This is a genomic window from Brachyspira pilosicoli P43/6/78 (assembly GCF_000325665.1).
Lineage (GTDB): Bacteria > Spirochaetota > Brachyspiria > Brachyspirales > Brachyspiraceae > Brachyspira > Brachyspira pilosicoli.
In genome coordinates this window covers 980,416-1,038,086 of the sequence record NC_019908.1, presented here as the reverse complement: position 1 = coordinate 1,038,086, position 57,671 = coordinate 980,416, and the positions used below count along the sequence as shown (strand labels likewise).

At 28.6% G+C, this 57,671-nt stretch carries 54 protein-coding genes, 1 tRNA gene, 2 pseudogenes and 1 riboswitch (2 of these 58 only partly in view); of the genes and pseudogenes, 38 read left to right on the top strand and 19 right to left on the bottom strand.

The window, feature by feature from the left end:
- Together gyrB and BPP43_RS04630 are read right to left on the bottom strand one after the other, a co-directional pair.
- Positions 1 to 788: the 5' end (the start) of a DNA topoisomerase (ATP-hydrolyzing) subunit B gene (gene gyrB, locus BPP43_RS04635; RefSeq protein ID WP_013244958.1), read on the bottom strand. It extends 1,126 nt beyond the left edge of the window; only the first 788 of its 1,914 coding nucleotides appear in the window; it begins with the start codon at positions 786 to 788; its stop codon lies beyond the left edge, outside the window.
- A 109-nt stretch (positions 789 to 897) separates the two neighbouring features.
- Positions 898 to 1,941 (bottom strand): alcohol dehydrogenase, encoded by a 1,044-nt coding sequence (locus BPP43_RS04630; RefSeq protein ID WP_015274315.1) that lies wholly within the window; start codon positions 1,939 to 1,941, stop codon positions 898 to 900.
- A 638-nt stretch (positions 1,942 to 2,579) separates the two neighbouring features.
- Here BPP43_RS04630 and uvrC point away from each other — a divergent pair.
- Positions 2,580 to 4,412, top strand: a complete 1,833-nt coding sequence (gene uvrC, locus BPP43_RS04625) for an excinuclease ABC subunit UvrC (protein ID WP_013244960.1) — start codon at positions 2,580 to 2,582, stop codon at positions 4,410 to 4,412.
- 89 nt (positions 4,413 to 4,501) lie between these two features.
- Here the strand turns inward: uvrC and saoL are convergent, their stop codons facing one another.
- The 9 genes from saoL to saoT are packed head-to-tail and all read right to left on the bottom strand — an operon-like array spanning position 4,502 to position 10,592.
- Positions 4,502 to 5,122 carry a MerB-like organometallic lyase SaoL gene (gene saoL / locus BPP43_RS04620; RefSeq protein WP_238476750.1) on the bottom strand — a complete coding sequence of 207 codons (621 nt, stop codon included), beginning with the start codon at positions 5,120 to 5,122 and terminating at the stop codon, positions 4,502 to 4,504.
- 31 nt (positions 5,123 to 5,153) lie between these two features.
- Positions 5,154 to 5,363 carry a hypothetical protein gene (locus tag BPP43_RS12075; RefSeq protein WP_252832411.1) on the bottom strand — a complete coding sequence of 70 codons (210 nt, stop codon included), beginning with the start codon at positions 5,361 to 5,363 and terminating at the stop codon, positions 5,154 to 5,156.
- Between the two features lie 22 nt (positions 5,364 to 5,385).
- Complete coding sequence (locus BPP43_RS04615) at positions 5,386 to 5,937, bottom strand: ABC transporter ATP-binding protein (protein WP_252832410.1); 552 nt, start codon at positions 5,935 to 5,937, stop codon at positions 5,386 to 5,388.
- Complete coding sequence (saoP, locus tag BPP43_RS04610; protein ID WP_014932782.1) at positions 5,924 to 6,751, bottom strand: ABC transporter permease subunit SaoP; 828 nt, start codon at positions 6,749 to 6,751, stop codon at positions 5,924 to 5,926. Before saoP ends, BPP43_RS04615 begins: the two co-directional genes overlap by 14 nt.
- Positions 6,703 to 7,530: an ABC transporter substrate-binding (seleno)protein SaoB gene (gene saoB, locus BPP43_RS04605; protein WP_015274313.1), complete on the bottom strand. Its 828-nt coding sequence runs from the start codon at positions 7,528 to 7,530 to the stop codon at positions 6,703 to 6,705. The genes saoP and saoB overlap by 49 nt, the downstream gene beginning before the upstream one ends.
- Before the next feature lie 22 nt (positions 7,531 to 7,552).
- Positions 7,553 to 8,725: an ABC transporter substrate-binding subunit SaoX gene (gene saoX / locus BPP43_RS04600; protein WP_015274312.1), complete on the bottom strand. Its 1,173-nt coding sequence runs from the start codon at positions 8,723 to 8,725 to the stop codon at positions 7,553 to 7,555.
- Positions 8,726 to 8,755: 30 nt separating this feature from the next.
- The gene (gene saoC, locus BPP43_RS04595; protein WP_013244967.1) at positions 8,756 to 9,211 is read right to left on the bottom strand and encodes a Cys-Cys-COOH (seleno)protein SaoC; all 456 of its coding nucleotides are present in this window, start codon (positions 9,209 to 9,211) and stop codon (positions 8,756 to 8,758) included.
- Positions 9,205 to 10,311 (bottom strand): efflux transporter SaoE, encoded by a 1,107-nt coding sequence (gene saoE, locus BPP43_RS04590; protein WP_015274311.1) that lies wholly within the window; start codon positions 10,309 to 10,311, stop codon positions 9,205 to 9,207. The genes saoC and saoE overlap by 7 nt, the downstream gene beginning before the upstream one ends.
- 17 nt (positions 10,312 to 10,328) lie before the next feature.
- Complete coding sequence (saoT, locus tag BPP43_RS04585) at positions 10,329 to 10,592, bottom strand: thioredoxin-like (seleno)protein SaoT (protein ID WP_014932786.1); 264 nt, start codon at positions 10,590 to 10,592, stop codon at positions 10,329 to 10,331.
- Between the two features lie 352 nt (positions 10,593 to 10,944).
- Between saoT and BPP43_RS12070 the strand changes: the two genes are divergently transcribed.
- The 3 genes from BPP43_RS12070 to BPP43_RS04575 all read left to right on the top strand — a co-directional run bounded on the left by BPP43_RS12070 (position 10,945) and on the right by BPP43_RS04575 (position 14,031).
- Positions 10,945 to 11,574 (top strand): glycosyltransferase family protein, encoded by a 630-nt coding sequence (locus BPP43_RS12070; protein ID WP_252832409.1) that lies wholly within the window; start codon positions 10,945 to 10,947, stop codon positions 11,572 to 11,574.
- Positions 11,552 to 12,067 (top strand): glycosyltransferase, encoded by a 516-nt coding sequence (locus tag BPP43_RS12065; protein ID WP_252832408.1) that lies wholly within the window; start codon positions 11,552 to 11,554, stop codon positions 12,065 to 12,067. The genes BPP43_RS12070 and BPP43_RS12065 overlap by 23 nt, the downstream gene beginning before the upstream one ends.
- 92 nt (positions 12,068 to 12,159) lie before the next feature.
- Positions 12,160 to 14,031, top strand: a complete 1,872-nt coding sequence (locus BPP43_RS04575) for an AMP-dependent synthetase/ligase (protein WP_015274310.1) — start codon at positions 12,160 to 12,162, stop codon at positions 14,029 to 14,031.
- Between the two features lie 55 nt (positions 14,032 to 14,086).
- Here the strand turns inward: BPP43_RS04575 and rpoD are convergent.
- Positions 14,087 to 15,849, bottom strand: a pseudogene (rpoD, locus tag BPP43_RS11470) (RNA polymerase sigma factor RpoD).
- Entirely contained in the window at positions 15,839 to 17,653 is a 1,815-nt protein-coding gene (dnaG, locus tag BPP43_RS04560; protein WP_015274309.1) for a DNA primase, read from the bottom strand. The pseudogene rpoD and the gene dnaG overlap by 11 nt, the downstream one beginning before the upstream one ends.
- A gap of 367 nt (positions 17,654 to 18,020) precedes the next feature.
- Between dnaG and BPP43_RS04555 the strand changes: the two genes are divergently transcribed.
- The 11 genes from BPP43_RS04555 to BPP43_RS04510 all read left to right on the top strand — a co-directional run bounded on the left by BPP43_RS04555 (position 18,021) and on the right by BPP43_RS04510 (position 29,024).
- The gene (locus tag BPP43_RS04555; protein WP_252832406.1) at positions 18,021 to 19,061 is read left to right on the top strand and encodes an MBOAT family O-acyltransferase; all 1,041 of its coding nucleotides are present in this window, start codon (positions 18,021 to 18,023) and stop codon (positions 19,059 to 19,061) included.
- Between the two features lie 40 nt (positions 19,062 to 19,101).
- Complete coding sequence (locus BPP43_RS12055) at positions 19,102 to 19,380, top strand: hypothetical protein (RefSeq protein WP_252832405.1); 279 nt, start codon at positions 19,102 to 19,104, stop codon at positions 19,378 to 19,380.
- Between the two features lie 11 nt (positions 19,381 to 19,391).
- A complete protein-coding gene (locus BPP43_RS04550; protein ID WP_015274308.1) occupies positions 19,392 to 20,147 on the top strand; it encodes a class I SAM-dependent methyltransferase in 756 nt (251 codons plus the stop codon).
- A gap of 68 nt (positions 20,148 to 20,215) precedes the next feature.
- A complete protein-coding gene (locus tag BPP43_RS04545; RefSeq protein WP_015274307.1) occupies positions 20,216 to 21,646 on the top strand; it encodes an SGNH/GDSL hydrolase family protein in 1,431 nt (476 codons plus the stop codon).
- Between the two features lie 107 nt (positions 21,647 to 21,753).
- Entirely contained in the window at positions 21,754 to 22,785 is a 1,032-nt protein-coding gene (locus tag BPP43_RS04540) for a leucine-rich repeat domain-containing protein (RefSeq protein ID WP_015274306.1), read from the top strand.
- 30 nt (positions 22,786 to 22,815) lie between these two features.
- On the top strand, positions 22,816 to 23,697 hold the full coding sequence (locus BPP43_RS04535) for a leucine-rich repeat domain-containing protein (protein WP_015274305.1): 882 nt from the start codon (positions 22,816 to 22,818) through the stop codon (positions 23,695 to 23,697).
- A gap of 18 nt (positions 23,698 to 23,715) precedes the next feature.
- Positions 23,716 to 24,687 carry a leucine-rich repeat domain-containing protein gene (locus BPP43_RS04530; RefSeq protein ID WP_015274304.1) on the top strand — a complete coding sequence of 324 codons (972 nt, stop codon included), beginning with the start codon at positions 23,716 to 23,718 and terminating at the stop codon, positions 24,685 to 24,687.
- 18 nt (positions 24,688 to 24,705) lie between these two features.
- Positions 24,706 to 25,668, top strand: a complete 963-nt coding sequence (locus BPP43_RS04525) for a leucine-rich repeat domain-containing protein (protein ID WP_015274303.1) — start codon at positions 24,706 to 24,708, stop codon at positions 25,666 to 25,668.
- 15 nt (positions 25,669 to 25,683) lie between these two features.
- Positions 25,684 to 26,625: a leucine-rich repeat domain-containing protein gene (locus BPP43_RS04520; protein ID WP_015274302.1), complete on the top strand. Its 942-nt coding sequence runs from the start codon at positions 25,684 to 25,686 to the stop codon at positions 26,623 to 26,625.
- Between the two features lie 83 nt (positions 26,626 to 26,708).
- Positions 26,709 to 27,443 carry a lysophospholipid acyltransferase family protein gene (locus BPP43_RS04515; protein ID WP_013244982.1) on the top strand — a complete coding sequence of 245 codons (735 nt, stop codon included), beginning with the start codon at positions 26,709 to 26,711 and terminating at the stop codon, positions 27,441 to 27,443.
- 102 nt (positions 27,444 to 27,545) lie between these two features.
- A complete protein-coding gene (locus tag BPP43_RS04510) occupies positions 27,546 to 29,024 on the top strand; it encodes a hypothetical protein (RefSeq protein WP_015274301.1) in 1,479 nt (492 codons plus the stop codon).
- A 128-nt stretch (positions 29,025 to 29,152) separates the two neighbouring features.
- On the opposite strand, the gene BPP43_RS04505 is transcribed toward BPP43_RS04510, so the two are convergent.
- Positions 29,153 to 29,743 carry a GDSL-type esterase/lipase family protein gene (locus BPP43_RS04505; RefSeq protein WP_015274300.1) on the bottom strand — a complete coding sequence of 197 codons (591 nt, stop codon included), beginning with the start codon at positions 29,741 to 29,743 and terminating at the stop codon, positions 29,153 to 29,155.
- Positions 29,744 to 29,882: 139 nt separating this feature from the next.
- Here BPP43_RS04505 and BPP43_RS04500 point away from each other — a divergent pair, with 139 nt between their 5' ends.
- Positions 29,883 to 31,214 carry an MATE family efflux transporter gene (locus BPP43_RS04500; protein ID WP_015274299.1) on the top strand — a complete coding sequence of 444 codons (1,332 nt, stop codon included), beginning with the start codon at positions 29,883 to 29,885 and terminating at the stop codon, positions 31,212 to 31,214.
- A 3-nt stretch (positions 31,215 to 31,217) separates the two neighbouring features.
- Here the strand turns inward: BPP43_RS04500 and uvrB are convergent, their stop codons facing one another.
- Positions 31,218 to 33,257 carry an excinuclease ABC subunit UvrB gene (uvrB, locus tag BPP43_RS04495; RefSeq protein ID WP_013244987.1) on the bottom strand — a complete coding sequence of 680 codons (2,040 nt, stop codon included), beginning with the start codon at positions 33,255 to 33,257 and terminating at the stop codon, positions 31,218 to 31,220.
- 473 nt (positions 33,258 to 33,730) lie between these two features.
- Between uvrB and rsmH the strand changes: the two genes are divergently transcribed.
- The 20 genes and pseudogenes from rsmH (at position 33,731) to BPP43_RS04400 (ending at position 50,688) form a co-directional block, all read left to right on the top strand.
- Positions 33,731 to 34,624 carry a 16S rRNA (cytosine(1402)-N(4))-methyltransferase RsmH gene (rsmH, locus tag BPP43_RS04490; RefSeq protein ID WP_015274297.1) on the top strand — a complete coding sequence of 298 codons (894 nt, stop codon included), beginning with the start codon at positions 33,731 to 33,733 and terminating at the stop codon, positions 34,622 to 34,624.
- A 30-nt stretch (positions 34,625 to 34,654) separates the two neighbouring features.
- Positions 34,655 to 34,972, top strand: a complete 318-nt coding sequence (locus tag BPP43_RS04485) for a hypothetical protein (RefSeq protein WP_041752814.1) — start codon at positions 34,655 to 34,657, stop codon at positions 34,970 to 34,972.
- Positions 34,973 to 35,037: 65 nt separating this feature from the next.
- Positions 35,038 to 35,187, top strand: a complete 150-nt coding sequence (locus tag BPP43_RS12050; protein ID WP_015274295.1) for a UDP-N-acetylmuramyl-tripeptide synthetase — start codon at positions 35,038 to 35,040, stop codon at positions 35,185 to 35,187.
- A 161-nt stretch (positions 35,188 to 35,348) separates the two neighbouring features.
- Positions 35,349 to 35,816: a Mur ligase family protein gene (locus BPP43_RS12045; RefSeq protein WP_252832404.1), complete on the top strand. Its 468-nt coding sequence runs from the start codon at positions 35,349 to 35,351 to the stop codon at positions 35,814 to 35,816.
- Positions 35,782 to 36,561 (top strand): Mur ligase family protein, encoded by a 780-nt coding sequence (locus tag BPP43_RS12040; protein WP_252832403.1) that lies wholly within the window; start codon positions 35,782 to 35,784, stop codon positions 36,559 to 36,561. Before BPP43_RS12045 ends, BPP43_RS12040 begins: the two co-directional genes overlap by 35 nt.
- Positions 36,562 to 36,669: 108 nt before the next feature.
- Positions 36,670 to 37,167 (top strand): thiol peroxidase, encoded by a 498-nt coding sequence (gene tpx / locus BPP43_RS04475; protein ID WP_013244991.1) that lies wholly within the window; start codon positions 36,670 to 36,672, stop codon positions 37,165 to 37,167.
- A 75-nt stretch (positions 37,168 to 37,242) separates the two neighbouring features.
- Positions 37,243 to 37,725 (top strand): glutathione peroxidase, encoded by a 483-nt coding sequence (locus BPP43_RS04465; RefSeq protein ID WP_081445697.1) that lies wholly within the window; start codon positions 37,243 to 37,245, stop codon positions 37,723 to 37,725.
- 278 nt (positions 37,726 to 38,003) lie between these two features.
- The gene (locus BPP43_RS04460) at positions 38,004 to 39,107 is read left to right on the top strand and encodes a hypothetical protein (protein ID WP_015274294.1); all 1,104 of its coding nucleotides are present in this window, start codon (positions 38,004 to 38,006) and stop codon (positions 39,105 to 39,107) included.
- Positions 39,108 to 39,393: 286 nt separating this feature from the next.
- Positions 39,394 to 40,131 (top strand): copper homeostasis protein CutC, encoded by a 738-nt coding sequence (locus BPP43_RS04455; protein WP_015274293.1) that lies wholly within the window; start codon positions 39,394 to 39,396, stop codon positions 40,129 to 40,131.
- A gap of 75 nt (positions 40,132 to 40,206) precedes the next feature.
- Positions 40,207 to 40,923: an AzlC family ABC transporter permease gene (locus BPP43_RS04450; protein ID WP_015274292.1), complete on the top strand. Its 717-nt coding sequence runs from the start codon at positions 40,207 to 40,209 to the stop codon at positions 40,921 to 40,923.
- Positions 40,916 to 41,247, top strand: a pseudogene (locus BPP43_RS04445) (branched-chain amino acid transporter permease). Before BPP43_RS04450 ends, BPP43_RS04445 begins: the two are co-directional and overlap by 8 nt.
- Positions 41,248 to 41,258: 11 nt before the next feature.
- Positions 41,259 to 41,744 carry a CinA family protein gene (locus BPP43_RS04440; protein ID WP_013244999.1) on the top strand — a complete coding sequence of 162 codons (486 nt, stop codon included), beginning with the start codon at positions 41,259 to 41,261 and terminating at the stop codon, positions 41,742 to 41,744.
- Positions 41,745 to 41,960: 216 nt separating this feature from the next.
- A complete protein-coding gene (fliF, locus tag BPP43_RS04435) occupies positions 41,961 to 43,658 on the top strand; it encodes a flagellar basal-body MS-ring/collar protein FliF (RefSeq protein WP_014932810.1) in 1,698 nt (565 codons plus the stop codon).
- Between the two features lie 44 nt (positions 43,659 to 43,702).
- Positions 43,703 to 44,737, top strand: coding sequence for a flagellar motor switch protein FliG (gene fliG / locus BPP43_RS04430; RefSeq protein ID WP_013245001.1), 1,035 nt, complete (start codon positions 43,703 to 43,705; stop codon positions 44,735 to 44,737).
- A 38-nt stretch (positions 44,738 to 44,775) separates the two neighbouring features.
- Entirely contained in the window at positions 44,776 to 45,675 is a 900-nt protein-coding gene (gene fliH, locus BPP43_RS04425; RefSeq protein WP_013245002.1) for a flagellar assembly protein FliH, read from the top strand.
- 39 nt (positions 45,676 to 45,714) lie between these two features.
- Complete coding sequence (locus BPP43_RS04420; protein WP_013245003.1) at positions 45,715 to 47,184, top strand: FliI/YscN family ATPase; 1,470 nt, start codon at positions 45,715 to 45,717, stop codon at positions 47,182 to 47,184.
- An 18-nt stretch (positions 47,185 to 47,202) separates the two neighbouring features.
- On the top strand, positions 47,203 to 47,640 hold the full coding sequence (locus tag BPP43_RS04415; protein ID WP_013245004.1) for a flagellar FliJ family protein: 438 nt from the start codon (positions 47,203 to 47,205) through the stop codon (positions 47,638 to 47,640).
- A gap of 20 nt (positions 47,641 to 47,660) precedes the next feature.
- Complete coding sequence (locus BPP43_RS04410; RefSeq protein WP_015274290.1) at positions 47,661 to 48,377, top strand: lytic transglycosylase domain-containing protein; 717 nt, start codon at positions 47,661 to 47,663, stop codon at positions 48,375 to 48,377.
- Positions 48,378 to 48,435: 58 nt separating this feature from the next.
- A tRNA-Thr gene (locus BPP43_RS04405) sits at positions 48,436 to 48,508 on the top strand.
- A 113-nt stretch (positions 48,509 to 48,621) separates the two neighbouring features.
- Positions 48,622 to 50,688 (top strand): 6-bladed beta-propeller, encoded by a 2,067-nt coding sequence (locus BPP43_RS04400; protein ID WP_015274289.1) that lies wholly within the window; start codon positions 48,622 to 48,624, stop codon positions 50,686 to 50,688.
- A gap of 221 nt (positions 50,689 to 50,909) precedes the next feature.
- On the opposite strand, the gene BPP43_RS04395 is transcribed toward BPP43_RS04400, so the two are convergent.
- From BPP43_RS04395 to BPP43_RS04380, 4 genes are read right to left on the bottom strand one after another with little or no spacing between them, the layout of a single operon-like run.
- The gene (locus tag BPP43_RS04395; protein WP_014932814.1) at positions 50,910 to 52,205 is read right to left on the bottom strand and encodes an LptF/LptG family permease; all 1,296 of its coding nucleotides are present in this window, start codon (positions 52,203 to 52,205) and stop codon (positions 50,910 to 50,912) included.
- A gap of 9 nt (positions 52,206 to 52,214) precedes the next feature.
- On the bottom strand, positions 52,215 to 52,778 hold the full coding sequence (locus BPP43_RS04390; protein WP_013245008.1) for a hypothetical protein: 564 nt from the start codon (positions 52,776 to 52,778) through the stop codon (positions 52,215 to 52,217).
- 1 nt (position 52,779) lies between these two features.
- Positions 52,780 to 53,880, bottom strand: coding sequence for a signal peptide peptidase SppA (gene sppA / locus BPP43_RS04385; RefSeq protein WP_015274288.1), 1,101 nt, complete (start codon positions 53,878 to 53,880; stop codon positions 52,780 to 52,782).
- Positions 53,763 to 55,616, bottom strand: a complete 1,854-nt coding sequence (locus BPP43_RS04380; RefSeq protein ID WP_014932817.1) for a ribonuclease J — start codon at positions 55,614 to 55,616, stop codon at positions 53,763 to 53,765. The genes sppA and BPP43_RS04380 overlap by 118 nt, the downstream gene beginning before the upstream one ends.
- A gap of 291 nt (positions 55,617 to 55,907) precedes the next feature.
- Here BPP43_RS04380 and BPP43_RS04375 point away from each other — a divergent pair, with 291 nt between their 5' ends.
- Both BPP43_RS04375 and BPP43_RS04370 read left to right on the top strand, forming a co-directional pair.
- Entirely contained in the window at positions 55,908 to 56,447 is a 540-nt protein-coding gene (locus BPP43_RS04375) for a rubrerythrin family protein (RefSeq protein ID WP_014932818.1), read from the top strand.
- Between the two features lie 8 nt (positions 56,448 to 56,455).
- A riboswitch (TPP riboswitch) is annotated at positions 56,456 to 56,560 on the top strand.
- A gap of 103 nt (positions 56,561 to 56,663) precedes the next feature.
- On the top strand, positions 56,664 to 57,671 hold the 5' portion of the coding sequence (locus tag BPP43_RS04370; RefSeq protein WP_015274287.1) for a YjiH family protein. 345 nt of this gene lie beyond the right edge of the window; 1,008 of the gene's 1,353 nt are visible here — the first part of the coding sequence; the start codon lies at positions 56,664 to 56,666; the stop codon falls past the right edge of the window.

Below are 57,671 nucleotides of genomic sequence, written 5' to 3'. Positions count from 1 at the left end.
TCAACATATTGCATAGCCACTTCTACATCTGTTTTATCTTCTGTTTTATGCAAATATATTGGTTTATCATGCAATGTTTTTTTGTTTTCATTGAGGTGAGTAATAAACATTTCTATACCGCCCTCATAATAAAACTCATTGCTTACAGGTTTTGACTCTCTTTTATCTATGAGTGTTATTCTTATTCCTCTGTTTAAGAAAGCCAATTCTCTTAATCTATTAGCAAGTATTTTATAATCATAAATAGTTGTTTCAAATATTTCAGGGTCTGGAGTAAATGTTACTTTTGTTCCTGTTTTATTTGATTTACCAACCTCTTTAACAGGCTCTTCTGGTACACCTTTATGATATACTTGCCTGTATAGTTTACCGTCTTTGCTTACTTCAGCAATAAGTTCTGTACTTAAAGCATTAACTACAGATACACCAACACCATGCAAACCACCAGATACTTTATAAGTTTCATTGTCAAATTTACCGCCGGCATGAAGTTTAGTCATAACAACTTCTAAGGCAGATATTTTGAGCTTCGGATGCATATCAACTGGTATTCCCCTTCCATCATCTTCAACTTCTATTATATTACCTTTTTTTATTGTAACTATTATATTTTTACAGAAGCCTGCCATAGCTTCGTCTATACTATTGTCAACTACCTCGTATACTAAATGATGCAAACCTTGAGAACCAGTAGAACCTATATACATACCCGGGCGTTTTCTTACAGGGTCTAATCCTTCTAATACCTGAATATTTTTCGAACTATATGTCTTTTCTCCAGTAGCCATTATATAATATCCTCTTCAATACTTAATTAAATTTTAATTGATACATTATACACCTATTTTAATATTATTACAATTAAAAAATGTTAGATTGTTCTAATTTTTTAATGCTTTATTCTATAGGTTCAACAGCAATTTTTATACAATTATCTTCTTTTTTATCAAATATCTCATAACCTCTTAATATGTTATCTAGTTTTATAGTATGAGTGATAAGAAAATCAGTATTTAACTTGCCTTGAGATATTAGCTGCAAGATTTCATCACTATGAATAGCATCAACACCACCTGTTTTGAATATCAAGTTTTTTCCATACATTATATTTAATGGAAGTATTTGAGGCTTTTCATACATTGCAACTAATGCCACAACAGAGTTAGGTCTTGCAATTTTCCAAGCCAAATCGAACGTGTTTTCTCCGCCTGCTGCTTCTATAGTGCCGTCAGAAAGCCTTCCCTTATTGATATCTTTTATATATTCTTCTATATTACTAACTTTATTAGGGTTAATAAAAAAGTCTGCTAATTTATTTTCTTTTGCGATGTTTAATCTATCTTCGTTTATGTCTATTGCTATAATCTTTTTTGCACCGAAAGCCCTCGCACTCATCATTGCACAAAGTCCAACAGGTCCTGCACCTATCACAGAAACAGTATCATTATTTTTTATATCACAAAGCTCAGCACCAAAATATCCGCTTGCCAAAATATCTCCTACAAATAATGCATTTTTGTATGTAACATTTTGAGGAATTATATTTAATGACATATCTGCAAAAGGCACTCTCACATATTCAGCCTGACAGCCATTAATACGGCAGCCTATCTCCCAGCCTCCTTTTTCGCAGTTGTTTATAAAGCCATTTTTGCAGTAATAGCATTCTCCGCAAAAAGTTATACAGTTGGCAGATACTCTGTCGCCTATATTAAGTTTTTTTACTTCGCTTCCAGTTTCTACTACTTCACCCACAAATTCATGCCCAAGCACTATATTTTTATTTGCTCTCGGTACTTGACCGTTTATTATGTGAAAGTCGCTTGTGCATATGCTTGATAATTGTACTTTTACTATAGCGTCTTTACTGTCTATAATCTTTGGATTTTCTATTTCCTTTAATTCTATTTTTTTATCTCCAATATAAACTAAAGCTTTCATTGTTATTCCTAAAGTTTGTTATAATAAGTATATACTAAAAAATTTTAAGTTTGTCAACCGCAAGCCGCGGCACTTCTCCGCATGGTACTGCCTGCCTTTATTCAATACATTTTATACGTTCGGTTTATTACTTATTATTACACAAAATAAATAACTTATTTTACATATAAAGTATTTTAGTAACATATTATAAGTTTTTATATTCTTAATAAATTAAAACTCTATTTGCAAATAAATAAAAATTGATAAATTATAATTGTTTAGGTATATACTGAAAATTTTTAAGTTTGTCAAAATTTATATTTTTTAATTTTAAATATTTGTGGGGCTTTGCCCCACACCCCAGTTCTTTTATTGGTATAAAAGAACCAAAAGAACTGCATTTAATAAAACATAGCTTTTTATGTATAGCAAAACATAGATATTATTTTATATATTCCAAAATATAAAGTTAGAACACTTGCACTTTCGCTAAGCGTGCCCGAAGGGCAAAAACTTTGACGAAGTCCACACTGTGTAGCTACGGGAAAAAGTTGAATAAAAAATTATAAAAAAATATAAATAAAATTGTTTAGGTATAGCAGCATTTTATTTTTTTGACAAACTTTTTATTTTTTATATATTATAAACTTATAATTATGAATAATCAAGTTAAAGAATATATTTCAGAAAAATTAAAACGCCTGCCTACAAAATCTGGCGTATACTTTATGAAAGATAAAGATGCCAATATCATATATATAGGCAAAGCAAAATCATTAAAAAAAAGAGTATCTTCCTATTTTATAGGAAATAATAAAGATGCAAAAACAACAGCATTAGTAGAACATATTAGAGACATTGATTATATAGTTACAAAAAATGAAGTAGAGGCATTAATTCTCGAAGCTGAAATGATAAGAAAGCATAAGCCTCATTATAATATACTTCTTAAAGACCAAAAATCTTTTCCTTTTATAGCAATTACAAACGAACATTTTCCAAGAGTAATAAAAGCAAGAAATGTAATAGACAAAGACAATGCTAAAAAATATAAAAAATATTATGGTCCTTATGTTGCTGCAGAGAGGGCAGAAAATATAGTAAAGTTTATAATAGATAATTTTAAGCTTAGAAGATGCAAATATGATTTTCCTCTAAAACGCAAAATAAGACCTTGCCTTTATTATCATATAGGTAAATGTACTGCTCCTTGTGCTGATTTGATTGACGAGAAAGAGTATGATAAAGATATTGATAATGCTATTATGCTTCTTGAGGGCAATGTTGATGAGCTTGTTGCTAAAATGAAGCAAGACATGTTTGTATTTGCAGAGAAGCTAGAGTTTGAGAGAGCAAAAGATTTAAGAGATAAAATTGACTTACTAAAATCTATCACAGTTGAACAGAGTATATATGTACCAGAGAGTGATGATATAGATATTATAGGAGCTTATGGTGAAAATGGAGATTATACTATTGTAGTGCTTTCTGTAAAAGGCGGTAAGCTTGTAGACAGAAAAACTTTCTCCATGCAAGACAAAAATATTGATGAGTACTCTAATAAATCTAGATACAGTGAAGTTATTTCTGCTTTCATTACTCAATATTATACTCATAATAATTTGATACCTGCTTCAATATCTACAGATTTTGTAATTAAAGATTTTGATATTGTGAAAGATTATTTAAAAGAGATATCCGGAAGAGATGTTGAAATAAAACTTGATAATACAAAGAAAGGTTTAATCTCTATAGCAAATGAAAATGCAAGGCACTTATTTAAAGAGAGGGCATTGATTAGAGAGGTGCCTATCGGTCTTACAAGGCTTCAGGAAATATTCAAACTAAAAAAAGCACCATCTATAATAGAGTCTTTCGATATAGCACATATTCAGGGAAGTTATACTATGGCTGGAATGGTGAGATTTGTTAATGGTGTTTCTGATAATAAAAACTATAGAATATTTAATATGAAGACTGTTACAGGTATAGATGACTTTGCTTCCATAAAAGAGGCTGTATATAGAAGATATAAAAGGCTTAAAGAAGAAAACTCTACATTTCCAGATTTAATACTTATAGACGGAGGAAGAGGTCAGCTTAATTCTGCAATAGAGGCTTTAAGAGAATTAGATATAAAAAATCAGCCTATAATGGCACTTGCTAAAAAGTTTGAAGAGATATATTTACCTAACAGAGAAACTCCTGTTCAATTAAATGATAATGAGCCTGCAAGATTGTTTTTACAAAAGGTGAGAGATGAAACGCATAGATGGGTTAATACTAGCCATGGAAGAAAGAGAAGCAGAGAGATGGTAAAAAGTGAACTTGAAAAAATAGAAGGTTTGGGTAAAAAAGGTATAGAAAAACTTTATTCTCATTTTATTAATATAGACAATATAAAAAATGCTTCATTAGATAATATAGCTAATATACCTGGTATAAGCTATAAAGTAGCTAATAATATTTATAATTATTTTCATAAGTAACAAATAAAATAATTTATTAATAGTTAATCATTTTATTAAATACTTAAATAAATGATTAACTATTATAAGAAGATTAATTTTATAAAAAATTATATCTGAAATATAGCAGTTGCTACTTTAAAAGCGGTTTGTAAATCTAAAAGATATGTTGTATTGTTATCAACCTCTTGATTTTTAAGCCACTCATTCATATCATTCTTTGAACCAAAGAAATTCATTATATTTCAGCAAGTGCTAGCCCAGTTTTTGTTTTTATTAAGATCAACATGAATAACATGAATATCTTTAGGCGAATGTTCTACTATTTGTCTGTCTTTAATTCTTACATATATCTTCTCTCCAGTTTGAGAGCATATAGAATTAATTTCTGTATCTTGATGAAATAAACTATAAGAGCCTAAAGCATCAATAGCACACATAGAACAAAACTCTCTTCCGTCTGAAAGTGTTACTCTATGATTAGTTTCCATAGCTGATACAGGATAAAGAAATGCAACAGAATCACCGCTCATAGTAACAATTTCTTTTTCTATTAAAGAATTGTACAATTTTTCATCGCCGCATATTTTTATAGCTTCTTCTTTGCTTATAGTGCAGCCTGTTTCTATTACTTTATCAATTAACCTTAACCTTGCGTTTTGCATATCTGAATCTAAGTTATGATACTTATCAGATACTCCATATTTGTTCATAAAATCTGAATCAAACATAATAAATTAAATCCTCTAAAAAATATTTATATTAACTTTTATCAATAGACGCTTCATTAATAAAAGCTTTTTTAACACTATTACTAAGTTCTCTAACATGTTCTATATATTCAATACTGTCTCTTTCTCTTGGGTGCTTTAAATCTATTTTTATATCAGCAACAATTTCTCCTTTGTTTAAGCTCATCACTATAACTCTGTCGCTCATATAAACAGCCTCAGATACATCATGAGTAACCATTAATACAGTACTTTTACTTTCTTTAACTAACTGCAGTAGCTCTTTTTGTCATATGTTCTCTCATCTGCAAATCTATAGCACCAAGAGGTTCATCTAAAAGAAGTATTTTAGGATTAGGTGCTAATGCTCTTACAACAGCAACCCTCTGCTGCATTCCGCCAGAAAGAGATATAGGATATTTTTTTTCATGACCCTTAAGATGAGACATTTCAAGAAGCTCTTCTAATCTTTTCTTTTTTTCTTCTTTATTCATCTTTGAAAACTTAAGCGAATATAAAATATTTTTTTCAACATTCATCCAAGGAAATAAAGCATAATTTTGAAAAACATATCCTCTTTCAGAAGAAGGCTTTTCTATTTTCTCTCCTTCAAGCAATATCTCTCCAGAACTAGGATTTTGAAAACCGCCTATCATAGTAAGAAGTGTTGTTTTACCGCAGCCTGAAGGACCAAGTAAAGTTACAAACTCTCCCTTTTCTATATTAAAATTAATGTTTCTTAATACTTCAACTTCAGGAGCTTTTTTTGAAACTTTAAAAGATTTGCATACATTTTTAACTTCAAGAATTGCCATTTTTAAATCTCCAAGAAGTAAGTAATTTTTCTAATATAATTAATATTCTATCCATACTAAATCCAATAAGAGCAGATACTATCATAAGAGCATAAAGCTTAGGTGTCTCAAGCCTCTGCTGAGCTTCTACCAATATAAATCCAAACCCCTTACTTGTAGCTATAAACTCTGCACATATTACGCTCATCCACCCAAGTCCTAAAGCAAGTCTGCATCCTGTAAGAAATGAAGGCAAGGCACCAGGTAAAATTATATCAAGCATTATGTCTATATTTTTTGCTCCCATACTTCTAGCAGCATTAATATAATTAGGGTCTATTCCTCTTACTCCGTCTATTGTGTTTATTATAAGCGGGAATATTGCACTCATAGTTATTAAAAATATTGTAGGGCCGTCACCAAGTCCAAACCATACTATAGCTAATGGAATCCATGCCATTATGGGTACTTGTCTTATTGAATTTATTATTGGGGATACAGCTAAAAGTATAGGCTTTGAATAACCCATAATAAGCCCTAAAGGAAGACCTATTATGCAGGCTATAAGAAAACCTCTAAAAACTCGCTCTAATGTTATAAGCAAATTTTGTACTGTATAAGAATCTATCCAAGATTTAAAAAACTCTTTGCAAGTTAAAATAAAATCTGGAAGAAGTAAATTATTATCTATCTTTTTGGCAAGAAAATACCAAATTATCATAATAGCTAAAAGTACAGAAATACTATAAAACTTCATAAATAAACTGTTTCCAGCATTTCCTAAATTTATGACTCTGCTTTTATTTTGAGGAACTTGACTCCCATTGTTTTCCATGTTTTTATCTCTCCTTGTGAATTTGAAATATCTAAATAATGAGTAAGCATATTTGACAATATAGTTTCATTTTCAATATCATTCACCGCTTCATTGTAAGCTTTTATAAAATTATTAAGCATTAAAGTATCTTTTAATTTTTTTGATGCCACCAAATAATAATCAATTTCTTCAGTATCTATTTTTTTGAATCTTGCTTCTTTTATTTTCAAAGCTAAAATAATATCAATTAATACAGCATCAACAGTTTTCTTTTCTAAAGCATAAGGCAATGCAGTTGAAAGCATAGGATAATAATTAGAATTTGTATATTTCTCTTTTAACAATATTTCTTGAAGAAGTCTTTTATTCATATAGCCAATATTTTTGGGTTTTACATTATCATCATCATAGCTTTCATTATAATAAACTAATATATTAGAGCCTTTCACTATAGAATCTACTATGTAATAATTTGTGTCTATAGATACTAATTGAAAAGCCGCATCAGGACATAATACTGCCATATCAACTCTTCCAGATATAAAAGCAAACTCAGCCTGAGAGCCGCAGCAATCCAAAAACTGTATATAATCAATATTTGAAAACTCTATATTAGAATTTTTTTTAGTATTTATGATATAATCAAAAAGCATTCCAGAAGCATCATTTCCGCATGCTATAGTTATTGTATCTTTTTTATCTAAAGAGTTTTTATAATTCTGAAATAAAATAAAGCATATAACAAAAATTATACTAAATACAATGATATATTTGTTTTTCTTTATTATATGCCTCATATTTATTTCCTGCTTATAATTTTTATGCTTTAGGCTCTTCTTTAATATTATCTATCTCTACTGCTTTAGCTCTCCAATCTTCATAGCTCATGCCAAGTGGAAATATTGGATCAACTTGTTCTTTAATAAATACATCAAAATCTTTAGCACCTGAGTTTTCAAAATAAGACAAGTCAATATAATCATCTATATTAAGAGAATTAATATCATCTCTTATGCCTAATCTCTTCATAGTTTTCATTTGATTATGAACGTATTCTCTGTTTAATTTCCAAGTGATAGTTCTTCCTTCTTCATTAAGTTTTTTCCATAAAGTCATAAGACCAACTTCTAAAGGAACATTATAATTTTCAGCGAATATTTCTGCTGCTTTGTAAGGGTGAAGATACATATATTCAATAGACATAACATGAGCAAGAAGTATTCTCTCTGCCAATTTTGGGTGAGCTTTAGCAAAGTTATAATTCATACAAACTTTACAGCAAGTACCATGTCCATCTATTTCTCTGTCTGTGTTTTGTCTTTTTAATATTTTACCAGTGTTTTCATATTCTGCCATAGAACCCCAAGGATCGCATGCACCATATCCATCAAGCTGTCCTAACTTAAATGCAAAATATGCATCAGAATCACTCATAGAAAAGTTTTCATAATAAGTAGTATCTCTTGGTATATTTAGTTGCTCTGTCCATTCTGCCCAGTTTAGGTTTTCAGTTTCTGCATTAGCTCCCATAGATATTTTTTTATTTAATAAATCTTCAGGCTTTTCTATATCTTTAGAAACAACAAAATATTCAGCTCCTCCTGTATGATTTTCTGCTGCTATAAAAAGAGGAACTTTATTTTTTACCGCATTTAAAGTAGTTGTAAAACCAGCATAAGCCATATCCATCTGCCCAGCACTCATAGCCTCTGGTACATTACCATTCCCTGTAACTGTAACATTTAAACCTAATGCTTTAAATATTCCAGTATCTTCTCCAACACAAGCTGCTGTCATATGGTCGCAGTTATAATAACCTAAATTAATTTTATATTTTTTGTCTGCCTCGCTTAACTCTTCCAAATTATAGTCATCAACTATAGCTTGTACATCTTCTGAAATAGAAGTTTCTGTTGCTTTAGATGCATTATCACTTCCGCTACATGAAATGATAAAAACAATCATAGAAAAAATAATTACAACTTTTTTCATTTTTTTCTCCTTATATTTTTTTATTTATATTTAGCAGCATTTTTCCATGCCGTTTTCAAATAAGCTTATTAATTCTCCATTTTCAAGTCTATAAACAGCAAAACCTATACTAGCTCCCTTTTTACCAGACACTAAAATTTCATTTGGCACTTTTTCATCTATGTTATAAAATTTGATTGTATAATTTTCTATAGGTGCTGGTATTGGAGTGGTCATTAATATTTTATTAGAATCTTTGTATATACCAATTAATTTGTTTGAGTATTCAGATTCTTTATATATTATTATTAAATCATTTATATTATCTCCGTTCAAATCTCCTTCCAAAAAAGTTAATAACTCCTTATCAGAATATTTTTTTATATACTCTTTATAAAGCTCTTTATTATTTATGCCTTCTGCATTTTTTATATATTCAGTATTATAATTTTTATCATTGCAGGAAATAAACACAAAAAAACATAAAACAAAAAGCATTCTTAACATTTAACTTCTTTTCCTCTGCTTATTAAAACTTTTATTTTTTTTACTATAATCATGAACCATGAATAAAGCCCCATAAACAACACTACAACAGCACATATATTTTTGAACCAATCTGGAAAAGTGATATTTATATTATTTGCTAATTCTATTTGCTTACTTGAACTTGATAAATCAAATATTGGTATAAAATTATTAGCTAATAAAATATTTGTAATGTATCCTATCAATATGCCAAAGAAAAGCATAGAGAAAAGATATATTATTAAAGTTCTTTTTCCTATTAATTTATATATGCTTATTAATTCAGATATATTTGTAGCAACGCCTGTAATTAAAAAAGTTATAGCTATACCTGGTGAAGCACCTGCAGATATTAATGCCGCAATAAATGGAATATGTCCTAATGCACATACATACATCATGCATCCTACTAATGTTATACCTATAATTGAAACTAATTTAGGATTACTCAAATATTGCATAACAAATGATTGAGGCACTACCGTTAATAAAATAGCTCCAAATAAAGTTCCTACTAATATAAATCTGCTTATCTCTATTCCTAAATTATTAAAGCCCCATAATATTCCGTTATATAATTTTTTGTACCAAGGAGTTTTATCTACATAAGTATTTTCTGGAATTTTAATATTCATACTTTGCAGTTTTAAAACTTCAGGAGCAATTAATTCTTTTCCGCCAAAAATGTTTCCTAAGATTCCTATTATTAAAGGTAAAAATATACCGCATAAAATATATATAAAAGTAACTTTTTTTCCAAGCATAGCAAAAGCCACTATTATTGCGGCAGGGTTAATTATTGGAGTTGCCACCAGAAAAGAAAGGGTAGGTCCTAAATATGCACCTGTTCTATATAAACTCAATGCTAAAGGAAGCACCCCGCAACTGCATATAGGAAGTATTGCCCCTGATATGGTTGTCTTCATTAGAGAAGATATTTTTTTATTTCCTATAGATTTTTGAAGCACCTGCGGACGAACAAAGGCATGTATTATACCTGATAATATTAAGCTTATAACAATCCATTCTGAACTTATAACAAGAAAGTCCCAAAATACATATAAAAAACGTATTATCATATTTTTTATTTCCATATTTAAGAGTTTTGTGTTTCTATAGCTTTTTTAATTTCTTGTTCTATTAACTTTTTGCTTAACACATCATATCTGTTTTTTTCATTTATAATTAATGTGCCTCTATCTACCATTCCATATTTTGCTAAATAATCAAAATCTTTGCCTGCGTAGTAGAGTTTTACTTCTATTTTATCTTTATACGTTTCTTGAAGTTCTTTTAAATATGATGAATACCCATCGCAGGTAGGACAGGTATTTATAAATTCCACCAATACTTTAGACATAAAAAATCCTTATAAAATATAATGTTGAAATATTATTAATAAAAAATTATTAAAAAATGATACTTTAATGCAATAATAAAAAATAATATCTATTAATAGTTAGATTTAAGATATACACACGGTATATTTATAGAAAGTAAATATCTGGAAAAGCGTCCTGATTGAAGAATAATTTTTGTTTTAGACTTAAATACATAATATTATCCTCTTACGATGCAAATTATAATAACACAAAGTATAATAAAGTCAACAATAAAAAGTTTTTTATAGTTTTGCGGCTTTTATTTATGAATTTATAAATATTAATTTTTTTTATGTTGTAAGTTATTGAAAAATAAATTATTATATTAAAATGAAGATTAAAAAAATAGCTATAATGCATCCTACTTTTGGATATAATGGCGGGGCAGAAAATGTAATACTTGCCACAGCTAAGCATTTTTATGAGAAGTATAATATTGAATCTACTATTTATACTTATAGATTAAGAGAAAATATACCAAGTTATATAAAACAAATAAAAACAGATATAACTTTAAATCCATTTATTTTCAGAAAAACTGCGAAATTTTTAGCTTATCAATTAAAAGATTATGATACTGTACTAATTCATAATTTTCCAGCAACTATATTTTTTGGTTTGACTTATAAATATGCTAAAAATAATTCTATAAATCTTCCTAAAAGTTTTTGGTATTGCCATGAACCTAGTGTGAGGCTTTATGGTGAAGATGATGAAAGCTATAAGGCTAAACAAAAGACTTTAGATTTTATTGCTCGTTATACTATGAAGCTAGATAGGTTAGGGGTGAGCGTTATAGATTATATAATGGCTAATAGTGAGAGAACTTCAAATTCTGTAAAGCGTGTTTATAATAGAGAAAGTAAAATTATATATCCTTGCGTGACTGGTTTTGATGAAGTTATAAATATAAAAGATGCAGAACTATTTTTTTTATGTGGGGAGATTAGAAAAAGTTAAAAATCTAGAAAATGCCATTATTGCTTTTAAGAGCTTTTTAGAGAGAATTGATAATAAAGATTTAAAGTTTATTATAGCAGGTAAGGGTAGGTATGAAGAGAAATTAAAAAAATTAGTTTCTAATATTGGAATGGAAAGAAACATCGTATTTCTTGGTTTTGTTAGCGATGAAGAAAAGAAAGATTTATTAAATAGAAGTTATGCTCTTATTATGCCTGCTATAAATGAACCTTTTGGACTTACTGTTATAGAGGCACTTTACTCTTCTTGTATTTCAATTATTTCAAAGTATTCTGGTGTTTATGAAGTTGCAAAAGATTGCAGTATAAATTGCGATATGAATAGTGTTAATGATATATCTAATGCTATATATGAAGTATATATTAACAATAACAACATAAAAAGAAAATTACTGTCTAATAATATTTTATCAATTTTTAAAGTGGATAGTTACTGCTTAAGTCTTTTAGAGTATATTGAAAATCACTTGTAATATTTTTTTATATATATTATTATAGTTAAAAGTAATTATTTTTATAATATAGTAATAATTAACTATTTTAAAAAATCATGATTGGGGGATTTATGGAAGAATATAGTTCTATACCTAGTGCTTTTTTTGATACTGTAAAAAAAATACCTCAAAGCCCTATTTATAGATATAGGAACAATAATGGTGAAAAAGTAACTATAGTATATGAAAAAATATATGATAAGATAAATGCTATTGCTAAGGCATTTGATGTGAAAGGATTATCTGGTAAGCATGTTGCTATATTTTCAGAAAACCGTATAGAGTGGTTTATATGTGATATGGCACTTTTAGCTATAGGCTCAGCAGATGTTCCTAGAGGAAATGATTCTACATCTGAAGAATTAAATTATATAATAGAGCATAGTGATTCATTGGCTGTAATAGTAGAAAATCAGTATGTACTAAATAAAATAGATAAATCTTCTAAAAAGATACAGCTTATAATTGTTTTAGATAATTCTATTCATGAACCTAGAAATAATATTTATTCATTTAGTAAATTTTTGGAGTTTGGAGAAGAGGCTTTAAATGGTGATAAAGACTTTGCTGTAAAAAAGGCTTCAAAGCTTAATAATGATGATACAGCTACTATAATATATACATCAGGTACAACCGGCAAACCTAAAGGCGTAATACTTACTCATGGAAACATTTTACATAATGTGAGAGTATTGCCTGATATAATAAAACTTCAAAGAGGGGAGAAGCTTTTAACTGTTCTTCCTATATGGCATATATATGAAAGAACAATCTCTTATGTTACTGCTATTTTTGGGTGTTTCACTGCTATCACTAATAAAAGAGATTTAAAAAATGATTTTGTTGAGGAGAAGCCTGATATATTTATATCAGTGCCGGCTATTTGGGTTAATATATATAATGGTGTTATGAAAAATATAGATAAAAAACCTGCAGCAGTAAAAATGATGGTTAAATCTTTTATACAAGGTTCTGTTAGATATATAAGAAATTTAAGATATCAAAATAATATGGTTTATCTTCTTGGAGATGAAAAGAAAGAAAGCAAAAAGATAGAATATGATATATTGCCGTTAGACCCTATGAGTCATAAAATGGCACAAAAATTAGTTTATAAGAAAATAAAAGAACTTACAGGCGGCAGACTTCGTTTAACTATATCAGGAGGCGGAGCTTTGCCTATGTATATAGAAGATTTTATAGAAGCCACTGGAATTAATTTGGTTGTTGGTTGGGGTATTACAGAGACTGCACCTGTTGTAACTTTAAGGTCTCCTTTTAAAAATTACAGAGGAACTTGTGGAGCACCTGTTCCAGAGGTACAAATAGAAGTAAGAGATAAAAACGGAAATATTTGTAAAGATGGGGAATTAGGGGTTTGCTATATTAAAGGACCTAATATTTTTAAAGAGTATTACAAAGATAAAGAATTAACAAGACAGGCTAAAAAAGATGGTTTCTTTAATTCTGGAGATTTGGGTGCTTATACAAAACAAGGTGAAATAGTATTAACAGGAAGGGCAAAAGAGACTATAGTTCTTTTAACAGGTGAAAATGTTGAGCCTCAGCCTATAGAAAATAAAGCTATGGAATCTAAATATATTTCCCAAATAATGCTTGTAGGTCAGGATAAAGCTTCTACAGGTGCTATAGTTGTAATAGATAAAGATAATGTTAAAGAGTTTTTGGATAAGCATAAAATACATTATGATGAAAATAATATGGAAAACTCTAAAGATGTTGTTAAACTTATTAAGCATGAATTAAGCAGATTGGTTAATAGTAAAAATGGTTTTAGACCTTATGAAACTATATCTAAGCTTATTATAACAAGCAAAGACTTTACTATAGAAAATGGCATGCTTACTCAATCATTAAAAATAAAAAGACATAAAATAATGGAAGAATATAAAGACCAAATAGAAAATCTTTATACAAAATAAAAAAATAATAAAGGGAGATTAATTAATCTCCCTTTTATTTTTATATAAGATTTTTTTAAGAATCTAAAAACTCTTTTAACTCTTTCTTTTTGGAAGTAGCTCTTAATCTTCTTATAGCCTTAGCTTCAATCTGTCTTATACGCTCTCTAGTAACCTTAAATACATATCCAACTTCTTCTAAAGTATGATTGTATCCGTCATCTAATCCATAACGCATTCTAATAACTTTCTGTTCTCTTTCAGGTAAATTATCAAGCAAAGAATCTATATGCTTTCTTAAGATTTTGAATGTAGTAATGTTTTGAGGGCTTTCAAACTCTTTATCTTCAATAAGTTCTCCAAGTATAGTATCTTCTTCATCGCCAATAGGAGCATTTAAAGATACAGGGTCTTTAGCAACATTTCTTACACTTTTAACTCTGCTTTCAGGCCAGCTTAAAGCTCTTGCTATTTCCTGTATAGAAGGTTCTCTTCCATATTGCTGCATATACTGTCTTAATACTCTAGTTACTTTGTTGATTTGTTCTATCATATGAACTGGTACTCTTATAGTTCTAGCTTGGTCGCTTATAGAACGAGTGATAGCCTGACGAATCCACCAAGTTGCATATGTTGAAAACTTATATCCTTTTTTGTATTCAAATTTATCAACGGCCTTAATAAGACCAATATTTCCTTCCTGTACCAAATCAAAGAAATGAAGACCTCTGTTAGTGTATTTTTTTGCTATAGATATAACAAGTCTTAAATTAGCCTTCACAATATGGTCTTTTGCCTGAGCAATTTTTCTTCTTGAAGAATCAATTTTTCTTACCCATTCAACTAAAGTCTCTTTATCTGTACGAACTTCATCATAAATATCAGCCATACGAACTTGAGAATTATGGAAGCTTGTTAATACTGCTTTTATAGCCTCTGGAGTAATATTAAACTCATCAACAAGTCTAGTATATATTTTTTTATTTCCGCTTTCAATTTCATTATAGTAATTTTCAAAATCGCTTATCTCTTTGCCGTATCTCTTCTTTAATTTCTCAAAATATTCTTCTATTTGATTGATTCTATGCAAGTAAAACTTTAATTTCTCTGCAATTCTATCAATTTCCATTCTATTAAGTTTTACTTTACTTAGTAGCTTTACTATATTTTCTTTTATCTCATTTTGTTCATTTGTGAGATTTTTGATAGTTTTTTGTGTAGTAGCTTTTTTTATTCTTTTGTCTAAAGCTAAATACTTTTCTGCCAAATCAACATATTCTTTTTCAAAGTTTTTATATTTTCTTTCTAATTTTCTTTTTTCTTGTGTGGATACATTATATATTCTTGGCGGCTCTAATATTTCATGTATAGATACTTTTCCGCTATGCACGCATTTAATAGTGTTCAAACTTCTCCAACTACTAAATGCGTATTTAATATAATAGACTCTATCTCAGATTCTCCAAGTTCTATTTTTTTAGAATATTCCACCTCATCATCATGAGTAAGAAGATCAACTTTGCCTATCTCTTTAAGATAAAGTCTTATAGGGTCATCATTATTTCCAACTTTATCTTCTACATGTATAAACCTTGCCGCATCATCAATTTTATTTTGATTCTTAGAAAGGCTTTCAAATTCCCTTTTGTCTTCAACAATGACAATCTTTCTAGCATTTAATAATTGAAAAAGTATATCCATTACATCTGTGTCCATATTATCTATGGCAGCATTAATCTCTTTGAATGTAAGATATTTGTTGGCATTTCCTTTTTCAAGCAATTTTCTAATTTTTTCATTATTTTTAATTAGAAGATCGCAATCCTCTTCAATCATCATAATCACTTCCTTGATATAGTTTTTCCTTTTGCTTATTTAGTAAATGTATTTCTCGGGCTTTATTACATATAGCTTCAAATCCTTCATTACTTTGGAGTGTTGTAGTTTTTAATACTTCCTCTCTCCTATAGTCTATATCCCCGCTTTTTATCTTTACAATAAGCTCCTCTAATTTTTCTTGTATATTATCAGTATACAATTTTTTCTTGCTTCTTATCTGATTAGCTATATGCTCGTTTCCTAATACATTAAGAGCATCTTCAGCTGTTGCATCTTTATTAAGAGTTAAGAGCCTTATATAAAATTCCCTTGTGATATCTTTTTTAATAAGATCTACACCTATCTCTTTCTCTGCCTCTTTTATTAAAGATGGATTTAAAGCAAGTAAATATATTAAACTATTTTCATAGTAAAATTTGTTATCTTTTATAGGTTTTTGTAAAGCAGAAACAACTTTTGTGTTTTGAACTTTATTAGTTAAAGTTCTTAAATAATCTCTATTGAAAGCATCTCTGTCAATAGAAAGTTCTGATGAAATATGAGAGATTATCATTTGTTTTTCAGTCTCACTTTTCAAAACATCTAAATAATTATAAAATAACTTTACTATATATAACTTTTCTTCTATAGTAAGTAATGCTATGTCTTTATTGGTTGATGTTTTTAACAAAAAATCATACCAAGCAAGTTTTTTATTATATAGTATATCAAAACCATTAGCATTATTTATAGTAAAAAACTCATCTAAATCTTTAGTTGTTTCTATCAATAGTATAGTCAATTTTAAATCAAACTTCAATAGTGTTAATATAGCCATTTTAGTAGCTTTTTGCCCCGCTTCATCATTATCTAAAGCTAAAACTACATTGTTGGTATATTTTTTTATTTCTTTTGCATGTTCTTCTGTAATGGCAGTACCTAAGCTTCCAACAACATTTTTTATATTCATTTTGTGGCAAGCGATTGTATCCATATAGCCTTCTACTAATATAACTTCATCTTTCTTCATTATATGTGTTTTGGCTATATTTATGCCGTATAGAGCAGATTTCTTTTTGAATATTAAGCTCTCTTTTGAGTTTAAATATTTAGGCTCTTTTCCATCAATGCTTCTTCCGCCAAAGCCTATAATCTCCTCTTTTTCATTGATTATCGGAAACATTATTCTATTTATAAATGTGTCATAAAAATGATTTGGATTATTTTTGCTTATGCTTGCTAACCCTAATGCATTTATATTGTTTGTGCTTATATTATTTTCGTTTAAAGCCTTAATTAAAGCATTCCAGCTTGGAGGAGCATATCCTATTTTAAACTCTTTTATAATTGAAAATGGTATTTTTCTTTTTTTTAGATAATCTATAGCTTCTTTATAAAAATATTCTCCATTATTATTCTTTAATAGAAGGTTTTTACCAAAGAAGTTGCAGGCTATTTTATTTATTCTTTTACTTTCTACAAATACTTGGTCTTTATGTTTATTTTTTTGAGAGAAGAAATTGCTAGTATCAATAGAAAATCTGTTTCCAAGATATTTTACAGCCTCTTTAAAATCCATAGCCTCTTTTTCTTTTAGGTATGTAAATACATTTCCTTTAGCACCGCATGTAAAACATTTGTATATACCTTTAGAATCATCAACAGACATAGAAGGATTTGCCTCTTGACCATCTTTATGAAAGGGGCATTGAACGGTGTATTGACTTCCGCCTCTAGATATAACTTTATATCTATCTCTCAATATATCTATTAAAGAGACATTGGATAAAAGCTGATTTAGTTTTTCTGTAAATAAAGTATCCACAATGTTTAAAATATAGTATAGTTTAATTTATTTGTGTATAAATATTATTAATATTTTAAAAAAAGTCAAGTATAATATTATGTAGTTTTTTGATACTTTTTATTAAATAAGTTGTAATATATTTAGTTTTATAATAATATACTGCACTATAATTTAATTAAAAATCTTATTAAATTAACTTTGAGATTAATTATATTACAATTAAAGATTTTTTTAGTTATAAATGTATATTTTATTATGAGTTATATAAATGCTATTTAATTCTACAGACTTTTTGATATTTTTTCCTATAACGCTTATTTTGTATTGGATATTTCCAAAGAAGTTAAGATATATTTGTTTGTTTATAGCAAGTTATATCTTTTATATGTTTTGGAATCCTAAATATGCATTATTGATGGCTACTTCCACTGTTGTAACTTTTTTAAGCGGTATATTAATAGAAAAATTAAAATATAAAAGAATAGTTGTAGCATTTAGTTTTATAATAAACATTGCAATACTTGTGTTTTTTAAGTATTTTGATTTTTTACTTCAGAATATTAATATTGTATTATCAGCATTAAACATACAATTGATAGAAAAGCCTTTTGATATAGTGCTTCCTGTTGGTATATCATTTTACACTTTTCAGGCATTAAGCTATACTATAGATGTTTACAGAGGTGAAATAAAGTCAGAAAAAAACATTATTAAGTATGCATTGTTTGTATCATTCTTTCCGCAGTTAGTGGCAGGCCCAATAGAGCGTTCAAAACATTTACTCGGTCAAATACAGAACATGGACAAAATAAAAAGGTTTGATTATCAGAGGATAACAGAGGGCTTAATTTTAATGCTTTTTGGTTATTTTCAAAAGATGGTGATAGCGGATAGGGCTTCTATATTGGTGGATACTGTATTTAACAGATATTATATTTATAACTCTACTGAATTAGTATTATCAGCATTGCTTTTTGCTGTACAGATATATTGCGATTTTGCAAGTTATTCACTTATAGCAATAGGAACAGCTAAGGTTATGGGTATAGACTTAATGGAGAATTTCAACACTCCATATTTTGCAAGAAGCATAAAAGAGTTTTGGGGCAGGTGGCATATATCGTTGTCTACTTGGTTTAGGGATTATCTATATATACCTTTGGGCGGAAACAGATGCTCAAAGTTTAGAAGAAGCATAAATATATTAATAACATTTTTAGTAAGCGGTCTTTGGCATGGAGCTAATTTTACTTTTATAGCTTGGGGTGCTATTCATGGTGTATGCTATTTAATAGAAGATATTACATCAAAGTTTAAAAATAATGTTTTAAGTAAGCTTAATGTAAAAGTGAAAAGTTTTAGTTTTAAGCTTCTTGAAGTGATTATTACATTTATAATAGTGGATTTGGCTTGGATATTTTTTTAGAGCCGAAACTATACATGATGCTTTTTACTATATACAGAGAATGTTTACTAAAATAGATTTATGGCGTATATTTGACGGTTCATTATATAAGCTTGGTTTAGACCGTTTTGAAATGAATATACTAATAATATCTTTGGTGGTTTTGTTTTTAGTTGATTTAATAAAATATATAAAGAAAGAAACTATTTATATGTTTTTGAAGAATCAATGTTTATATTTTAGATGGGCAGTAATATTTTTCTTATTATTTTTTATAATAATATATGGAAAATACGGAGCAGGTTTTGACCCTAAGCAATTTATATATTTCCAATTTTAGGAATTATAGAAATGAGTGAAGTTAAAAAAAATTATTATGGCAGTCTTTGTACTGAAATGTATGAGATACTACATAAAAAAGCACCTGAAGATGAATTAAACTTTTATTTATCTTATGCTGAAAAAGGTAAAAAGATTTTAGAACCTTTATGCGGAAGCGGAAGATTTCTTATTCCATTTATAGAAAGAGGGTTTGACATAACAGGAATAGATATGTCTAATGAAATGCTGAAAAAACTAAAATTAAAATTTCCTAATGCAAAAACAATTCATACTGATATTATGGAATATGACCCAAAAGAGAAATTTGATTATATATTTATTAGTTCAGGTTCAGTATCATTGTTTACAGATATTGATATTTGCAAACAAATTCTAACAAGAATAAAGAACTGGCTTTGTAAAACGGGTAAATTTGTTTTTGCAGTTGATACAATAAAAAATAGATGTATAGATGATAATGATTATAATATTGCTGTATCTGTCAAAACAAAAGAAAATTTTGAAATAGTGCTTAAATCAAAAAATTATTATGAAGAGAAAACTCAAACTCAATTCTCGCCATCAATTTATGAAATGTATAATAATGCTGAATTGATTCAAAGTGAGTTTATGGATTTTCAGACGCACCTTTATAAATATGGTGAAATGGAGCAGTATTTAAAAGAAGTTGGATTTACTCAAGTTAAAACATTTTCTTCTTTTGAAAAGGAAATTGCAGTTAATGATGAATGTGATATGTTTTTATTTGAATGTAGTTTTTTATAATTATTATAATGTGGTTGATTACTTGATAAATAATAAAAAAATCTTATAAAAAATAGGTTGTTTGCAAAATGATAAAAAACACTATAAAAATTATTTGCTTTATAGCTATATTTGTTACATTGCTTTGGTTTTCAAGCAGAGCGTTAAGATTTAAAAATGAAAATGGTATATATCAAGGCGACAGTTTTTATGAACAGAAAACCAATTCTATAGATGTAATATTTTTGGGAAGCAGTCATGTGCATTATAATGTTAATCCTGCTATACTTTATAATGAATATGGAATTGCTGCTTATAACTTCACTTCTGGAAGCCAGCCTATTTGGAGTACTTATCATTATTTAATTGAAGTTTTAAAATATCAAAAGCCTAAACTAATTGCATTAGAGTCTTATATTATTGCAGCAAGCAGAACTAATGTTGTTGATTATCAAATAGTTGCAGCCACTTATGCATTAAAATGGTCAGAAAATAGAATAAACTCTCTAAAAGTAACAGCAGCAGAAAGGTTTGATGAGTTTATTAACCCAATGTATAGATATCATAACAGATACAAAGATTTAAAACCAGAAGATTTTGTGCCTTATGCTAATAATTATAATCATTATAAATATTTTAAAGGTTATTCATTTCATAATAAAACATTTCCTGTAAAAGAGCCTAATATAAAAAATATTAAAGATAGCCTGCCTTTGTTAGAACAGCAAGAAACATATTACAGAAAAATATTAGAGTTAGCAAAAACAAATAATATACCTATTGTTGTAATAGCTTCTCCTTTCCCTATGACCGATGAAGAGGCAATGCATTTTAATAGAGTAGGGGAAATTGCAAAAGAGTATGATGTTCCTTTTATGAATTTCAATCATTACTATGATGATTATGATTTAGATTTTTGGAGAGATTATAATGATTCTGGGCATTTAAATTATAAGGGTGTTCAGAAATATACTTCTTTTTTGGGTAAATATTTAAAAGATAATTTTGATTTGCCGGATAGAAGAGGAGATACTAATTATTATACTTGGGAGAGAAATTCTTTATATGAGTATAATAAAGTTTATGATATGGGTTTAAGGGATACAGATAATATTTATGATTATATAGAAAAAATCACTAATCTTAATGATTATACTATAGTTATAAATATGCTTGGTGAGTATTCCACTAATGATAATGTGGTTAAGAGTTTGTATTCCAATTTTAATATAACAAATGAAATATATACTAATAATGTTTCTTATGTTATAGATAAAAACAAGCTTGTATTTTCTTCAATGGGAGAGACTAATTATATTTATCATAAAGAGCTTAATAAGTATAATGATTTAGCAATTGACAGCGGAAACAGAATACTTATAAGCAGGAGCAATTTAAGAGAGACTACTAATGGTGTTAACATAATAGTTTATGATAATATCACTTCAGAAGTAGTTGATTATTTTGATTTGCCTTACACTAATGATTCTATATCAGAAACAATAGAAAGAGATTATTAAATTTTTTCAAAAAAACTACAACATTTTATAAAATATATTGTTATATTATATATAATGTTATTCTAAGTAACATTATGTAAAGTTTGAGTAAATATGAGAGGTTATATATGCATAAAAAAATAATATTGTTAATTTTATTTTTAATTTTTATAATTTCATGTTCAAGTCCGAGTAATCCAGATAATGGCAATGAGGGTAATAATGTAGGCTCTACAGTACCACCACCTACAGGCCCAACAGAAGAAGAATTAATAGCGAAATATGGTATAGATATAGGTCAAGAGGACACAGTAATAAGTCAAAAAATAGAAGAGAATTTAAAAGCTTATTATACTGAAATGGGTTCGTATAGAGTAATATTTACAGGAACTCCTAAAGATTATGGAACTTTTGAATCTCTTTATACTTTAACTTTAAAAGCAGCATTAAAAGTTAGTTCCTCTATGAATATAGAGTTGGATATAAAAAATATTAATTTTCAAGACGGCTCTATAAAAACAGGTATGTTTAAAGGATATAGTATTGATGGTACTGAAAATATATTTATCAATTTTATATTTCCAGAAAATAAGATAACAACTATAGGAATGAAGGCTTTTGAGGCTTTATATAATACAAAAGAAATAATAATACCAGATTCTGTAATCACAATAAGCGAAATGGCGTTTTATTTTTCTACTAGTATAGAGAAGTTAATTTTAAGTAAAAATCTTAAAACTATAGGGGATCAGGCTTTTCTATATGCTCAAGGTTTGAAAGAATTAGTTATTCCTGATTCTGTAACATCAATAGGAGTTGGAGCGTTTAGCGGATCATTTATAGAAACATTAAAGTTATCTTCTTCATTAGAAACAATAGGGGATTCAGCTTTTGATTCTAGTAATATTAAAGAGCTTACAATACCGGCATCTCTAAAATCAATAGGAAGTATAGCATTTGCATATTCTCAACAATTAACTACAGTAACTTATTTAGGCACAACTCCTAATAGTATAACATTTACAGGAACGTCACCAGGAACAGGCATATTTGAAAGATGTGATATGCTTACAACTTTGAGATTACCAAATGTTGATAATCCAGTTCCTACTGAATGGCAAAATTTTTTAGGCGGAAGTTTTACTACTGTAACAAAATAAAAAATAATTTAGAGTAAATAGGAATAAATTGTGTATAAAAAAATTGTATTAATGATATTGTGTTTTTTAGTGGCAATATCTTGTTCAAATCCAAATAGTCCAAATACTACAAATACAAATCAAACTGGTGATACAAATAAAGTTGAAACTGTTACGCCTCCTGGTGAATTAGAAAAGTATGGAGTAGATATTTCTCAAGATGATGATGTTATAGCTAGTCAATTAGAATCAAATTTAAAATTATATTTTGATGAAAAAGGAAGTTATAAGGTAATATTAAAAGGTATTCCAAAAGATTATGGTTTTAATTCTACAACGAAATCACTTGCATATTTAATTTTAAATGCTGCTAATACAGTTGGTGCTAATTCTGTAGATGTAGATATTAGTAATATTGATTTTAAAAATAATGCTGTAAGTAGTTTGATGTTTTTAGGTGGAGTTCTTCCAGAGATACCTCTTAATTTTATATTTCCTGTATACAAAATTAAAACTATAGATTCTTATGCATTTTTCTTGTTGTATGCTATAAAAGAAATAAATATACCTAATTCTGTAAATACAATAGGTGCTTATGCTTTTCAAAGTTGTTTAAATTTAGAAAAAATAATATTTGGAGATAATTTAGAAACTATAGGAGATGGAGCATTTATGTATTGTCAATTATTAAAAGAGTTAACTATACCAGCATCAGTAAAATCTATTGGTAATAATGCATTTAATGGTGCATCATCTTTAACTACTCTTACATATTTAGGTAAAACTCCAGATGATATAACAACTAAAGGAATCGGTATATTTGATAATTGCACTAGTCTTACAACGTTAATAGTTCCTAATGCTACAAATCCTGATGATGAGAAATGGAAAACTTTTTTAGGAGGAAAATTCACTATAGTTAAACAGCAGTAATTTTATTTTGGAGGATTTATGTATAAAAAAATTTTATTAATAATGTTATGTTTTTTATTTGCAATGTCATGTTCAAGTCCGAGTAATCCAGATAATACAAATAATGGAGATATAGTAAACGGAGGAGGATCTGGAAATGGTGGCGGTTCTGGAAATACGGGAGATGGAGGAAGTACAGGCGATGGAGGAAATACTGATATACCTTGGACTGAAATAGCTCCGCCTTTGCCTGTTTTAGATGAAGAAGCAAAAACTTATGGTATAGATATTTCTCAAGATGATACTTTAATAAAAGAGAAAATAAAAACTAGATTGGAAGAGTGCAAGAAAGAAGGTAATGGATATAAAATAATATTTATAGGAACTCCAAAAGCTGAATATTCTCAGCGAAGTGCTCTTGCGAGAATGGTATTAGAAGCCGCAAAAGAAATATTTGCATATAATGTAACTATAGATATTAGTAAAATTTATTTTAATGAAAGAAAGATAAAATATAGAATGTTTGAAGGGGCTAATGGTTTAAATCCTTCTTATAAATTAACTTTTATATTTCCAGAAAATATAATAAGACTTATAGATAACAGTGCTTTTATACGTAACTATCAGGCTTTACAAGAAATTACAATACCTGATTCTGTTATTGGTATTGGAGCTACTGCTTTTCAACAAGGTTCAGGGTTAAAAACAGTAAAATTTGGTGAAAATAGTAAACTTGAATATATAGGAGATTTAGCTTTTTCTTATTGTCCAATAAGTGAAATAACTATACCGGCATCTGTTAATTATTTAGGTACAAAACCATTTGGAGATTCTATAACTACTGTTACTTATTTGGGAACAAAGCCTGATGCTATAAAACATAATGGAGATGTATTTAAAGGTTATACTAGTATTCAAACTTTAATAGTACCTAATGCTGAAAATATATCTGACCCTGCTTGGAAAACTTTTTTAGGAGGTAATTTTACTGAAGTTAAACAACATAAATAATTTTGCTATGGAGGGTTTATGTATAAAAAAATTGTATTATTATTATGTTTTTTATTTGCAGTGTCATGTTCTAGTCCAAGTAATCCAGATAATGTAAATAATGGAGACTCAGGACAAACTGGCGGCTCTACAGTAACGCCTCCAGATGTAACACCGCCCGTTTTAGATGAAGAAGCACAAAAGTATGCTATAGATATTTCACAAGATGATGCTGAAATATCTAAACAGATAGAAGAAAAATTACAAGCATATTATACTGAAAAATCTTCGTATAAAGTAATATTTAAAGGTGTTCCTAAAGATTATATGCTAAAAGCAAACTCTTCTCTTGCCGCTTTAACTATAAAAGCAGCAGAAAAAATTGGTGCTGATAATATAACAATAGACATTAAAAATATTGATTTTCAAAATTCTACTATAACCGAAGGAATGTTTTCAAGCGGAGGAATAAGTAAAAAAAGATTAAGCTTTGTATTTCCAGATGATAAAATAAAAACTATAGGACAACGTTCATTTTTAAATTTAGATAATGTAGATTCACTAACAATACCTAATTCTGTTATATCAATAGAATACAGAGCGTTTCAATCTATTTACTCATTAAAAACTCTCGTATTAGGCAATAAGCTGCAAACTATAGGAGATTATGCTTTTGTATATTTACAATCATTAAGAGAATTAATAATACCAGATTCTGTAATATCAATAGGAGAAGGTGCATTTGCTAATTCTCATTTAGAAAAATTAACTATTTCAGCATCTGTAAAAGAAATAAAATCCTCAGCCTTTAATACTTCTCGTAACTTAAAGACGCTTATTTATTTAGGTACTTCTCCTAATGATATAAATTATCAAAGTGATTCATTCTTGTATTGTGATAATCTTACAATTTTAATACTTCCAAATGTTCCTAATCCAGATTATAATACTTGGAAGAACTTCTTAGGGCGTAATTTTACTGAAGTTAAACAACAAGAATAAATTGAGGTTATATGTATGCTTAAAAATATTATATCAATAGTATTATGTTTTTTAGTTATAATATCTTGTTTTAATCCTATTAGTGCTGAAAATAATAAACAAGAAGAAGACAATAATCAAAATATTATCCCTCCTGCTACAGAAGAAGAGTTAATAAAATATGGCGTAGATATTTCTCAAGATGATGCTGATATAACAAAACAAATAGAAGAAAACTTAAAATTATATTTTGAAGAAAAAGGGATATATAAAGTAATACTTAAAGGAACAGCAAAAAGTTACTATTCTCAAAGTAATTCTCTTTCTTTTTTAATTTACACAGCAGCTAAAAATCTTTTAGTTAATAATATAATCATAGATATAAGCGGTATTAATTTTAACGATAGCAGTATAAAAAGTTATATGTTTGCTGAAGGCATGAATACTCAAGAAGATGTAATATTTACTTTTGTATTTCCAGAAAATAAAATAACAGTTATAAAATCTTATGCTTTTCATATGCTATCTTCTTTGAGGGCAATATCAATACCAAACTCTGTAATTACTATAGAAGAGGCTTCTTTTTTTCAATGCTCTAAATTAGAAAAGCTGACATTAGGCAATTCTCTTAAAACAATAGGAGATAGTGCATTTCTTGAAGCGTCATCATTAAAAGAGCTAACAATACCAAACTCTGTAACTACTATAGAAGCTGGTGCTTTTGCCAATTCTGGATTAGTAACTTTAAGTATTCCATCTTCTTTAACTACTATAGGAAATCTTGCATTTTCAGCATCATTATCTTTAACTACACTTACTTATTTAGGAAAAACTCCAAATGATGTAACAACTGTAGGAAAAGATATATTTGTTGCTTGTACAAAACTTACAACTTTGAAAGTGCCTAATGCTGATGATATAAAAGATTCTAAATGGAAAACTTTTTTAGGCTATAGTTTTCAAACTGTTACAAAATAATGATTTGATATTTTGCATCAATAATACAAAAAATAATAATTTAGGCTATTGATAATTTTTTTATTTATATTAAACTCTTTGCTATGATTATATTTAGCGTATTTTATATTTTATTAAATGTACTTTTCACTATTATTTTATTTGTAATAGCTGTAATTTTGTTTATTTTAGTGAGACCTTTTAGTAAGAAGCTTTCAATAAAAATTACTCATAATATAGCAAAGCTTTGGGGAACTTTTTTAATGAAAAGTGCCTTTATCTCTTTTGATATTGAAGGCATAGAGAATTATGATTATAAAAAAACTTATCTAATTACTCCAAATCATCAAAGTGCTTTTGACATATTTTGTTGTTTTGCAATATTTAAGGGTATGTTTGCTTTTGTTTCTAAAGACACCTACGGTAAGGTACCTATGGTTGGTTTTGGTATGAGTTTAGCTAATTATATATTTGTGAAAAGGGGTACTATAGGGGCGGCAAAATCTATAGATGATATGGAAGATAGATTAAAATCAAAAACTAGTATAATCATATATCCAGAGGGTACTAGAAGCAAAGACGGAGAGATTAAAAAACCAAAAAGAGGTATATTAAAAATTGCTGAGAGATGTGAAGATGTGGCTGTGCTTCCTGTTGTTATATATGGTACTAGAGATATTATGAAGGCTGGAAGTTTTGTGTTAAGGCCTTTTAAGAAAATAAAGATAAGATTTTTAGAGCCTTTTTATTTCAAAGATATAGAAGGCGATGATAATGATAAATTAGATTATTGGTATAACATAATGACAAAAAATTATGATGAAATGAGAAATAAGTAAAACATTATTATACCAAAAAACTAAACTCAACATATTTATTTAAAAAGTTTATATTGCTTATAATAGAATAATATTGTATAAAATATTAATGGAGAAATTTTTATGAAAAGAATATTTTTATTAGTTACAATAATATCTTTAGTTATCATTCAATGCGGAAACAAAACAGATGCTAATAATGGTGAAGTAAAAACAAATGAATCTATAGAGTCAAATGAAACTATACCTGCAACAAAAATATTATCACAGTCAGATGCGGCATTTTTGGATAAGGTAAAAAATAAAATAGTTATAAACGGGAAAGCTAAATATACTTTCAAAGATAATGGTGATATAGAGTATGTATTTAATTCTGGAGATTACAGAGAAGATAAAAATTATATATTTGAATCTTCTTTAGACGGCACTAATGCCTATTATTATGAGCTTTATAATATACAAGATAAATACAAAGAAGGACCAAGTAATATTGCCACAAATTATAAAGGTTTTTCTGTAAAAGACGGCATTCTTTATGAAGATAATTATAGGGGGTATGAAAGCGACCCTGTTGAAACTATAATTACTAAATGGGAAAGAGAAAATTATTATTCTAATTACTATTACAGAGAAGTAAAAGAAAATCCTAATTTTGATAATTTCCCTTATGAGAATAAAGCAGATGTAACTTTTGATAAATATAATGAAAGACAAGAAGGCATATTAATAAATGAGTCAGACTATAAACTAGAAGAAGTAGTTGATATTAATACTTATAATTTTAACGGTATATATTCAAATAATAATGCTTCTATTGAGTTAAATAAAAATGATGATGATAGTTTTTATTTATATGCCATTAATATAATAACAAATGAAAACGGACAAACAATAACTAATATTCAAAGTACAGATACAAGCAAAATGATATTAGAAGAAAATCAATATGTTGAACCTTATTGTGCTATAGGTGCTAATACTTTAGATTATGAAGAAATTGTTGGGGCTGATGGCGGTTATATTATATCAATTCAGCCTATAAATGCTAATACTATTATGGTAACAGAACCTAATGGAAGCTATGGATTTACTGGTCTATATAAAAAATCTCCTGAACAAATAGATTCTAACGATAAAAGCACTAAAGAGAAAGCATATTATAATGCATGCAGATGGTATGCTCAAAATTATGATGATATTAATTCTGTTTTCAATAAAATAGTTGAGTTTAATTTTGAAAATGGTGGATATTATGAAGTTAATATGGGCAATGCTAATGATTATATATCTAAGTTTAGAGAGTCAGGATATTTTTCTGATAACTATATTAAAAGTTTAGAGAATAGTTTTGAAGAGATAAAAAAGAATTTGGAAGAAAATAAACAAAATGACGGAGCTCCAGAAGGTATGGATACTGACTGGTTTTTAGCAACTCAGGAGATTGATTATTATCTTGATATTATCAATAATCAAATGAAACTCGATGATATAACAATTTATTCTGATGATGATAATGTTTTATGCATTAGCAATGAGGATATGGGGGAGTTTTTAATTTTAGAATTAAAACAATATGGTGATGAATGGCTAATTGAAAAATAAAAAGTTTTTTAATAAAAAATATTTTACTTTTTTTTATAAGTTTTGTTTTAATAATTAGTATTTTTCATAAATAATCTCCCACTTTTATTTGGCTTTATCTTTATAAAGCTGAATAAAAGTGAATCCTTTTACTTTATATACTCTTTTAATCTTTCAAATATATAAGAAGAAAAAACATTATGACCTTCACTATTTAAATGAACACCGTCAAAATACAAATCATAATAGTCATATTCTTTTAATATTTCGTTTCTAAACATATTATAAACATCAATGCTTTTTATATTATTTTCTTTTGTGTAGGAATTGATAAAATTAACATACTCTATTAATATGTTATACATCTCTTCTAAATTACCAACTTCAAAAAAAGTAAAATCTTCTTTTATAAAAGGTATGGGTGTGAATGCTATTATATCTATATTTCTTTCTTTAGATTTATCTACTATATCAATAAAGCTTTTTTTTATATTTTCCAAAGGCTTAAAAAGAAATATATCATTTACTCCGCCCATAAGTATCAAAGTGTTAGCTTTTTCATTAATAACATCATTATCAAAACGAAAATACATTCCCGAAATAGTATCTCCATTTATGCCTTTATTTATAAACTGTATATTAGAGTTATTGAATTTGGTATTTAATATAGAAGTCCAAACTTGATTTCTATTAACCATATAACCATAAGTAGTGCTGTCTCCAAGGCAAACTATTTTCATAAAATATCACCAGCAATTTTTATATTAAATTTATTATATATAATTATAAAATAAATTAAAATATTTTTCTCTAAAATATATTTGTATTTTTTTAAAAACACGTATAACATATATGCATAATTTTTTGCAGGTTTTTATTATGACAAAAGACATGACTGTAGGAAGTCCGTTTAAAACTATAATATATTTTTCTATACCAATGCTTATAGGAGGAATATTTCAGCAATTTTATGGAGTTGCTGATACCATTATTATAGGCAAGTTTGTAGGTTCAAGGGCATTAGCTTCTATTGGGGCTACTACTTCCACTATGTTTTTCTTTTTATCTTTTGCTATAGGTTTTACTAATGCTTTTTCTATAGTGATGGGGCAGTTTTTTGGGGCTAAAAATGAAAGTATGCTTAAAACTACTTTTATTAGTTCCATATATTTAACATTATTTAGCTCTTTAATTCTTTTTGTACTTGGTATATTTTTATCAAGACCTCTTATGATATTACTACAAACACCAAGAGATATAATAGATAATTCTGTATTGTATTTGCAAATATGTGTGGGCTTATCATTTGGGCAACTTATATATAATGGAGCTTCTAGTATATTAAGGGCTTTGGGAGACAGCAAAACTCCTTTATATTTTTTGATACTTACAACTGTTTTAAACATTATATTAGATTTAGTTTTTGTTGCTTTACTCAAAATGAATGTATTTGGTGTTGCCATTGCTACTGTAATATCGCAAATAATATCTGCTTTTTTAAGTGTGTTATACATTATTAAAAAATTTCCAATACTAAAACTTTATAGAGAAGATATTGTTTTTAATTTTGATAATTTATTTATGATAATAAAAATAGGCGTTTCTATGAGTGTGCAGGCAATATTTTTATCTATAGGTGAGATGATTATAAGCGGAGTTGTTAATACATTCGGTACTAATGTTGTAGCATCATATACTACAGGAAACAGAATAAATCAATTTGCTTCTATGGCATATTTTGTAGTGTCTGAAGCTTTTGCTGTTTATGTAGCACAAAATTTCGGAGCACAAAAGTTTGACAGAATTAAAGAAGGTTTTAGAAGCATAATAATATTATCATTATCTTTAAGTTTATTTGCTACTTTGGTGATATTTATATTTGGAGATAATTTAATAAGGCTATTTATTTCAAGCAATGATGAATATATAGAAATAATAGTAGAGATATGCAGAGGCTATTTAAGAATATCATCAATGTTTTACCCGTTTTTAGCTATAATATTATTATACAACAACTCTATAAGAGCAATAGGAAAAGCGCTTATACCTTTAATTTCTGGAATAGTTGAGCTTGTTATAAAGGTTGGAGGTTCAGTATTTTTGTCTATACCATTTGGATATGTTGGAGTGTGGTTTGCAAATCCTGTTGGCTGGGCTTTGGGTATACTTCCTTCTTGCATTTATTTTCACAAGTATGCTTTTAAAAAGTAGGGTTTAATGTTTAGCCTTTTTTGAAGTGATATTTTTATGCACAGATTTTTTTGCCGGCTTTAATTGTTTAAGCTGATTTATTTTCTCTCTTATTTCAATAGCCTTTTCAAACTCTAAACTGTCTGAAGCTTTTTTCATCTCTTTTTCAAGCTCTTTTATATAATCATCACTTTTTTGTTCTGGGTCAATTTTTACTCTTTCATTGAAGCGTCTAAAGTCAAAATGAAGCTCATAAGAAGTTTCAACTTTTTCTTCTCTTTCAATTATATCTTGTATTTTTTTGATTATTGTTTTTGGAGTGATGTTATGCTCTTTGTTGTAGTCCATTTGTATTTTTCTTCTTCTTTCTGTCTCTTCAATGGCTACTTTCATAGCATCGCTTATAGTGTCTGCAAACATTATCACTCTGCCGTTAGCATTTCTTGCAGCACGCCCTATAGTCTGTATTAGAGTAGTGGTATTTCTTAAAAAACCTGTTTTGTCGGCATCAAGTATTAGTATGAGTGATACTTCAGGTACATCAAGCCCCTCTCTTAAAAGGTTAATACCCACAAGCACATCAAAAGCCCCAAGCCTCAAATCTCTTATTATCTCAACACGCTCAACTGTTTGAATGTCTGAATGCAAATAACGAGTTCTAACACCATTTTCATTTAAATATTTTGTGAGGTCTTCTGCCATTTTTTTTGTGAGTGTTGTTATAAATATTCTTTCGTTGTTGGATACTGTTTTTTTTATCTCTTCAAGAATTCTGTCTATTTGACCGTTTATAGGATATACTTCAATTATAGGGTCAAGGAGTCCTGTAGGGCGAATTATCTGCTCTACAACTTGGCTGCTTTTTTTAAGTTCATATTCTGCAGGAGTAGCACTAATATATATTGTATCATTAGTGAGGCTTTCAAACTCTTCAAAAAATAATGGACGATTGTCTAATGCTGAAGGAAGCCTAAAACCATATTTTACTAAAGTCTCTTTTCTGCTTCTATCTCCAAAAAACATTCCTCTAATTTGAGGAACACTCACATGCGACTCATCTATTATCGTTAAAAAATCTTTTGGAAAATAGTCTATCAAACAAGCAGGTCTATCTCCCTCTTTACGTCCTGACAATGGGCGAGAGTAGTTTTCTATGCCTGCACAGTATCCCACTTCTCTAAGCATTTCTAAGTCATATTTTGTTCTTCCATATATTCTTTCAGCTTCTACCAATTTTCCTTCGGATTTAAATTTATTATATTGTTCTTCAAGTTCTTCTTCTATTAATTTTATTCCTGCTGCTAATTTGTCTCCGCCTGTAACGAAGTGTTTTGCAGGATATATTACAACTCTATCTTGCTCGGCAATTTTTTGTCTTGTGATAGGGTTAATTTTTATGATGCGTTCAACGGTATCTCCAAAAAACTCTACTCTTATAACCTCATCAGAATAGGCACTCATTATCTCTAAAGTATCTCCCATTACTTTAAATCTTGCCCTCTCAAGCACATCTTTAACACGTTCATATTGTATAGACACTAATTTTTCGATTATCTCATCTCTGTCATATTCTCCGTCTTTTTCTATTGCGATATAGAGCTTTCTATAATCTTCAGGAGAACCCAAACCATATATACATGAAACAGAAGCAACAATTATAACATCTCGCCTTTCAAGAAGCGAAGTAGTAGCTTTAAGTCTTAGCCTGTCAATCTCATCATTAACTGAGGCGTCTTTATCAATATATAAATCCTTAGCAGGAACATATGCTTCAGGCTGATAGTAGTCATAATAAGAAACGAAATATTCAACTGCATTGTTTGGAAAGAAGTCTTTTAATTCTCTGTAAAGCTGTGCTGCCAAAGTTTTGTTATGCGACATTACAAGAGTAGGGCGGTTTGCTTTTTCTATAACATTTGCTATAGTGAATGTCTTTCCGCTTGCAGTAACTCCGAGCAGTGTTTGATATTTATTTTTATTTTCAAGCCCTTTAACTAAAGAGTCTATTGCTGTTATTTGGTCTCCTGAAGGCTTGAAATTCGATTCTATTTTAAAACTTTTCATTGTGCCTCATAATTAATAATATAGTAGTTTATTTTATAACATAATTCTTAAAAAGTAAAACATAGTAAATACTTTTAAGTTTGTAAAAAATATTTTTAAGTTTTTTGTTTGTGGTGGCTTTGCTCCTGCGAAGCGTGCCCTTAGGGTACACACCCCCACTTCTTTTACCGACGCTCTGCGTGCCTGCGGCAAGGTACCTTCGGTATTGGTATAAAAGAACCTTATATCCTTCGGATACGCTTCGCGAAGAACTGCATTCTTATTATAAATTTTATAATTTAATTGTACATTAAAAGGCACTCCTCCGCACGACTAAGAAGTTATAATTAAAGAATAACATTACCGTGCGGCAAGGTGGTACAGCTCGTACGCGGGAAAAAGTTGATAATATATCCTTATAAAAAATATAATTATTTAAATATAAAAATTGCTTATATTGTTTTTTATAATACCTTATACCGATAATATATGATATGGATAATAATATAGTTCATACACCTGTAATGCTTAAAGAAATTCTAAGCTTCATACCAGAAAATGCAAATATTGCAGTGGACGCTACATTAGGAGAGGGCGGACATACTAAAGCAATGCTTGATTTGAATCTTGAAGTTCATAGCTTTGAAAGAGATGATAAAATACTTGAAGTTGCAAAAGAGAGACTTAAAGATTATCAGAAGTTTCACTACTATAATAACACTTATGATAAAATGCTAGAAGAGCTTGATGAAAATGTTATTGGCAATGTGGATTTTATGCTTTATGACCTTGGCGTTTCTATGTTTCATTTTAAAAAAGCTAATAGAGGATTTTCTTTTAAAGATGATGTTAAACTTGATATGCGTCTTGGTATTAATAATAAAAGTGCTTATGATGTTATTAATAGTTATTCAGAAAAAGAGCTTGAGAGAGTTTTTAGAGAATATGGTGAGATGCATAATGCTTCAAAGATTGCCAATATTATAGTAAATGAAAGAAAGAAGAAAACTATAGAAACTTCCAAAGAATTAGAAAATATTATATTTCATCATACTGATAAATCAAAAAGATTTGGTAAGATTCACCCTGCAACATTAGTTTTTCAGGCTATAAGGATAGAAGTTAATGATGAACTTAATATATTAGAAAAATCAATTTCTAATATTAGCAAAATTTTAAAAAACGGCGGAGTTGCTGCTATAATGAGTTATCATTCTTTGGAAGATAGAATAGTTAAGAGATTTTTGAAAGATAATGAAAAAACTAAAAATAAAGATGGCATATTTAAATTACTAAATTCTAAGGTTATAACTCCGACAAATGAAGAGATAAAATTAAATCCAGCAAGCAGAAGTGCTAAACTTAGAGTTGCAAAATTAATAATTTAATTTGAGGTTTTATGAAAAGACAAAAAAGTTATTGACAATAATAAAGAAACAAAAAAAGAGAAAAAAACATATAGTCTTGGGGCTTTATTCTTGGTTATTATTATATTTGTAATATTTTCTATAGGGCTTACTTTTATAAGAAATATGAAGTCTAATGAAATTTTACAAGAGGCTCATAATTTAGATAAACAAATAGAAGTTTTAGAAAAAGAAGTAAAAGTGCTTACTGCAAAAGAGGCACAATTATCCTCTCCAAATAGATTCATAGAAACAGCTATAATCAATGGTTTTAGTTCTGCTGGAAATGAAGATGATATTATATATTTAAAAATAGAGTCAGATAAATAATATTTTACCATTTATAAAGTTTTAGTATTTAAATTAGTAATAAAAAATAATTTAGGTAAATAAAAATGAAATATTTTAAAAATCTTATAAAAGGCTATGATAATTTAAATATTAAAGAAATAACAAAAGAAAGCTTAAAATTAGAAATAAAATCCATAGCTTATAATTCAAAACTTGTAAAAAAAATTATATATTTGTTGCTATTAAAGGCTTAAAAGATGATGGTCATAAATATATAGAAAGTGCCATTAAAAATAAAGCAAGTATTATTATTTATGACATTTCTGCAGATAAAAGTTTTATTAACAGTCTAAAAGAAAAATATAAAAATGTTTGTTTTGTAGGAAGTAAAAATCCAAGAGAAACTTTAGCATATATGTCTGCTAAACTCTATGATGAGCCTACAAAAAAAATGCATTCAATAGCTATAACAGGAACTAACGGAAAAACTACTACAAGCTATCTATTAAAAGCCGCATTAGAAAGTGCTAAAAATAAAATAGCACTAATAGGCACTATAAAAAATATGATAGGCAAATCAGAAATAAAAACTAATCTTACAACTCCAGAATCTATAGATTTAGAAAGTATTTTTGATAAAGCATATAAAAAAAATGTTTCTCATATTGTAATGGAAGCTTCTTCTCAAGCACTTGCTATGGATAGATGCGACTATATAAATTATGATGCTGCAATATTTACAAATCTCACAGAAGACCATTTGGATTATCATATTGATATGAAAAATTATTTGAAGGCTAAATTAAAATTATTTTCTCTGCTTAAACAAAGCTCTAAAAAAGAAAAAATTGGCTATTATAAATATAAGTACAGATTATTTTAAAGAGATAAAAAATTATATAAAAAAATTAGATTTAAAAATGGTTACTTATGGCTTAAATGAAAAAGCTGATTATTATGCCAAAATTATAACTCTAAACTCAAAATATAGTGAATATGAGTTTTATGCTAAGGGAAAGTTTATATCAAAAGTAAAGTTATCTCTTTTGGGCGAGTTTAATGTTGTTAATTCTTTATCTGTATTAGCTTATGCATATGAATATAAATTAGATATAGAAAAAGTAATAAAAGCTATTAGAAAGGTTCAGGTTTCTGGAAGGTTTGAAATAGTGAGCGGTGAGAAATGTCCTTTTATTGTGGCTGTCGATTATTCTCATACGCCAGACAGTTTAGAAAATATATTAGTGGAATCTAGAAAATTAAAACCTAATAGGGTGATAGTGGTATTTGGATGCGGAGGGGACAGAGACAGGAAAAAACGTCCTATAATGGCTTCTATTGCAGAAAAATATGCTGATATATCTATACTAACTACAGATAATCAAAGAACTGAAAGCATAGAGCAAATAATGTCTGATATAGAAAAGGGCTTTACTCATTCTAACTACAAAAAAATAATAGACAGAAAAGAAGCTATATTTGAGGCAATTAAAGAAGCAAAAGAAAATGATATAGTGATAATAGCAGGCAAAGGTCATGAAACCTATCAAATATTCCCAGATAAAACTATTCATTTTGATGATACTGAGGTTGCTAGAGAAGCATTATCAAATATAGATAAATGTTAGAGTGTTCTAAAAAATATGCTTCTATCTATTGACTTTATTTATTTAAAGATATATAGTTTTTAAATAATATAAATTTTTTGATTTTTAAATTTGAAGGAGATAAATATTATGAAGATAACATTTCAAGGCGGAGAAGTACATTTAGAAGGTGTTTCATTAGTAGAAGGTGCTAAAGCTCCTGATTTTACTGGAGTTAAAACAGATTTAAGTCCATGGTCTTTAAAAGATGCTGGCGATACAGTAAAAATTATTTCTTCTGTACCATCTTTGGATACTCCTGTATGTGATGTACAAACTAAAAGATTTAACAAAGAAGCTGCTTCTTTACCTGGTGTAACAGTTGTAACAGTTTCTTTAGACTTACCTTTTGCTCAAGCAAGATGGTGTGCTGCTGCTAATGCTAATTCACATATAGTATTATCAGATTATGCTGAAAGAGATTTTGGTAAGAAATTTGGTACTTTAATAAAAGAATTAAAACTTCTTACTCGTGCTGTATTTGTACTTGATAAAAACAATGTTGTAAAATATGTACAGTATGTTCCAGAAATCACTAATGAACCTGATTATGAAGCAGCAATAAAAGCAGCTAAAGAGCTTTTATAATTAAAAAATATTTTAGAAATTAAGCATATCTTTATTTGTTAAAGGTATGCTTTTTTTAAATAAGGAGTTTAATAGATGAGTATATATGACTATACAGTAAAAGATGCTGAAGGCAAAGATGTAAAATTAAAAAAATATGAAGGAAAAGTTTTACTTATAATTAATAGTGCAACTAAATGAGGGTTTACTAAACAATATTCTGCGTTGCAGGATTTATACAAAAAATATAAAAAAGATGGTTTTGAAATATTAGACTTCCCTTGTAATCAATTCGGCGGACAGGCAAAAGAGCCTATTGAAGAAATTGCTGAGTTTAGAAAAGAAAAATACGGCGTTACTTTTAAGTTATTTGATAAAGTAAAAGTTAATAGCAAAAATGCTGACCCTTTATTTACTTATTTAAGAACCGAAAAACCAACTGAAGAGGGTGTTGATAAAATAAGATGGAATTTTGGTAAATTTTTAATAGATAGGCAAGGCAATATAGTAGGGCGTTATGACCCTAGGGTAAAACCTGAAGAACTTGATGAGATAGTATCAGAGTTATTAAAAAAATAATGAAAAATTAAGAGCTTTTATATATCATTATATATAAAAGCTCTTTTTTATTATGCATTCTTTATAAAAAGCAAAACAATCTGTAATTTTAAATAGCATTTCAAGTTTCAATTATATTATATATAAAATTTAAATATTTATTAATAAATCATTTTTTATTTTTATCTAAAAAATTTTGTATTTTTTATCAAAAATCTAAAAAAATTATAAAAAAATTTGAATTACAATTTTTATTTTATTAAACTATCAAATATAAGCTAAAAAAGTAGGAGTAAAAAATGAAAAAGTTTTTATTAACAGTAACAGCTGTATTTATTTTGGCAGCAAGTTCTGTATTTGGTATGTATGGTGCCGACAATACCTGGCTATTTTTCCTAATTCATGGAAATCAGTTAAGAGCTAGAATGAATCAGGTAGGATTTACCTTGGGAAATGGAACCGTTAAAGGTACATTTGGATTCAAAGCTAATACAGGTTTGACAGGTCAGATTTTTACAACCAAAGGAAATAAAAATTTAGAAGCTACTGTATCCGGCGGTATAGGATATACTGGAGATGGTTTTGGAGTAGGTGTTGGTTATAACTACACTTATAATAATGCTGCAGGTGGTAATGTTGATGCTCATACACCTGTATTTGTATTCAATGCTGTAAATAATAATTTAAGAGTAGCAGTTCCTGTAAGTATAAGCTCTAAAGCTGACCTTAATAATGGAAAAACTGATTATTTTGGTTTAAGCATACCTGCTCAGATAAGATACTATACTGGAATAGATGCTTTCAACTATATTAGATTTGAGTTTAATTATGGTCAAAATTCATATAAAGAGGGTACAGTTAATTACTCTGCAAAAAATCTTAGCTTCCAATTAAGACTTCATTTCTTAAATACAGTAATAGAAAATGTAACAGTTAATCCTTTCTTAAGAGTAGACTTTGCTTCTGCTTTAGATGCTAAAGGAAAAACTGCTATAGTTGGAACTTTGGGCGGAAGCTATACTAGCGATATTAAAGCTTGGACAGTAGCTGGTGCTGCTGAGGCAACTGCTGGTCAAGAAGCTTATGACAGAAACCCTTATGATTTAAGAATACTTCCTAGTATATCTTTAACTGTAAATACAGATATAGTTAACTTTATATTTGAACCTGGTATAGGTTATAGAGTTGAAGATTACGGAAAACAAGGAGGCAAACTTGAACATAGTGTATATTGGTCTGCTTACGGAGAGGTTTATGTAAGACCTATACCTGCTTTAGAATGGTACTTCGAAATGGATGTAAACAATGGTGTTCCAAAATTACAAGATCAAAGTACTACTTTACCTATTGCGTTTGGTGCTAATAGCGGTATAACTTGGTATTTACCTTCTTTAAATAAATAATGATTCTAAGTAAAACTACATTGTTTTGAAATAACATTAAAAAAGGGGCTTGATATATTATTGTCAGTCCCTTTTTATTGTGTAATTTTTTTATTTTAATAACTTTATATATTGTTTTAATCTTTACATAAAAAATAATATCAGATAAAATTCTTTAAAGTTAAAGTTAATAATAAATAAATATTCTTTTTTATAAATATTTAATTTTATAGCATAGTTTTTGACAATTAGTAATTTTCTAGTATAATTTATATGTTTTATTTAATGTTTTTAGAGGCATTTTTATATGAATAAAAAAATAGAAATATGCGTGGACAGTGTAGAATCATGCATTAATGCTGAGAAAGGCGGAGCTGACAGACTTGAGCTTTGCGGCAATATGTTTGAAGGAGGCACAACTGCTAGTTATGGTGTTTTGCAATTGGCAAGAGAAAAAGTAAATACGCCGATATATGCAATGGTGCGTCCGAGAGGCGGAGATTTTTGTTATAATGATATTGAGTTTGAAATAATGAAAAGAGAAATAAAACTCATGAAAGAATTAAAAATTGACGGCATAGTATTTGGCATACTTACTAAAGAAGGAAAAGTTGATAAAGAAAGATGCTCTAAATTATTAGATTTATGGGGAACTAATAAAGCTACTTTTCACAGGGCAATAGATGTAAGTTCTAATTTAAACGAGGCATGTGAGGATATTATATCGCTTGGTTTTGAGAGAATACTCACTTCAGGAGGTGAGGCTAATGTTATGAGCGGTATAATAAAATTAAAAGAATTGGTTGAAAAATATAATGATAAAATAATAATAATGCCAGGAAGCGGAATAAACGAAAGAAATATTGAATATATAAATGACACTGTTAAAGCAAATGAATATCATATGACAGCAAACAAAACAGTTGAAAGTGTTATGCAATATAGAAATGAAAACGTGTTTATGGGGGCAAGTTTAAGACCGCCTGAGTTTAGTGTTAAATATACCGATGAAAATAAAGTAAAAAATATAAAATCAAAAATATAATATTGACATAAATTTATATTTAATTATGATATCTATTCAATAATTTAATAAATAATTAAAAAAAATATAAAAATAATGAATAAAGAAGAATTAGTTTCTACATTAAAATATGCTTTTCCAAAGACTATACCAGTTCTTATAGGGTATTTATTTTTAGGTATGGCCTATGGAATATTAATGAAGGCAAAGGGTTTTAGTACTTTTCTTGCTATGTTTATGAGTATGGCCGCCTACTGTGGAAGTATGCAGTATGTTGCTATAAATTATTTGTTTTTAGCTCCTTTTAATCCTATATATGCTTTTATATTAACATTAACGGTAAACTCAAGAATGTCTTTTTATGGTATATCAATGGTAAGTAAATATAAAGGGACTGGTTTATTAAAGCCGTTTTTAATATTTTCTTTAAGCGATGAAACTTTTTCTATACTTTGCAGCGGCAATGTTCCTAAAAATATAAATAAAAAAGCGTTTTTATTTTTTGTTTCTTTTTTTGATTATATTTATTGGGCTTTGGGTACTTTGATTGGCTGTTTAATAGGCAATATTGTTAAATTTAATACTAAGGGACTTGATTTTGTTTTAACTGCTTTATTTGTTGTGATATTTGTAGAGCAATGGCTTGACAGTGATAATAATCATAAAGGGGCTATTATAGGGCTTGTATGTTCTATACCTATTTTGATATTTAAAACTAATATATTTATAGTGCTTTCTATGATTTTAATATTTATAGTGATAAGCGTTAGTTATAATTTTGATAAGCATAAAGAAGGTAAAATTAATGACTAATAAAGAACTTTTTATAACTGCATTAATAATTGTTTTTGCAACGGCTATTTTAAGGATTTTTGTCCTTTTATAATAATAAGAAAGTCCGTTGCTGAGAGAAGATATATTAAATATTTAGGCGATATAATGCCTTATGCTATGATAGCACTTCTTGTAATATATTGCATAAAAGATATAAATATAATAAAATTCCCATATGGCTTGCCTGAAATAATATCTATAATTGTAGTAGCTGTTTTTCAAATTGTTAAAAGAAATGTTCTTATTAGTATAGGTTTAGGTACAGTTGTATATATGTTTTTGGTGCAGGTTATTTTTGTTTAGGATTTATGTTTATGGATAGAATAAAAGTAAAATCTCAAAATGTAGTAAAACTTCTTATTGAAAAGAAATTAAAGATTACTTCTGCCGAGTCTTGTACGGGAGGACTTTTTTCTTCTTATATAACATCTGTAAGCGGTTCATCAGAATGCTTTGAGGGCTCTTTTGTAACATATTCTAATAGAATAAAAAATAAGATGATAGGTGTGAAAGAAGAAACTCTATTAAAATATGGTGCGGTTAGTGAAGAGTGCGTATTAGAAATGGCAGAAAATAGCAAAAAAATAATGAATAGTGATATATCAATAGCAATAAGCGGCATAGCTGGTCCAAATGGAGGCACTGAAGATAAGCCTGTTGGATTGGTATTTGTATGTATAGCTGCAGAAAATTATATAAAAGCTTATAAAAATATATTCTATGGCGACAGAGACAATATTAGGGAGTTAAGCGTGCTATTTGCTTTAGATTTGGTTGAAAATTATATACAAAATCTTTAATTTATAAAAATCTTAAAAAATGATAGCAAAACCTTTAAAAAGTGAAAAAAGTAATATAAAGGGTCAAAAATATTATGTTTACTTATTGACAAAAATAATTATGTAAACTAATATATAAAATATATAAAAAATTTGGAAATAAACATAATTTTTTTATAAAGTAAACATAACTATATCCGATACAAGATAAAGAGAACTTTTTAAGGTGGTATTCTAATGGATTTTGTGAATAAATTAATTGGGCAAGTAAAAAATATTTTCGCAAAAACTACAAAAGTACAAAAAGCAATACTCATAGGGGTATTAGTAGTTGCTTTGGGAGCAATAGTAGCTACAGTATTTTTTACTTCTAGAAGGGCAGGTACATTATTATTTCAAAATGCATTAACACAAGAAGATGCAAGAAATGTTATAGCTGTTTTGGATGCAAACAATATAAAGTATCAATATAGAAATGGATTTATTACATTAAACAATGAAGCTGATAAAGCTAAAGCTGAATTAGAATTGGTAAAAGAAGGCAGAATGCCAATGGGAGTAGACGGTTGGGAATTATTTGATGCTCCTCGTATTGGTATAACAGATGCAGAATTGGATATTAACAAAAGAAGATCATTAACAAAGGCAATAACACAGCTTTTAACTAAATTAGATTTTGTACAAGAGGCTACAGTTGATTTAGCATTCCCTAAAAAAGAATATTTAACAGATGTAGATTCACCAGTTACAGCATCAGTAGTAATCAAAGCTCAGCCTTTTAAAGAAGAAATTTTAAGAGACCCAAAAACAGTTAGAGGTTTACAGCAATTAATAGCTATGGGTGTTGATAAATTAAAGCCTGAGTTTGTAACAATTACAGACAGTACAGGCTATGTATTAACTGATTTTACAGATGAAGCTGCTAACTTAAAATTAAAAGTAGCTCAAGAAGAGTTAAAAATAGTTGATAGAGAAAGAAAAAAGATAGAAAACAAAATAAGACAAACATTAGGAAGAATATATACAAACAGAGTAGAAACAACAATAGCATTAGAGCTTATATGGGACGATATTAGTATAACAAATAATTTAGTACTTCCTATAATACTTAAAGAAGATGACCCAGCAACACCTTATGATGACAGCCAATTTACAAACAAAGTTCAAGTATCAAGCCGTACAGTAACAGAAGATTGGAAAGGTCAGCAATTTATACCTCAAGGAGCAGCTGGTGCAGAAGAGAATGTTCCTCCTGGATATAAAGATAAAACAGACAGATGGCAAACATACACAAAAACAGATAGCCAAGATAACTATGAATTAAGTAAAAGATATGAGGCTATAAAGAAAGGAAGCTATCAGATAGGTAAAATATCAGCTGCAGTTGCTTTAGACGGAAGATGGACAAAGGTTTATGATGCTAATGGTAATGCTATAATAACTAATGGTTCTAGCTATTTAAGAGAATATCACCCAGTAACTGCTGATGAGATAAAAAATGTTACAGCATTAGTACAAGCTGCTATAGGATATGACTTAAAAAGAGGAGACCAAGTAAGCGTAACACATATTCAGTTTGACCATTGGGATAGATTTAATGCAGAAGATGCTAAATTATTAAGAAATAACTTTATAAAGAGAGTTCTTATAATTTCTATGATAGGATTATTAGCATTGTTTATATTAGTGCTTATAATCAGATCTATACAGAAAGAGCTTGCTAGAAGACGCAGACTTAGAGAAGAAGAGCTTGAGCGTAAGCAAATGGAAATGCGCAGACAGGCTATGATGAATGCTAATGAAGAGCCTATGAGTGAGATTAACTTAGAAGATGCAGCTCGTAAGAAATTAATGGAAGAGGTTATAAGAGTGAGTCATGAGAGACCAGAGGATGTTGCTCAATTGCTACGTACTTGGATGGCAGACGATAAATAAGTAAATAAAAATATTGAGTTATAAATTTTAATAGGAGTTTAAGTATGGCTACGGCTAATAATGAAAAAGAAAAAAAACAACGCGTATTAAGCGGACGTCAGAAAGTTGCTATATTTTTAGTTTCTTTGGGAATGGAAGCTTCTAGTGAGATATTTAAGCATTTACGCGAAGAGGAAATAGAGCAAATCACATTTGATATTGCGAGACTTGAGAATATTGAATCTGCCGATAAAGATGCTGTATTTAGAGAATTCCAAGAGATGATGATAGCTCAAGACTTTATAACTCAAGGCGGTATAGATTATGCTAGAGACTTGCTTGAAAGATCTGTAGGAAGCCAGAAGGCAAGCGATATAATAAACAGACTTACTTCTTCATTACAAGTAAGACCATTTGATTTTATACGCCGTACAGACCCAGCTCACTTGCTTAACTTTATACAAGGTGAGCACCCTCAAACTATAGCACTTATTTTGGCATATTTGGAAGCTCCAAAAGCTGCAAGCATATTAGGAGCATTGCCTTCAGAAATACAGCCTGATGTTGCTAAGAGAATTGCTACAATGGACAGAACTTCTCCAGAGGTTTTAAGAGAGGTTGAAAGGGTACTTGAGAGAAAACTTTCTACACTTGCTAGTGAAGACTTTACTTCTGCAGGCGGTATAGATTCTATAGTTGAAATTATTAACAGTGTTGATAGGTCTACAGAGAAAAGTATTATCGAGAGTTTGGAAGAAGACGATCCAGAACTTGCAGAAGAAATCAAGAAACGTATGTTTGTATTCGAAGATATTGTTTTACTTGATGATAGAGCTATACAAAAAGTACTTCGTGAAGTTGACTCTAGTGATTTGGCTAAAGCACTTAAGAGTGTTGATTCTGATGCTCAAGATAAAGTTTATAGAAACATGTCTAAACGTGCTGCTGCTTTACTTAAAGAGGATATGGACTTTATGGGACCTGTTCGTCTTAAAGACGTTGAAGAAGCTCAGCAAAAGATTGTTAATATCATTCGTAAGCTTGAAGAGCAGGGAGACATTGTTGTGGCTCGTGCTGGTGAAGATGAAATGGTTGTTTGATGTGTATTTATTTTGATTATTAATTAGGAGTTTTAATTATGCCAGAAAAGGTTTTTAAGGCTAAAAGTATTGTTGAACTTACTCAGAAAGTTAATATAGCTGTACCTCATCATAAGCTTCAAGAGGAGATAGATTTTGAAGAACAGGAAGAGTATCATGGTCCTTCTATAGAGGAGATTGAGGCAGAGATTGCTGGACTTAGAGCTCAGTGGGAAGAAGATTTAAAAGACATGAGAAGAAAGGCTGCTGATGAGGCTCAGAGAATTATAGAAGATGCTAAAAATCAGGCTTTTGAAATTTTTAAAGCTAAGCAAAATGAAGTTCATATTATGTCTGAACAGGCTAAAGTAGATGCTTCAAGAATCATACAAGATGCTAATGCTGAAAAAGAAAGAATACAAAATGAGTCTGAATCTATAAAAGAAGCTGCATACAAAGAAGGATATGCTAAAGGTTATGATGAAGGCTTTGAAAAATCTTTTGCTGACGGCAATAATGATTTAACTAAACTTAATGAAAAGTTAAAAAAGATATTAGCTGAAACTATTAATAAGAGAAATGAAATAATAGATACAGCAGAAGCTCAGCTTATAGAAGTTGCTATACTTATTGCTAAGAGAGTAGTAAAAATGCTCACAGAAAAAGACAAGGGTATAGTAATAAGGAATATTCAAGAGGCATTAAGAAGAATTAAAGGAAGAACTAAAATCACTATAAGAGTAAATATTGATGATTTAGAGATTTCTGCAAGGCATAAAGATGAGTTTTATCAGATGCTTGATAAGATTGAGGGTGTTACTGTATTAGAAGACCCTAATGTTGATGTGGGCGGTTGTATGATAGAAACTGATTTCGGCGACATTGATGCTAGAATTAACACTCAATTAAATGAAATAGAAACTGCTATAAAAGAAGTAGAGCCTATAAAAGGATTTTAATTATTAAGAAAAAACTACTATATATAAAAAGGTTTATTTATGTTTGAAGGCGGAAAAATAGAGGGTGAGAGAGAGCATTCTTTTAGAGAGATACATGACTCTTTTGACAAATACAGAAAGGTTGTTGATGATGTTGCAATGCTCAAGTTTTGCGGTAAGGTAAAAGAGGTTATAGGTTCTCTTGTTGTGAGTGAAGGTCCTTTTGCAAAGCTTGGAGATATTTGCCGTATATACAAAAATGATGATACATATATAGATGCTGAAGTTATAGGGTTTAGAAATCAAGATGTTTTACTTTCTACTTACGGAAGTGTAAACGGTATTACTTTTGGAAATATGGTTTATTCTTTTGATAAGCCTTTATCTATTATTTGTTCTGAGAAGATTTTAGGTACTGTATTAAATGGTATGGGTAAGCCTTTAAGCGGCGGCGGACATAAATTTTATGAAACTCCTATACCTATAAATCATACTTCTGTAAATCCATTAAATAGACCAAGAATTAAAAAGAATATACAAACAGGTGTACGTGCTATAGACGGGCTTCTTACCGTTGGCAAGGGTCAGCGTATGGCTATAATGAGCGGTACGGGTGTTGGTAAATCTACGCTTTTATCTATGATAGCAAGAAACACTAATGCTGATGTTAATGTTATTGCATTAATTGGTGAGAGAAGAAGAGAGGTATTAGATTTTATAGAAAGAGACCTTGGAGAAGAGGGCTTAAAAAGAAGTGTAGTTGTTGTTGCTACTAGCGATGATGCTCCGCTTTTAAGAGTACGTGCTGCATATACTGCTACTACAATAGCCGAATATTTTAGAGACCAAGGCAAAGATGTTATGTTTATGGTGGACTCTGTAACTCGTTTTGCTTTAGCTCAAAGAGAGATAGGGCTTTCTAGAGGTGAGCCTCCTACTACAAGAGGATATACTCCTAGTGTTTTTTCAGAATTAGCACAATTATTAGAGAGAACTGGTACTTCTTCAAAAGGCACAATTACAGCTTTCTACAATGTATTGGTTGAAGGTGATGATTTGGACGAGCCTATTACTGATGCTGTGAGAGGTATATTAGACGGGCACATTGTTTTATCTAGAGATTTAGCTAATAGAGGACATTTCCCTGCTATTGATATAAATAAAAGCATATCTAGGATTATGAATGAAGTTGTTTCTAATATGCATAAAAAAGCTGCTAGAGAGTTTTTGAAAATGAGTGCTGATTATAATGAAGTTAAAGAGCTTATTATGATTGGCGGTTATGCTAAGGGAAGTATGCCTGAAGTTGATAGGGCTATAGAATATAAACCTTTGATGGATAGGTATTTACAGCAGGATATGTATGAGCTTTCTAGTTTTGCAGACAGTAAAGAAAATCTGCTTTCTATGTTTTATTCTAAAAATGAAATAGAAGAGGATTTACTTAATAATGGCGATGTAAAAAGTGCAAATGACTATAAAGAAATTTCCGATAATGTTAAACAGGAAGACAGTGTTGTAATATTATAATTTAAGTGTTAGAAGATTATGAAGAGATTTGATTTTAAACTTGAGCCTTTATATAAACTTAGAAAAAACATAGAGAAAAAAAAACAGGCCGAAGTTGCGGAGGTTTCTGCTTTATATAACAAAGAAAAAGAGGGTAAAGATAATTGCATTTTAAAAATAAATGACGGTATAAAAATAGTAGACTCTATTGAAGACACTAGCGAGATGATTAATATGAGTATTTATTTGGGAGAATATATGCTTGCTTTAAACTCTCAAATAGCAATACATGATAGGAAGATGTCTGAAATAGGAATTGAGCTTAGAAAAAGACAGAATGTTTTACAAGAGGCTACTAGACAGAGAAGGGCTGTTGAAATATTGAAAGAGAAAAAATTGTTGGAATATAAAAAGTTAATGAATAAAGAAGAGCAGTCTAAATTAGATGAATGGAAAAATGACTATTATGTCAATTAAAATAATTTAAGGATTTTTTTATGATAGAGGCAGTACAAAGAATACATGTTAGAATAGGGGAGATTCAAGAGAGATTTAATCAATTAGGTTTTGCTCCGCTTAATACAACTCCTCCTACAAAGCCTTTTTCTGAGCATTTAAATGAAGCTATTGCAGAAAACTCTGTAAAAAATAATAGTCAATTAGATAATATAAATAAAACTGATAATGTTGCAGCAACTGTAGAAGCAAGCAATAAAAAAATAAATACTAGTAATAACGAAGCATTTAATGGTAAAATTTCTTTTGGTGTATATGATGATGCCAGCAATAGTTTTTCTAAAGCTTTAAATGCCTATAAAAAAGCATCTTTCCCATCAACTTATGATGATATCATTAAAGAAGCTTCTACTAAATATTCTGTACCTGAAGATTTAATTAAGGCAGTTATAAAGCAAGAATCAAACTATATGCCTAATGCTGTTAGCCACAAGGGAGCTATTGGTTTAATGCAGATAATGCCTTCTACAGGAGTTGGTCTTGGAGTAACTGATAAAGAGATGCTTAAAGACCCTTATACTAATATAATGGCTGGTACTAAATATTTATCACAAATGCTAAATAGATATGACGGCAGATTAGATTTATCTTTATCTGCTTATAATGCGGGTCCTTCTTTGGTAGATAAATTACAAAGAATACCTAATATAGATGAAACTAAAAATTATGTTAAAAATATTATAGGCTATATAAAGTAAACATATTATTTTTGCTTGACTTTTTTAGTCTGTAATTTTATAATAAAAATGAAAAAGTGCCCACTTAGCTCAGCAGGTAGAGCATCACCATGGTAAGGTGAGGGTCATCGGTTCAATCCCGATAGTGGGCTTTGTTATCATTATTATTTTATTATTATAATATAATTTATTTAAAAACCATAAAATAAACTAAAAAAAAGAGGATTTATGAGAGTAAAACTTCTAGCGTTTATGGTTATTTTTTTTGTTAACTGTATCGCTTTCATACCCCTTAGACAAAACCCCGTATTATGTAAACACAGATAGCTACGACTCCTACAGAGAATTAATCAGAGGTGTACATTATTATAATCAAGAACGTTATGATGCAGCAATAGCTAGCTTTAGAACTTCTCTTAATACAAATCCAATGGATAAGTTTATTAGATATTGGTATAGCAGAGCTTTATATAAGGCTGGATATATGAATCTTGCTATTAATGAATGGATGAATATTACTAGAATGGGTTATCAAGACCCTATAATACTTTCTAAAATTAATAAATATTATACTGCAAATGTTGCCGAAGAGACTAAAGATACTTTAAGCAATTTTATTTATCTTAAAAACTTCTCTACAAATGCTAATTTCTTAAAAAATATTAATCAGCCTATACAAATAGAAATGGCTGAAGACGGTACTTTGTATGTATTAGATTATAGCGATTCTTCATTAAAGCAATTTGATGTAAACGGAAACTTAATAAGAAAAATATCAAATGGCAAAAGATTGGAAGAGCAGCAAAATAGTTGGTGGAGAAAGGCTATACAGTTTGTAACAAGAGTTTATCCTTATGAGAAATTAGAAAATCCTAGAGGATTCACTATTGATAATGACGGATATATATATATAGCAAACACTAAAAGAGATAAAATATTTAAATATGATAATAACGGAAATTATATTACAAATATAGGAAACACTGGCATAAGCAATGGTCAGCTTCTTGGTCCTTCTTCATTATATGCTGATAATGGAGGAAGGCTATATGTATCTGATACTGGAAATAATAGAATTGTAGTGTTTGATGTTAATGGAAATTATTTAGATAGTTTTGGAAAGATGGGTGAGAATGATGGAGAGTTCTTTTCTCCTGCGGGTATAGTTGTTGATAATAATTATATTTATGTTGCGGATATGGGTAATAAGAGAGTACAGAAATTCGATTTAAATGGCAATTATATTTCTACTATTAAGCATGAGTTGTTTAATGAGCCTAGAGGATTATCTTTTGCTTCTGATGGAAATTTGTTTATAGCTGATGGAAGCAGGGTGTATTATTATGATATAAATAATGATATTTTTACTTTGTTTAATAATTCTGAGAGATATACTGCTACTCCTACATCTGTAACTGAAGATGCTAATAAGAGTATTTATCTTACAGACTTTTTATCTGGAAGAATAGATGTTTATACAAGAAAAGAAGAGTATTATGCTAATTTAGATGTATTTATTGACAGAGAATATTTAAATAAATATCCTGTTGTTGTTGCTTCTGTAACTGTACGCGACAGACTTACTAATCCTATTGTTGGTCTTACTGCTGAGAACTTTGAAGTTATAGAAAATGATAATATATACGCTAAAGTTGGAATGTATGATGCTCCGGAGCTTCATGAGTATAGGTTTATATTCCTTATTGAAGACAGTGCTGCTGCTAAACCTTATGAAAGTAGAATAAAAGAAGAGATTAGTAATTTTACTTTGAGTTTAACTAATAATGATGAAGTAATGGTTATACATTATAATGATGAGGTTTATAAATCTGACGGATATTCTGCTGCTAATTTAAGAATATTAGAAAATGCTAATAATTTTAGATTTGTAGGCGGTATATCAGCTTTAGATAATGCTTATTATGAGGCTATTAGACTTTCTGCAAATAGTTTTAAGAAGACTGCTATCATTAACTTCTCAGTAAGCGACCCTGATGATACTGTATTTTCTATGATGGATTTTACAGACCTATATAACTATGCTAAAAATAATGCTGTTTCATTGAATCAAGTTTATATTGGAGTTAATAAAACAAATTATTTCTATGATTTAATGACTAAATCTACTTATGGCTATAGTATAAATGCTGACAATTCTATTAATTATGCTAATGAACTTATGAATATAAAAAATATTAATTTTGGAAGATATTTTATTTATTTCAATAGCTTTAAAAATAATTTAGAAAAAGGTCAGTATAGGTCATTAAAGGTGAGAGTTAATTATAGAGATATGTTTGGTGAAGAGGAATCTGGATTTATATTGCCTTAAAAGTTTTATAAATATTATAAAGGAGTAGATTAATATATAATCTATTCCTTTTTTTATATATTTTATAAAACACATAATATATAAAAAATATTACTAATTGAATTTCTTTTACTTTTTATAAGAATGAAAAAATATACATCTATCAAAGAATCTATTATAGCAAATCTTATTATTATAATAAATAATTTATTAAATATTTTGAAATTATAATAACTATATTATTATTTTCCTTTACTAAAGAATGAGCGTATCATAAGAAATCCTCCTATGACGGCCAATACTATATTTGGAAACCACATAGCAACAAATCCAGGCACTTTTCTGTTTCCTGCTATAATTTCTGCTACAGTAATTAATATATAATATACTACTACTACTATTACAGAAAGACCAAATCCAAAGCCTCTACCGCTTCTTTTACCAACTATACCCAAAGGAGCTCCAATAAATACCATAAACAAACAAGCAGCTGGTATTGATATAAATTTATGAAACTCTACGTAATAAAAATATGGCACAGATTCTTTTTCAGCAGTTTTTATTAATCTATCCAGTTCAGCATAATTTGTTGTTACATATGTATTTGAAAAAGAGCTAAGAGATACATTTGCATTTGTTAATATTATGTTTGTTGCACCGTCTAAATTAGTTATAAATGAGTTTGAATATGCCATTAATATCATATTGCTTATTTGATTTGTTACAGTTTCAAGTGAGCTAGATAAAGTATTATTAATTTTTTTTCTTATCTCCCATGCTGGTATTTCTCTAAGTCCTCTTTCATGGTCATTTAATTTACTGACATTCCTCACTATATTAATATCCATAGCATCAAAGACAGTAAAGTCATTGCTTACAAATCCATATACAGGCATCTCTTGAACTATTCCGTCATATAGAGTTAATGTTATAACTTTAGAATTAGCCTCATTGTTTTTCCACTTTCCGCTTTTAGCAGTAATAATTCTTCTAGCCTGAGAATTACCATCATAAATAACAACATTAGACATTCCGTTATTATCACTATAGTATGCCCCAATCGATAAATTAATGTCTGATATATAAGCAAACTCTAATTTACCAACTGCTATAGAAGGTCTTATATTAATAATATAAGAAAATAAAGCCCTATATCTATAATTTGATTCAGTCATTACAACATTATTAAAAAACAAAGAAAATAAGAAAGTAAAAAATCCAAGTATAATAATAGGTGCATATATTCTCATATGAGAAAAACCTAAAGCACGCATTACTATTATTTCATTATCAGAAGAAAGTCTTCCATACCCCATAATACCAGCCATTAGTATAGACATTGGTATAGTGATTGCTACGTTAAATGGAAGCATATAAACAAATATCTCTAAAGAAGTCCATATAGGTGCCCCATTGTTTAATATAAGCTTAAATAATTCTGGTAAAAGCTGTATTACAAATATAAATGTAAAAAAAAGCACTCCTGCTATAAAAGGACCTATAGCTTCTAATATAATATATTTCTTTATCTTCTTCATAACAATAAATTATAAACTATTTATAAAAACTCCAAATATTAATATAATTAAAGATATATATGTTAAATAATCTATTATAATAGGAGAAAGTAAAATTATAAATGCTTTTGATGAGCTATTTATATTAAAAGATTCCTTTATATTATAATATGATATGAAAAAATAATATATTTGAAATATTATAAAGCTAATAGACTGTATAAAAAATAAGGCAGAACTTTTTATAAAAATTAAGCTTATTGGTAAAATAAAAATAAATATTCCATATATAGCAAAATAATTCTTTATGAATTTTTTGATATAGTTTTCATTAGATATATTTAAAAGCGTAGTAGTTAAATTAATAATAGCTATTTTTAGTATATTTGATATTGCAATATAAGCAGATATTCCAAAAACAAGTATTAATAATTTTAATACAGAAGTTTTAGTTCCAATAGTTATTAAAGCTGATATTGATATACTAATAGATGCTATTAAATATATTATTAAAGCATACTCTAATTTTAAATCTTTTTTTATAGCCTCTTTAGGAGATAGTAAATAATAATATATAGCTTCGTATATTTTCATTTTACTCTCCAATATAATTAGGAAGATAAATATACATAGGAACACCTACATATTTAGTATTTATTAATTCCTCATAAGGTATCAAAGCCTGTGGTTTATAAACAAAAGGCATGCTTGATAATATTAGGTTTATAAAGTTTTTATTTTCCGGTCTTTTTATAATATAAGGCTCTTCATCTTTTATTTCAGCCATTTCGGCAGCATCTTTTATTGCATCTTTAAGTGTACCAATATTATCAATTAAACCTACTTCTAAAGCTCTTTTTCCGCTAAATACTCTTCCGTCAAATAAATCTTCTCTATTGCCTTTAATTTTGTCTCCTCTTGCAGTCTCTACAACATTAGTAAACTGAGCTACAAACTCATAAGTCATATCCTGCCAATAAGCAAGCTCATCTTCTCTAGGCTCTCTAAACGGAGATAATGAATCTTTATTTCTTCCGCTTTTTATTGTATACATTTTTATTCCATATTTGTCCATTAAGCTAGATACATTAACAAACTGAGATATTACGCCTATGCTTCCAGTGAGTGTTGATTCATTGGCATATATTTTATCAGCTATCATAGAAATATAATATCCTCCGCTTGCTGCCATACTTCTAAATGAAGCTACTATTGGCTTTGGATATTTTTTCTTTAATTCCTGTAAATATTTTAATGCCTCTTCGCAAGAAGTTAAAGCTCCTCCTGGGCTGTCTACCTGTAATACTATGGCTTTTACATTATCATCTTTCATATAATATTCAAAGTCATCAATTAATTTTTCTGTTACAGATTTTTCTTCTATTCCAAGTGAATTTTTTCTTGCCACATGCGATATTACGCCTACCAAATCTATAATAGCAATACCTTCTTTATTTTGTATAGTATTAATATTAGCTTCTTTTCCTTTTATAATAACAGATGCAATTTTATTTTGAGGTTTACTGAATACAGAAATAATACCTATGATTATAGAAATTAGTATTAATAAAGAAAATATTATAAATCTTTTGCTTTCTTTATTTTCTTTTTTTTCGGTTTCTTTGCTGCTATTTGTATATTCCTTACTTTCTTCTTGTGTATTATTTTCTTGCTCTTGGTTGTCTTGTTCGTACATATTTCCTCCTCTGTATTATTTTCTTCTACCTCTATATAAACATTATCTATATAAAGTGATACGAATATAACAGGCTCTCTTCCTATTATCTGTATAAACTTCTTTCTTAAAGCTTCACGCACTTCATATTTAATAGTAGAAGGTGTTCTTTTATTTCTATTAAGTAATTTTCTAACTGCTTCTGTTGCAGAGTTTTTACCTTCTTTAATAAGCTCTTCGTTTTTAGTTATTATAGAAGATTTTTCTGCTCCATTATATGTAAAACCTTTACTTTCTATATCTATGTTTATATCATAATTTCCAGTTTTATTTTTTTTGGCAACTACATTAGCAACAACAACACCGTTTAATGATAATTGTTCTCTATCGAAGAATATGCTATCTTCCAAATCTCCAACACCCTTACCATCAACATAAATATTTCTTATCTCTATAGGCTCAGCGATTTTTGCTTCTAAAGAACTATCTATTTCAAGTACATTACCATTATAAAGCAGAAAACCTTTAGAATTAAGCCCATTAAGCTCTTCTACTAATTTTATATGACTAATTAAATGTCTTTTCTCTCCGTGAATAGGTATAAAGTATTTTGGTTTTACTAGTCTGTACATAAGTTTCAAATCTTCACTTGAAGCATGCCCAGATACATGAAGAAGTTTTTTATCCTCACCAACCATTTTAGCTCCAAGGTCATAGAGATTGTTAATCATTCTTGTAACAGACATTTCATTACCAGGTATAACACTAGAAGAAAATATTACCATATCTCCGTCTTCTACTTTTATATGCTTATGAGCCTCAGCAGCTATCAATGAAAGAGAAGAGTAAGGCTCTCCCTGTGTTCCTGTTGTGATACATACAATTTTTTCTCTTGGGTATCTGTTTAATTTATCTATAGGTATCACTATATCATATAGATTTAAATATCCCATCTCTTGTGCTATCTTTGTATATTTAAGTAAACTTCTTCCAGAAAAAGCAACATATTTATTGTTAATCTTAGCAGCAGTTACCAAATCCTGTATTCTCTCAATACTGCTTGCAAAAACAGCAACAATTATCATACCGTCTTCATATGCAAATAGTGGCGTCATTGTGTTTTGAACAACGCTCTCACTCATAGAAAAACCATTTTTATGACAGTTTGTAGAATCTGCTAAAAGAAGCAAAACACCATTTTCACCATATTCCGCAAACTTATAAAGGTCTATAAACTTATCTGTAGTAGGATTTAAATCAACTTTGAAATCTCCTGTATGTATTATAACACCAAGAGGAGTAGTGATAGCAACACCAACACCGTCAGGTATACTATGATTAACTCTTATAAACTCTATATCAAAGTTCATTCCTATTTTTATTTTATTTCTAGGCTCTAATTCATAAATATTAACATCTTTATATTCATTTTTATAGTCATTTAATTTAGCTCTTAAAAATGCTGCTGTTAATCTTGAACCATAAATTTGTATATCAGGAAATTTTCTTAAGAAATGAGGTATAGCTCCTATATGGTCTTCATGTCCATGAGTTAATACTAATCCAACTATATTTTTATCTTCCAAATATGAAGTATCAGGTATTACATAATCTATACCAAGCATATGATATTTAGGAAACATAAATCCGCAATCAACTATTAATACTTCATCTCCATACTCTATAACAGTCATATTCATACCAATTTCTTGTACGCCGCCTAAAGGTATGATTCTTATCTTATCATTATTGTTCATCTATTTACTACTTTTATTTTATTATGTTATTTTTTAAAGTTTTTTTATTTTAACTGTAAAGAAATATTAAGTCAAGCTATTATAAATTATTATTTTCTTTCTTATTTTATTAAATGTTTTATATATATTCTAATAATCAAATTTTATTAAAATATATTTTTTATAATATAAAATTATAATTATTTAGGCACTTGATATTTTTTTCTGTTAAATGTAATATATTTCATAAAGAAATATTTTTTTATGAACACATTAAAAAATATTAAATACTATTTTGAAGGAGTTATTTATATGGCTGTAAAATCTCTTGAAGAAGTTTTATTTTCTATTTTTCAAGGGGAATCTAATGCTGCTAATAAATATTCTCAGTTTTCTAAGGCATCTAAAAATCCGGCTGTTCAAAAAGTATTTTCTACTACAGCATTAGCAGAGCGAATACATGCTGAAAAAATGAGAAAGTTAGCATTAAGAAGTTCCTTAGATATGACTAAGTTTGTTCCTCAATTACTTGACGTTGAAATTGCAGATGATAAAAGTAATTTAGAAGTAGCTATTAAAGGGGAAGTATACGAATCTACTATTTTGTATCCTCAATTAGCTGAGGTTATGCTAGAGCAACAAAATAAATTAGTAAGCTCAACAGTTACTTCACTTGGTAAGGTAGAGGTAGAACATGCTAAATTATTTGAGTTAATTAAAGCTCAGTTTTTAAATACAAATACTGAAATCTCTTTATATTTATGTCCTAACTGCGGAAACATTTATATTGATAAATTCCCAGAGACATGTGAAACTTGCGGAGGTTCATCTAGAATGTTCCAAAAATATTAATAATATAGAGATTATATTTGGGGAGCTTTGAAAGGCTGAGAGTAAGTTGAAAAAACTTAGACCCTTATAACCTGTTGGATAATGCCAGTGTAGGGAAATAATTTTGTATAAAAATGCGAGATCAGTTTTCTTAAATTGGTCTCGTTTTTTTATTTTTATGCACTCATTATTTTTCATTAAGGTTTCTGTAAATAATTGATTTATAAGGAAATTTTTATGAATAATGTTTCAAATTCACAAACTGTTTTACAAAATAATGATTTATCTAATATTAAATACAGTAAGTCATCATATTTCAAATTTATTATTTTTAGTGCTATAGGCGTTTTTATGTTTTTTATCACCATAAATATTAATGGTGTAAAATCAATACCTATAGACCATTTAGTAAGTCTTATAAGAAAAATACCATTCGTTGAACCTTATTACGGTATAATAATTACAATGTTTGGAGGAGTATATCCATTTATAAGTAAGACTTGGAATAAAAATAAAACAGAAATAGTATTTTCATTTATTAAACTTTTGGCAATACCATTTGTTATAATGGCTTATTTTAAGTTAGGTCCTGCTGACTTTCATAAACCCAATATGCTTCCTTTTTCTTATAGATTATTAACACAGGTGGCAGTTCTTATACCAATAGGTGCAGTATGTTTATCATTTCTTATTGATTATGGTCTTATGGCTTTTGTAGGAATATTTATGCGTTATATAATGCGTCCTATTTGGAAGACTCCTGGTATGTCATCGATAGACGCTTTAGCTTCTTTTATAGGAAGTTATTCTGTGGGGCTTCTCATCACTAATAAAGTTTATAAAGAGGGTTACTATTCTACAAAAGAGGCATGCATAATAGCTACAGGATTTTCCACAGTATCAACTACATTTATGGTTGTTGTTGCTAAAACTCTGGGCATCATAGATAAATGGAATATATACTTTTGGGGAACTTTGGCTATAACATTCATAGTTACAGCAATTACAGTAAGACTTTATCCATTAAGAAGTAAATCGGATAAAGGCTATTTGAATAGAGATGTAATTGAAGAACCTAAATTTACAGGAGGTAATATTTTTAGTAAGGCATTAGATGAAGGCGTAAAGGTTGCTGACAAACAAAATAATTTTTTGGATAATATATTAAAGAATCTTAAAGATGGTTTATTGATATCAATATCGATAATGCCTAATTTTATGGCTATAACTTTTATAGGGTTATTA

Bases quoted from the DNA above. Each gene is read 5' to 3' on its own strand.
- BPP43_RS04455 (WP_015274293.1), top strand. From the start codon at position 39,394: ATGAATAAAAAAATAGAAATATGCGTGGACAGTGTAGAATCATGCATT.
- fliH (WP_013245002.1), top strand. From the start codon at position 44,776: ATGCCAGAAAAGGTTTTTAAGGCTAAAAGTATTGTTGAACTTACTCAG.
- BPP43_RS04420 (WP_013245003.1), top strand. From the start codon at position 45,715: ATGTTTGAAGGCGGAAAAATAGAGGGTGAGAGAGAGCATTCTTTTAGA.
- fliG (WP_013245001.1), top strand. From the start codon at position 43,703: ATGGCTACGGCTAATAATGAAAAAGAAAAAAAACAACGCGTATTAAGC.
- BPP43_RS04450 (WP_015274292.1), top strand. From the start codon at position 40,207: ATGAATAAAGAAGAATTAGTTTCTACATTAAAATATGCTTTTCCAAAG.
- BPP43_RS12050 (WP_015274295.1), top strand. From the start codon at position 35,038: ATGAAATATTTTAAAAATCTTATAAAAGGCTATGATAATTTAAATATT.
- BPP43_RS04575 (WP_015274310.1), top strand. From the start codon at position 12,160: ATGGAAGAATATAGTTCTATACCTAGTGCTTTTTTTGATACTGTAAAA.
- saoP (WP_014932782.1), bottom strand. From the start codon at position 6,751: ATGGAAAACAATGGGAGTCAAGTTCCTCAAAATAAAAGCAGAGTCATA.
- BPP43_RS04375 (WP_014932818.1), top strand. From the start codon at position 55,908: ATGGCTGTAAAATCTCTTGAAGAAGTTTTATTTTCTATTTTTCAAGGG.
- saoB (WP_015274313.1), bottom strand. From the start codon at position 7,530: ATGAGGCATATAATAAAGAAAAACAAATATATCATTGTATTTAGTATA.
- BPP43_RS04395 (WP_014932814.1), bottom strand. From the start codon at position 52,205: ATGAAGAAGATAAAGAAATATATTATATTAGAAGCTATAGGTCCTTTT.
- BPP43_RS04545 (WP_015274307.1), top strand. From the start codon at position 20,216: ATGATAAAAAACACTATAAAAATTATTTGCTTTATAGCTATATTTGTT.
- BPP43_RS04630 (WP_015274315.1), bottom strand. From the start codon at position 1,941: ATGAAAGCTTTAGTTTATATTGGAGATAAAAAAATAGAATTAAAGGAA.
- uvrC (WP_013244960.1), top strand. From the start codon at position 2,580: ATGAATAATCAAGTTAAAGAATATATTTCAGAAAAATTAAAACGCCTG.
- BPP43_RS04440 (WP_013244999.1), top strand. From the start codon at position 41,259: ATGGATAGAATAAAAGTAAAATCTCAAAATGTAGTAAAACTTCTTATT.
- BPP43_RS12045 (WP_252832404.1), top strand. From the start codon at position 35,349: ATGTCTGCTAAACTCTATGATGAGCCTACAAAAAAAATGCATTCAATA.
- BPP43_RS04530 (WP_015274304.1), top strand. From the start codon at position 23,716: ATGTATAAAAAAATTTTATTAATAATGTTATGTTTTTTATTTGCAATG.
- BPP43_RS04415 (WP_013245004.1), top strand. From the start codon at position 47,203: ATGAAGAGATTTGATTTTAAACTTGAGCCTTTATATAAACTTAGAAAA.
- BPP43_RS04525 (WP_015274303.1), top strand. From the start codon at position 24,706: ATGTATAAAAAAATTGTATTATTATTATGTTTTTTATTTGCAGTGTCA.
- BPP43_RS04520 (WP_015274302.1), top strand. From the start codon at position 25,684: ATGCTTAAAAATATTATATCAATAGTATTATGTTTTTTAGTTATAATA.
- BPP43_RS12070 (WP_252832409.1), top strand. From the start codon at position 10,945: ATGAAGATTAAAAAAATAGCTATAATGCATCCTACTTTTGGATATAAT.
- saoT (WP_014932786.1), bottom strand. From the start codon at position 10,592: ATGTCTAAAGTATTGGTGGAATTTATAAATACCTGTCCTACCTGCGAT.
- BPP43_RS12075 (WP_252832411.1), bottom strand. From the start codon at position 5,363: ATGGTTACTCATGATGTATCTGAGGCTGTTTATATGAGCGACAGAGTT.
- BPP43_RS12055 (WP_252832405.1), top strand. From the start codon at position 19,102: ATGTTTACTAAAATAGATTTATGGCGTATATTTGACGGTTCATTATAT.
- rsmH (WP_015274297.1), top strand. From the start codon at position 33,731: ATGGATAATAATATAGTTCATACACCTGTAATGCTTAAAGAAATTCTA.
- saoX (WP_015274312.1), bottom strand. From the start codon at position 8,725: ATGAAAAAAGTTGTAATTATTTTTTCTATGATTGTTTTTATCATTTCA.
- uvrB (WP_013244987.1), bottom strand. From the start codon at position 33,257: ATGAAAAGTTTTAAAATAGAATCGAATTTCAAGCCTTCAGGAGACCAA.
- tpx (WP_013244991.1), top strand. From the start codon at position 36,670: ATGAAGATAACATTTCAAGGCGGAGAAGTACATTTAGAAGGTGTTTCA.
- BPP43_RS04510 (WP_015274301.1), top strand. From the start codon at position 27,546: ATGAAAAGAATATTTTTATTAGTTACAATAATATCTTTAGTTATCATT.
- BPP43_RS04540 (WP_015274306.1), top strand. From the start codon at position 21,754: ATGCATAAAAAAATAATATTGTTAATTTTATTTTTAATTTTTATAATT.
- fliF (WP_014932810.1), top strand. From the start codon at position 41,961: ATGGATTTTGTGAATAAATTAATTGGGCAAGTAAAAAATATTTTCGCA.
- BPP43_RS04380 (WP_014932817.1), bottom strand. From the start codon at position 55,616: ATGAACAATAATGATAAGATAAGAATCATACCTTTAGGCGGCGTACAA.
- BPP43_RS04550 (WP_015274308.1), top strand. From the start codon at position 19,392: ATGAGTGAAGTTAAAAAAAATTATTATGGCAGTCTTTGTACTGAAATG.
- BPP43_RS04555 (WP_252832406.1), top strand. From the start codon at position 18,021: ATGTTTTGGAATCCTAAATATGCATTATTGATGGCTACTTCCACTGTT.
- BPP43_RS04515 (WP_013244982.1), top strand. From the start codon at position 26,709: ATGATTATATTTAGCGTATTTTATATTTTATTAAATGTACTTTTCACT.
- saoC (WP_013244967.1), bottom strand. From the start codon at position 9,211: ATGTTAAGAATGCTTTTTGTTTTATGTTTTTTTGTGTTTATTTCCTGC.
- BPP43_RS04390 (WP_013245008.1), bottom strand. From the start codon at position 52,778: ATGAAAATATACGAAGCTATATATTATTATTTACTATCTCCTAAAGAG.
- BPP43_RS04410 (WP_015274290.1), top strand. From the start codon at position 47,661: ATGATAGAGGCAGTACAAAGAATACATGTTAGAATAGGGGAGATTCAA.
- saoE (WP_015274311.1), bottom strand. From the start codon at position 10,311: ATGATAATACGTTTTTTATATGTATTTTGGGACTTTCTTGTTATAAGT.
- sppA (WP_015274288.1), bottom strand. From the start codon at position 53,880: ATGTACGAACAAGACAACCAAGAGCAAGAAAATAATACACAAGAAGAA.
- BPP43_RS04500 (WP_015274299.1), top strand. From the start codon at position 29,883: ATGACAAAAGACATGACTGTAGGAAGTCCGTTTAAAACTATAATATAT.
- BPP43_RS04505 (WP_015274300.1), bottom strand. From the start codon at position 29,743: ATGAAAATAGTTTGCCTTGGAGACAGCACTACTTATGGTTATATGGTT.
- BPP43_RS04460 (WP_015274294.1), top strand. From the start codon at position 38,004: ATGAAAAAGTTTTTATTAACAGTAACAGCTGTATTTATTTTGGCAGCA.
- BPP43_RS04615 (WP_252832410.1), bottom strand. From the start codon at position 5,937: ATGGCAATTCTTGAAGTTAAAAATGTATGCAAATCTTTTAAAGTTTCA.